At 35.9% G+C, this 57671-nt stretch carries 55 protein-coding genes, 4 tRNA genes and 2 pseudogenes (1 of these 61 running past the window's edge); 50 read left to right on the forward strand and 11 right to left on the reverse strand.

Annotated elements, in window-relative coordinates; genetic code table 11:
* Positions 1 to 150: 150 nt before the first annotated feature.
* From CRG87_RS04255 to CRG87_RS04270, 4 genes are read left to right on the forward strand one after another with little or no spacing between them, the layout of a single operon-like run.
* Entirely contained in the window at positions 151 to 1155 is a 1005-nt protein-coding gene (locus tag CRG87_RS04255) for a mannose/fructose/sorbose PTS transporter subunit IIA (protein ID WP_074426324.1), read from the forward strand.
* Between the two features lie 18 nt (positions 1156 to 1173).
* Positions 1174 to 1980 (forward strand): PTS mannose/fructose/sorbose transporter subunit IIC, encoded by an 807-nt coding sequence (locus tag CRG87_RS04260; protein ID WP_074426325.1) that lies wholly within the window; start codon positions 1174 to 1176, stop codon positions 1978 to 1980.
* 27 nt (positions 1981 to 2007) lie between these two features.
* The gene (locus tag CRG87_RS04265; protein WP_074426326.1) at positions 2008 to 2922 is read left to right on the forward strand and encodes a PTS system mannose/fructose/sorbose family transporter subunit IID; all 915 of its coding nucleotides are present in this window, start codon (positions 2008 to 2010) and stop codon (positions 2920 to 2922) included.
* 3 nt (positions 2923 to 2925) lie between these two features.
* Positions 2926 to 3288: a DUF956 family protein gene (locus CRG87_RS04270; protein ID WP_074426327.1), complete on the forward strand. Its 363-nt coding sequence runs from the start codon at positions 2926 to 2928 to the stop codon at positions 3286 to 3288.
* Positions 3289 to 3410: 122 nt separating this feature from the next.
* On the opposite strand, the gene CRG87_RS04275 is transcribed toward CRG87_RS04270, so the two are convergent.
* Complete coding sequence (locus CRG87_RS04275) at positions 3411 to 4781, reverse strand: amino acid permease (RefSeq protein WP_074426328.1); 1371 nt, start codon at positions 4779 to 4781, stop codon at positions 3411 to 3413.
* A gap of 149 nt (positions 4782 to 4930) precedes the next feature.
* Between CRG87_RS04275 and CRG87_RS04280 the strand changes: the two genes are divergently transcribed.
* A complete protein-coding gene (locus CRG87_RS04280) occupies positions 4931 to 5482 on the forward strand; it encodes a GNAT family N-acetyltransferase (protein WP_074426395.1) in 552 nt (183 codons plus the stop codon).
* 25 nt (positions 5483 to 5507) lie between these two features.
* Here the strand turns inward: CRG87_RS04280 and galE are convergent, their stop codons facing one another.
* Entirely contained in the window at positions 5508 to 6500 is a 993-nt protein-coding gene (gene galE / locus CRG87_RS04285) for a UDP-glucose 4-epimerase GalE (protein ID WP_074426329.1), read from the reverse strand.
* Positions 6501 to 6636: 136 nt separating this feature from the next.
* On the opposite strand from galE, the gene CRG87_RS04290 reads away from it, so the two are divergent.
* Positions 6637 to 7401, forward strand: a complete 765-nt coding sequence (locus CRG87_RS04290; RefSeq protein WP_074426330.1) for an NADPH-dependent oxidoreductase — start codon at positions 6637 to 6639, stop codon at positions 7399 to 7401.
* A gap of 119 nt (positions 7402 to 7520) precedes the next feature.
* Positions 7521 to 7593, forward strand: a tRNA-Thr gene (locus tag CRG87_RS04295).
* A gap of 235 nt (positions 7594 to 7828) precedes the next feature.
* Here CRG87_RS04295 and CRG87_RS04300 read toward each other — a convergent pair.
* Positions 7829 to 8011, reverse strand: a complete 183-nt coding sequence (locus tag CRG87_RS04300; RefSeq protein WP_074426331.1) for a YlcI/YnfO family protein — start codon at positions 8009 to 8011, stop codon at positions 7829 to 7831.
* 888 nt (positions 8012 to 8899) lie between these two features.
* Between CRG87_RS04300 and CRG87_RS04305 the strand changes: the two genes are divergently transcribed.
* From CRG87_RS04305 to CRG87_RS04315, 3 genes are all read left to right on the forward strand, one after another.
* On the forward strand, positions 8900 to 9772 hold the full coding sequence (locus CRG87_RS04305) for a DNA/RNA non-specific endonuclease (protein ID WP_074426332.1): 873 nt from the start codon (positions 8900 to 8902) through the stop codon (positions 9770 to 9772).
* Between the two features lie 168 nt (positions 9773 to 9940).
* Positions 9941 to 10648 (forward strand): uracil-DNA glycosylase family protein, encoded by a 708-nt coding sequence (locus CRG87_RS04310; protein WP_074426333.1) that lies wholly within the window; start codon positions 9941 to 9943, stop codon positions 10646 to 10648.
* A gap of 40 nt (positions 10649 to 10688) precedes the next feature.
* On the forward strand, positions 10689 to 11435 hold the full coding sequence (locus CRG87_RS04315) for an HhH-GDP family DNA glycosylase (RefSeq protein ID WP_074426334.1): 747 nt from the start codon (positions 10689 to 10691) through the stop codon (positions 11433 to 11435).
* Between the two features lie 77 nt (positions 11436 to 11512).
* On the opposite strand, the gene CRG87_RS04320 is transcribed toward CRG87_RS04315, so the two are convergent.
* The 3 genes and pseudogenes from CRG87_RS04320 to CRG87_RS04325 form a co-directional block, all read right to left on the reverse strand.
* On the reverse strand, positions 11513 to 12073 hold the full coding sequence (locus CRG87_RS04320) for a TipAS antibiotic-recognition domain-containing protein (protein ID WP_229714639.1): 561 nt from the start codon (positions 12071 to 12073) through the stop codon (positions 11513 to 11515).
* A gap of 54 nt (positions 12074 to 12127) precedes the next feature.
* A pseudogene (locus CRG87_RS08240) lies at positions 12128 to 12220 on the reverse strand (MerR family transcriptional regulator); the annotation flags it as partial.
* A 162-nt stretch (positions 12221 to 12382) separates the two neighbouring features.
* The gene (locus tag CRG87_RS04325; RefSeq protein WP_074426335.1) at positions 12383 to 13345 is read right to left on the reverse strand and encodes a D-2-hydroxyacid dehydrogenase; all 963 of its coding nucleotides are present in this window, start codon (positions 13343 to 13345) and stop codon (positions 12383 to 12385) included.
* A 257-nt stretch (positions 13346 to 13602) separates the two neighbouring features.
* Here CRG87_RS04325 and CRG87_RS04330 point away from each other — a divergent pair, with 257 nt between their 5' ends.
* The 5 genes from CRG87_RS04330 to CRG87_RS04350 are packed head-to-tail and all read left to right on the forward strand — an operon-like array spanning position 13603 to position 17867.
* Complete coding sequence (locus CRG87_RS04330) at positions 13603 to 14718, forward strand: SIS domain-containing protein (protein ID WP_074426336.1); 1116 nt, start codon at positions 13603 to 13605, stop codon at positions 14716 to 14718.
* A gap of 10 nt (positions 14719 to 14728) precedes the next feature.
* The gene (locus tag CRG87_RS04335; RefSeq protein ID WP_074426337.1) at positions 14729 to 15196 is read left to right on the forward strand and encodes a PTS sugar transporter subunit IIB; all 468 of its coding nucleotides are present in this window, start codon (positions 14729 to 14731) and stop codon (positions 15194 to 15196) included.
* Between the two features lie 13 nt (positions 15197 to 15209).
* Complete coding sequence (locus CRG87_RS04340) at positions 15210 to 16001, forward strand: PTS mannose/fructose/sorbose/N-acetylgalactosamine transporter subunit IIC (RefSeq protein ID WP_074426338.1); 792 nt, start codon at positions 15210 to 15212, stop codon at positions 15999 to 16001.
* Positions 15991 to 16824 (forward strand): PTS system mannose/fructose/sorbose family transporter subunit IID, encoded by an 834-nt coding sequence (locus tag CRG87_RS04345; protein WP_074426339.1) that lies wholly within the window; start codon positions 15991 to 15993, stop codon positions 16822 to 16824. Before CRG87_RS04340 ends, CRG87_RS04345 begins: the two co-directional genes overlap by 11 nt.
* Positions 16825 to 16847: 23 nt before the next feature.
* Positions 16848 to 17867, forward strand: coding sequence for an SIS domain-containing protein (locus CRG87_RS04350; RefSeq protein WP_074426340.1), 1020 nt, complete (start codon positions 16848 to 16850; stop codon positions 17865 to 17867).
* A gap of 59 nt (positions 17868 to 17926) precedes the next feature.
* Here CRG87_RS04350 and CRG87_RS04355 read toward each other — a convergent pair whose 3' ends face one another.
* Entirely contained in the window at positions 17927 to 18700 is a 774-nt protein-coding gene (locus CRG87_RS04355) for a GntR family transcriptional regulator (protein WP_074426341.1), read from the reverse strand.
* A 13-nt stretch (positions 18701 to 18713) separates the two neighbouring features.
* Entirely contained in the window at positions 18714 to 19409 is a 696-nt protein-coding gene (locus CRG87_RS04360) for a GntR family transcriptional regulator (RefSeq protein ID WP_074426342.1), read from the reverse strand.
* A gap of 173 nt (positions 19410 to 19582) precedes the next feature.
* Between CRG87_RS04360 and CRG87_RS04365 the strand changes: the two genes are divergently transcribed.
* From CRG87_RS04365 to CRG87_RS04405, 9 genes are all read left to right on the forward strand, one after another.
* Positions 19583 to 20011 carry a PTS sugar transporter subunit IIA gene (locus tag CRG87_RS04365; protein WP_074426343.1) on the forward strand — a complete coding sequence of 143 codons (429 nt, stop codon included), beginning with the start codon at positions 19583 to 19585 and terminating at the stop codon, positions 20009 to 20011.
* A 15-nt stretch (positions 20012 to 20026) separates the two neighbouring features.
* Positions 20027 to 20809, forward strand: coding sequence for a PTS mannose/fructose/sorbose/N-acetylgalactosamine transporter subunit IIC (locus CRG87_RS04370; protein ID WP_074426344.1), 783 nt, complete (start codon positions 20027 to 20029; stop codon positions 20807 to 20809).
* 585 nt (positions 20810 to 21394) lie between these two features.
* Positions 21395 to 22393 carry an NAD(P)-dependent oxidoreductase gene (locus CRG87_RS04375; protein WP_074426345.1) on the forward strand — a complete coding sequence of 333 codons (999 nt, stop codon included), beginning with the start codon at positions 21395 to 21397 and terminating at the stop codon, positions 22391 to 22393.
* A 187-nt stretch (positions 22394 to 22580) separates the two neighbouring features.
* Entirely contained in the window at positions 22581 to 23297 is a 717-nt protein-coding gene (locus tag CRG87_RS04380; protein ID WP_074426396.1) for a GntR family transcriptional regulator, read from the forward strand.
* Positions 23298 to 23327: 30 nt separating this feature from the next.
* The gene (locus tag CRG87_RS04385; protein WP_074426346.1) at positions 23328 to 24491 is read left to right on the forward strand and encodes an SIS domain-containing protein; all 1164 of its coding nucleotides are present in this window, start codon (positions 23328 to 23330) and stop codon (positions 24489 to 24491) included.
* A 151-nt stretch (positions 24492 to 24642) separates the two neighbouring features.
* Positions 24643 to 25131: a PTS system mannose/fructose/N-acetylgalactosamine-transporter subunit IIB gene (locus CRG87_RS04390; protein WP_074426347.1), complete on the forward strand. Its 489-nt coding sequence runs from the start codon at positions 24643 to 24645 to the stop codon at positions 25129 to 25131.
* 10 nt (positions 25132 to 25141) lie between these two features.
* Positions 25142 to 26056 (forward strand): PTS mannose/fructose/sorbose/N-acetylgalactosamine transporter subunit IIC, encoded by a 915-nt coding sequence (locus CRG87_RS04395; RefSeq protein WP_074426348.1) that lies wholly within the window; start codon positions 25142 to 25144, stop codon positions 26054 to 26056.
* Positions 26043 to 26861: a PTS system mannose/fructose/sorbose family transporter subunit IID gene (locus tag CRG87_RS04400; protein ID WP_074426349.1), complete on the forward strand. Its 819-nt coding sequence runs from the start codon at positions 26043 to 26045 to the stop codon at positions 26859 to 26861. Before CRG87_RS04395 ends, CRG87_RS04400 begins: the two co-directional genes overlap by 14 nt.
* Before the next feature lie 64 nt (positions 26862 to 26925).
* Positions 26926 to 27327, forward strand: a complete 402-nt coding sequence (locus tag CRG87_RS04405) for a PTS sugar transporter subunit IIA (RefSeq protein WP_074426350.1) — start codon at positions 26926 to 26928, stop codon at positions 27325 to 27327.
* A gap of 55 nt (positions 27328 to 27382) precedes the next feature.
* Here CRG87_RS04405 and CRG87_RS04410 read toward each other — a convergent pair whose 3' ends face one another.
* Positions 27383 to 29401, reverse strand: coding sequence for a hypothetical protein (locus tag CRG87_RS04410; protein ID WP_074426351.1), 2019 nt, complete (start codon positions 29399 to 29401; stop codon positions 27383 to 27385).
* 594 nt (positions 29402 to 29995) lie between these two features.
* Between CRG87_RS04410 and CRG87_RS08275 the strand changes: the two are divergent.
* The 4 genes and pseudogenes from CRG87_RS08275 to apf all read left to right on the forward strand — a co-directional run.
* Positions 29996 to 32131: pseudogene (locus CRG87_RS08275) on the forward strand (TIM-barrel domain-containing protein); the annotation flags it as partial.
* 30 nt (positions 32132 to 32161) lie between these two features.
* Positions 32162 to 32698 (forward strand): fibronectin type III domain-containing protein, encoded by a 537-nt coding sequence (locus CRG87_RS08330; RefSeq protein ID WP_458118139.1) that lies wholly within the window; start codon positions 32162 to 32164, stop codon positions 32696 to 32698.
* A 175-nt stretch (positions 32699 to 32873) separates the two neighbouring features.
* The gene (locus tag CRG87_RS04420; RefSeq protein ID WP_074426353.1) at positions 32874 to 33866 is read left to right on the forward strand and encodes a tagatose 1,6-diphosphate aldolase; all 993 of its coding nucleotides are present in this window, start codon (positions 32874 to 32876) and stop codon (positions 33864 to 33866) included.
* Between the two features lie 716 nt (positions 33867 to 34582).
* Positions 34583 to 35245 carry an aggregation-promoting factor gene (gene apf / locus CRG87_RS04430; protein WP_074426354.1) on the forward strand — a complete coding sequence of 221 codons (663 nt, stop codon included), beginning with the start codon at positions 34583 to 34585 and terminating at the stop codon, positions 35243 to 35245.
* Between the two features lie 81 nt (positions 35246 to 35326).
* Here apf and CRG87_RS04435 read toward each other — a convergent pair whose 3' ends face one another.
* Complete coding sequence (locus tag CRG87_RS04435; RefSeq protein ID WP_074426355.1) at positions 35327 to 36046, reverse strand: GntR family transcriptional regulator; 720 nt, start codon at positions 36044 to 36046, stop codon at positions 35327 to 35329.
* Between the two features lie 184 nt (positions 36047 to 36230).
* Here CRG87_RS04435 and CRG87_RS04440 point away from each other — a divergent pair, with 184 nt between their 5' ends.
* From CRG87_RS04440 to CRG87_RS04520, 17 genes are all read left to right on the forward strand, one after another.
* A complete protein-coding gene (locus CRG87_RS04440; protein WP_074426356.1) occupies positions 36231 to 37226 on the forward strand; it encodes a sugar isomerase in 996 nt (331 codons plus the stop codon).
* A gap of 258 nt (positions 37227 to 37484) precedes the next feature.
* A complete protein-coding gene (locus tag CRG87_RS04445; RefSeq protein WP_074426357.1) occupies positions 37485 to 37907 on the forward strand; it encodes a PTS sugar transporter subunit IIA in 423 nt (140 codons plus the stop codon).
* Positions 37904 to 38374 (forward strand): PTS sugar transporter subunit IIB, encoded by a 471-nt coding sequence (locus tag CRG87_RS04450; protein WP_046306099.1) that lies wholly within the window; start codon positions 37904 to 37906, stop codon positions 38372 to 38374. The genes CRG87_RS04445 and CRG87_RS04450 overlap by 4 nt, the downstream gene beginning before the upstream one ends.
* Before the next feature lie 17 nt (positions 38375 to 38391).
* Positions 38392 to 39180, forward strand: a complete 789-nt coding sequence (locus CRG87_RS04455) for a PTS mannose/fructose/sorbose/N-acetylgalactosamine transporter subunit IIC (RefSeq protein ID WP_074426358.1) — start codon at positions 38392 to 38394, stop codon at positions 39178 to 39180.
* Between the two features lie 9 nt (positions 39181 to 39189).
* The gene (locus CRG87_RS04460) at positions 39190 to 40026 is read left to right on the forward strand and encodes a PTS system mannose/fructose/sorbose family transporter subunit IID (protein WP_074426359.1); all 837 of its coding nucleotides are present in this window, start codon (positions 39190 to 39192) and stop codon (positions 40024 to 40026) included.
* A gap of 52 nt (positions 40027 to 40078) precedes the next feature.
* Positions 40079 to 41056 carry an SIS domain-containing protein gene (locus CRG87_RS04465; protein ID WP_074426360.1) on the forward strand — a complete coding sequence of 326 codons (978 nt, stop codon included), beginning with the start codon at positions 40079 to 40081 and terminating at the stop codon, positions 41054 to 41056.
* Between the two features lie 110 nt (positions 41057 to 41166).
* Complete coding sequence (locus CRG87_RS04470; RefSeq protein ID WP_074426361.1) at positions 41167 to 42144, forward strand: SIS domain-containing protein; 978 nt, start codon at positions 41167 to 41169, stop codon at positions 42142 to 42144.
* A gap of 21 nt (positions 42145 to 42165) precedes the next feature.
* Positions 42166 to 42870 carry a GntR family transcriptional regulator gene (locus CRG87_RS04475; protein WP_109715162.1) on the forward strand — a complete coding sequence of 235 codons (705 nt, stop codon included), beginning with the start codon at positions 42166 to 42168 and terminating at the stop codon, positions 42868 to 42870.
* 146 nt (positions 42871 to 43016) lie between these two features.
* Positions 43017 to 44075: an SEC10/PgrA surface exclusion domain-containing protein gene (locus CRG87_RS04480; RefSeq protein WP_074426363.1), complete on the forward strand. Its 1059-nt coding sequence runs from the start codon at positions 43017 to 43019 to the stop codon at positions 44073 to 44075.
* A 101-nt stretch (positions 44076 to 44176) separates the two neighbouring features.
* Positions 44177 to 44692 (forward strand): GNAT family N-acetyltransferase, encoded by a 516-nt coding sequence (locus CRG87_RS04485; protein ID WP_074426364.1) that lies wholly within the window; start codon positions 44177 to 44179, stop codon positions 44690 to 44692.
* A 118-nt stretch (positions 44693 to 44810) separates the two neighbouring features.
* A tRNA-Gln gene (locus tag CRG87_RS04490) sits at positions 44811 to 44882 on the forward strand.
* 274 nt (positions 44883 to 45156) lie between these two features.
* Entirely contained in the window at positions 45157 to 45921 is a 765-nt protein-coding gene (locus CRG87_RS04495) for a hypothetical protein (protein WP_074426365.1), read from the forward strand.
* 822 nt (positions 45922 to 46743) lie between these two features.
* Positions 46744 to 47925, forward strand: a complete 1182-nt coding sequence (locus CRG87_RS04500; RefSeq protein ID WP_074426366.1) for an aminotransferase class I/II-fold pyridoxal phosphate-dependent enzyme — start codon at positions 46744 to 46746, stop codon at positions 47923 to 47925.
* 62 nt (positions 47926 to 47987) lie between these two features.
* Positions 47988 to 48069 (forward strand) — tRNA-Tyr (locus tag CRG87_RS04505).
* 7 nt (positions 48070 to 48076) lie between these two features.
* Positions 48077 to 48148: transfer RNA gene (locus tag CRG87_RS04510), tRNA-Gln, on the forward strand.
* A gap of 154 nt (positions 48149 to 48302) precedes the next feature.
* Complete coding sequence (locus tag CRG87_RS04515; protein WP_074426367.1) at positions 48303 to 49418, forward strand: hypothetical protein; 1116 nt, start codon at positions 48303 to 48305, stop codon at positions 49416 to 49418.
* Between the two features lie 81 nt (positions 49419 to 49499).
* Entirely contained in the window at positions 49500 to 50198 is a 699-nt protein-coding gene (locus CRG87_RS04520) for a GntR family transcriptional regulator (RefSeq protein WP_046306117.1), read from the forward strand.
* A 75-nt stretch (positions 50199 to 50273) separates the two neighbouring features.
* Here CRG87_RS04520 and tagD read toward each other — a convergent pair whose 3' ends face one another.
* Complete coding sequence (gene tagD, locus CRG87_RS04525) at positions 50274 to 50660, reverse strand: glycerol-3-phosphate cytidylyltransferase (protein ID WP_074426368.1); 387 nt, start codon at positions 50658 to 50660, stop codon at positions 50274 to 50276.
* 125 nt (positions 50661 to 50785) lie between these two features.
* On the opposite strand from tagD, the gene CRG87_RS04530 reads away from it, so the two are divergent.
* From CRG87_RS04530 to alaS, 5 genes are all read left to right on the forward strand, one after another.
* The gene (locus CRG87_RS04530; protein ID WP_074426369.1) at positions 50786 to 51517 is read left to right on the forward strand and encodes a WecB/TagA/CpsF family glycosyltransferase; all 732 of its coding nucleotides are present in this window, start codon (positions 50786 to 50788) and stop codon (positions 51515 to 51517) included.
* A gap of 2 nt (positions 51518 to 51519) precedes the next feature.
* Complete coding sequence (locus CRG87_RS04535) at positions 51520 to 52620, forward strand: glycosyltransferase (RefSeq protein ID WP_074426370.1); 1101 nt, start codon at positions 51520 to 51522, stop codon at positions 52618 to 52620.
* Between the two features lie 72 nt (positions 52621 to 52692).
* The gene (locus CRG87_RS04540; RefSeq protein ID WP_074426371.1) at positions 52693 to 54171 is read left to right on the forward strand and encodes a nicotinate phosphoribosyltransferase; all 1479 of its coding nucleotides are present in this window, start codon (positions 52693 to 52695) and stop codon (positions 54169 to 54171) included.
* Entirely contained in the window at positions 54168 to 55001 is an 834-nt protein-coding gene (gene nadE, locus CRG87_RS04545; RefSeq protein WP_074426372.1) for an ammonia-dependent NAD(+) synthetase, read from the forward strand. Before CRG87_RS04540 ends, nadE begins: the two co-directional genes overlap by 4 nt.
* Positions 55002 to 55327: 326 nt before the next feature.
* Positions 55328 to 57671, forward strand: partial view of an alanine--tRNA ligase gene (alaS, locus tag CRG87_RS04550; RefSeq protein ID WP_074426373.1) — the 5' portion only. The gene runs 293 nt beyond the window's last position; only the first 2344 of its 2637 coding nucleotides appear in the window; the start codon lies at positions 55328 to 55330; its stop codon lies beyond the right edge, outside the window.

The following is a 57671-nucleotide window of genomic DNA, read 5'->3' on the forward strand; positions in this document are numbered from 1 at the left end:
ATCTTTATTGATCCTCTTTTTTGTTGCGCTATAGTTTTATTAATTAAATAATATTATAAGATTAGAATGTGGTAAGTCTGCGATTCATAGCTCTTTTTAGGTGTACAATGTAAATGGATACACTTTATCTAAAAGAAGGAGGAAAAGCTCATGGTAGGAATTGTGTTAGCCAGCCATGGCGGTTTTGCCGATGGAATTGCGCAGTCTGCGCAAATGCTATTCGGAGAACAAGACAATTTTGCTCATGTTATTTTGTCGCCTGATGAAGGGCCGGAAGATATTAAGAGCAAGATGGAAGATGCAATTGCCTCATTTGATGATTCGAATGAAGTGTTGTTAATAGTTGATCTTTGGGGTGGGACACCGTTTAATCAAGCAAACGGTTTACTAGAAGATCATGAAAACTGGGCAGTCGTTTCTGGTATGAATTTACCAATGGTTGTTGAAGCTTTAACGCAGAGAATGACCAATCCTGATCATACTGCAAAAGAAATTGCCACTGCTATTATTGAACCTGCTAAGGATGGCATTAAAACTAAACCAACAGATTTAATGCCAAAAACTGAAGCCTCAGTTCAAGGTGGGGCAGGTGTAGCTAAAACTGCAAAATCTATTCCAGAAGGAACAGTAGTTGGTGATGGACACATCAAGTACGTTCTAGCTAGAATTGATTCACGTTTATTGCACGGTCAAGTTGCTACCGGGTGGATACCAGCAATGCATCCTGATCGCGTTATTGTTGTTTCAGACAGTGTTGCAAAAGATGAGATGCGTAAGAGCATGATTCGTGAAGCTGCACCTGCTGGTGTTAAGGCTCATACTGTTCCAATCAAGAAAATGATTGAAATTGCAAATGATCCTCGCTTTGGTAATACTCATGCATTATTGCTGTTTGAAAATCCTGAGGATGTTCTAACAGTTATTAAAGCTGGTATTGACCTTAAGACTATCAACGTGGGTTCAATGTCTTATAAAGTTGGTGATGTTAACGCTAATAACGTCTTGTCAATGAATCAAGACGACGTTGATACTTTCCGCGAACTTGAAAAAATGGGAGTTGAGTTCGATGTACGAAAAGTACCAACTGATAAAGGCGGTAATATGGACGCAATTTTGAATAAGGCACAAAGCTTGTTGGATGAACAAAAGAAATAAAAGAGTAGGAGCAAAAAAATGAACGCTATACAAATGATCTTAGTTGTTCTAGTTGCCTTTCTTGCAGGTATGGAAGGTATCTTGGATCAATGGGAATTTCACCAACCTCTAGTTGCTTGTACACTAATTGGATTGGTTACGGGACATCTAGATTTAGGAATTATCTTAGGTGGTTATTTACAAATGATTGCCCTAGGTTGGGCTAACATTGGTGCCGCAGTTGCACCTGATGCCGCATTAGCCTCAGTAGCTTCAGCTATCATTTTGGTTCAAAGTGGTCAGGGCACCAAAGGAATTGGTATGGCTACAGGTATTGCTATGCCTTTAGCTGTTGCCGGACTATTTTTAACTATGATTGTACGTACTATTTCAACTGGTATTGCGCATATCATGGACGCTGATGCTAAAAAGGGAAATTGGCGCAAAATTAATATGTGGCAATGGGTTGCTGTTTGCTTGCAGGGATTAAGAATTGCTATTCCAGCTGCTTTACTGCTAGCTATTCCAGCATCTACTGTTAGATATTGGTTAGGTTTAATGCCAGCTTGGTTAAGTGATGGTATGTCACTCGGTGGTGCTATGGTCGTAGCCGTTGGTTATGCAATGGTTATTAACATGATGGCTAGCCGTGAAGTTTGGCCATTCTTTGCAATTGGTTTTGCTTTAGCTGCTATCAAGGACCTAACTTTAATTGCATTAGGTGCAATTGGTTTGGCTCTTGCCGTAATGTACTTAGCTCTTGAATCTAAGGGTGGTAATGGCAGCAAGAGTTCAGATAATGAAGGTACCGGCGATCCACTCGGCGATATCATTGACGACTATTAAAGTGATATTTAAGAGGAGGATTTTATTATGGCTGATCAAAAAATCAAATTAAGTAAAGCCGACCGCTTCAACGTGATGTGGCACTCACAATTTTTACAAGCATCATGGAACTACGAAAGAATGCAGAATGGTGGTTTTGCATATTCATTAATTCCTGCATTAAGAAAGCTATACCCAAAAAAGGATGATATGTCTGCAGCACTCGAACGTCACTTAGTTTTCTTCAACGTTCACCCTTACCTAGTTTCACCAATTTTAGGTGTTACGCTTGCTTTGGAAGAAGATAAGGCAAACGGTGCTGAAGTTCAGGACGAAGCTATTCAAGGTGTTAAGGTCGGAATGATGGGACCTTTGGCTGGTGTCGGTGACCCAGTATTTTGGTACACAGTTCGTCCAATCCTTGGTGCTTTGGGAGCATCAATGGCTATCCAAGGTAACCTTTTAGGACCAATTTTGTTCTTTGTACTTTGGAATGTTATCAGAATTGCCTTTATGTGGTACACACAAGAATTTGGCTATAAAGCAGGTTCTGCAATTACTAATGATGTTTCTGGTGGTCTTTTACAAAAGGTTACCCGTGGTGCTTCAATGATGGGTATGTTTGTTCTTGGTTCGCTAATTGAACGTTGGGTAAACATTCAATTCACGCCAATAGTTTCAAAAACACCGCTTCAAAAGGGTGCGTACATTGATTGGAACTCGATTCCTGCTGGGGCAAAGGGAATTCAACAGGCTTTGATCGATCAAAGTAACGGATTATCGCTTACTAAATTCAAGGTAACCACTTTACAAAACAACTTGGATACCTTAATTCCTGGTTTGGCAGGTTTGCTGTTAACTTTCTTATGTATGTGGTTATTGAAGAAGAAAGTTTCACCAATCGTTATTATTATCGCTATCTTTATTGTTGGTGTTCTACTACACGTTTTACACATAATTTAAAAAATGGTTGAATCACAGAATACCAAAGTAGATTTGACGACTGACGCTACGTGGTTTCGGGCAGTTGCTTCATATGGCAACATCATGGTTGGAAATAAGGCAATCGAATTTTATAATGATCGCAATCTTTCTGACTATGTCCAAATACCTTGGAATGAAGTTACTTATGTAGTGGCTGATGTTCATTTCAAAGGAAAGTATATTCCGCGATTTGAAATTAGAACTCGCACTAGTGGAACATTTATTTTTACTACTAAAAATAATAAAAAGACATTACGGGCAATCCGTAACTATGTTCCGGCTGATCATATGAGACAGGCATTGAGTCTATGGCAAAATTTAAAGCAAAGATTTACACGTAATTAAAAAGGCTCCTAAGTAGATATCTACTTAGGAACTTTTTTAATTGGTTTTTAGTAAATGAGTTAATTTTATCCTCAATCCCTAAATAATCATGAATTTTATCATGTAATGAAGTTACTGCTGTTTCAGCACGCTTTTTCTTTTTGCCATATTTTGGCTACAGTGGGTAAGAGAATAAAGATCAAAATAGCTGCAACCATTGATACACGATTATTTGGCAAGATGAGTAATAAAATAATCATCATGATAAAAAACAGTAAGGTTAAATAATCCAAATAGGGAAATCTTGGCATTTTAAAATCACCTAATTTGGCCTCAGGGGTCTGTTTGCGATACGCAATGTGCGTCAGTAGCATTAAGCACCAGATTATAATAAACATGCTGGTAGAAGTAGAAGAAATGAAATTAAAAGCCTGGTTGCCAATTAAGATAATGACAAAGGGTGCAAGAGCCATTAGACAGGCGGATAAAATTAAACCGTTTTGAGGTAATTGTCTTCTTAAATGACCAAAGGTTTTGTTCCACTTGCCCTTTCCATTGAAGGTAACAGAAAAAAGTAATCGTCCCGCACTATACAAAATACTATTGGTTGATGAAACAGCCGCAGAAATCACAACGAAATTAATGATTGAGCCAGCGTTACGAATTCCAGTTGCTGCAAGAGTCTGTACAAAAGGACTGGAACTAGTTGAAACTTTATTCCAAGGAATAACAATTAGAATTGCAACAATTGCTAAAACATAAAATAAAATAATTCGTAATGGAACTTCATTAATTGCTTTCTTAATTGTGACTCTAGGATTTTGTGCTTCGGCTGCCGTCAGGCCAACTAATTCAACACCGACAAAACTAAAAATTACCATTTGAAATCCAGCGAAAAAGCCGGAGCTTCCTTTAGCAAAGAAGCCACCATTATTAGTTAAATTTGCGAAAGTTACTGGTCCAAAACTGGTTTTTCCACCAGTAATGGTCAAATAAGCTACCAAAATGACAAAAGCAAGCACAGTGACAATTTTGATGATTGCAAAACTAAACTCTAGGTTTCCAAATAGGCGAGCAGAAAGTAAATTAATACAAAGCAGGATAGCAATTGTAACCAGACCTGGAATCCAGGTTGCCAAATGTGGGAACCAATATTGAAAGTAGATTCCTAAAGCAGTCATCTCGGCCATACCTAGCGTGACCCAACTAATCCAATACAGGTAACCGGAAATAAAACCAATATTTTTACCTAAATATTTCTGAATAAAATCAATGTAGGTATGCTTAGATAGGTCGGAGACAATTAATTCACCAAGGGCCCGCATCAATAAAAATAAAAAAATACCGACAATCATGTAAATTAAAATGACGCTTGGACCGGCCATTCTAATACTGTTGCCGACACCCAAAAATAAACCCGTGCCAATTGTACCGCCTAGTGCAATTAACTGAATATGGGCATTGGTTAAGGTTCGTTCATAACCAGAACTATTATTTTCGTTTTCGTCATCCATCTAATCACTCCAAATTCTAGATATGTATTTTTATACTACAATAATCGATTATAGCACTAGTTTAACTACCTTGAATTATTAGTATTAAAAAAAGATGAAAGCAGTAGTATCATGGAATAAAATAGATAGGTAAAAGGAGTGTTATGGAAATGTTTACAATTGCTAAGTTTTTGTTTGCTGGCCAAGAAATAGAGTTAGTTTTACCTGAAATAAGGCATGCACAAGCGCTATATGAAATTATTGTTCACGATCGAGTAGAACTGGCACGCTTTTTACCATGGGCTGATAAAATTAACGTAGTTGAAGATGAAATAGATTTTATTAAGCAAATGCGTAGGGAAACCGCAGAGTATAAGAAACTTGCTTTAGTAGTTCTAGTTAACGGCGATGCGGCTGGAATGCTTGACCTCCATAATATTAAATTGAAAAATCAAAGTGCGGAAATAGGCTATTGGTTGGGGCAAGCGTATCAGAAGAAAGGAATTATGACTCAAGCAGTTAAAAAGCTGGTTGAAGTATCCTTTAATCAATTAGGATTGCATCGACTTAGCCTATTGGCTGACCATGAAAACAGGGCTAGTTGCGCAATAGCGGAAAGACTTAATTTTGCCCATATAGCATTATTACCGGATGAAGTAAAATATCATGGTGAGTTTCGAGATATGGAGTTGTATATCTTAATAAACAAAAACAGCTTATAGTAGCTATATACTATAAGCCGTTTTATTACTTGTCTTCGTAGCCATTGGGATGTTTTTGGTGCCACTGCCAAGCACTTTCAATGGCCTCTTCTGCACTTTCATGTTGCGGTTGCCAGTTTAAGACGGATCTTGCCTTGTCAGAATTAGCGATTAAACTGTCGGGATCTCCGGCTCGTCGTGGTCCGATTGTATAAGGAATATCTATTCCGGTAACACTACGAGCTGCTTGTAGAATTTCGAGATTGGAATAGCCATGCGCGGTTCCCAAATTGAAAACATCTGAATGACCAGTTTTCATTAAATATTGAAGCGCTAAGATATGAGCGTCGATTAAGTCGTTTATTTCAACGTAATCGCGCACGTTAGTACCATCCTTAGTATCGTAATCATCACCAAAAATAGTAAATTTTCCGTCTCCAGTAATAGCACTACGTAGAATATTAGGGATTAAGTGCGTCTCAGGTCCGTGATCTTCCCCGTAATTACCGTCTGTTGAAGCTCCTGCGACGTTAAAGTAGCGAAGAGCAACAGACTTAATACCCTCAGATTTATCTGCCCAGTGCATGATTTTTTCCATCATTGCCTTAGTATCACCATAAGGATTGATTGGATCTAGAGGCGAATCTTCTGTAATTGGTAACTTATTGGGAATGCCATAAGTTGCAGCACTTGATGAAAAGACAAGATACTTAACTTGTGCATCTTTCATAGCTTCCAAAAGGGCAATCATACCGGAAACATTATTATCGTAGTATTTAAGTGGCTTTTTAACAGATTCAGGTACCAGTGAGTAGGCAGCAAAGTGCATCACTGCGTCAATTTTTTCTTCACGTAAAATCTGACTGACTAAGAATTTATCTTCGATATCACCTTGATAAAACTTTGCCTTGGGATTAACAGCTTTTCGATGGCCTGTGTAGAGTGCGTCAAGGACAACAACTTCATAGCCTTGTTCAACTAAATGCTTGACGGCAATTGAACCAATGTAGCCGGCCCCGCCAATAACTAATACACGCATAATTTCCTCCATTAGTATTTTTATAGACAGTTAAATTCTAGCATAGTGCAAGAGAGGTTGCTGAAATATTTCTGCTATAATGTTTTATATGGGAAAGTAAAAAGTTAGTCAAAATAGTATGGAAAGAAGTAGTCAAATGATTCATAATGCAACAATTGATCAACAAGTCAATCATCGATCGATTCGTAAATTTAAAGATCAACAATTAACTGAGGAGCAGTTAACGACTTTATACACAGTTTTTCAACATACTGCGACAAGTTTATTTATGCAAAATGCAACTCTTTTACATATTACTGATGAAACTAAACGAGCAAAAATTAGAGAATTGTGTGGGCAAAAATATGTTGGTGCACAAGGAGATCTCTTTATTTTTGTAGTTGATTTATACCGAAATCAACAAATTCGGCGGCAGTTAGGTAAGGATGATGGTCGCCTTCACACTACTGACATCTTCTTCCAGGGGCTGGATGACACACTACTTGCTTGGCAAAATGTGGCTAATGCTGTGGAAAGCATGGTCTTAGGTTACGTGCCACTTGGAACAATTAATGATCATCCGTTGGCGATGTTAGATGTATTGGACTTGCCTAAACTGACTTTTCCAGCTTTAGGGATGCAAGTAGGTATACCTGACCAAGATCCACAATTAAAACCACGTTTGCCACTAGAATTTACTACTTTTGAAAATGATTATCCACGTGATTTTACTGTGGATAATTTGAAAGACTACGATCAAGTTGTCATAACTTATTATGATTTGCGTGATACAAATAAACGAATTGATTCATTTACTAAACAAATTACAGGTGAAAAGTTAAATACAAAGGCAATTGACCGTGATGAGTTACCTGAACTTTTACACAAGCAAGAATTGTGCTTAGACTGGAACTTAAACTAAAACTTGATCTTTGTGGAAAACTTGCCAGTAGCTTGCGTAGTTTACTCTAAATAAGAAAAGTCGTGCATTCAATTGCACGGCTTTTCTTGTTCTGGTATAATTTATACGTTGTAAAAAGCGCTGATTTAGCTCAGTTGGTAGAGCGTTTCCCTCGTAAAGAAAAGGTCGCCAGTTCGATTCTGGCAATCAGCATATTATTATATAATTAAATTTGATAAGTCTTGATTACTTGCGCTTTATGTTAGTAGTCGAGACTTTTTATTTTGAATTTGTGGACAAAAATGGTACACGTTTTATAAAACATGTACCAGATTTTTTAAAAGAATAGAGATTAATTTACATAGTTTTTTGTGTCTATAATATATTGCAATATATATTGCGATATGTAATACATAGTGTAAAATATAGTGTGTTTGAATTAGCTTTATTATTTTTTTTGTGAGTTTTTTTCCATATTATCTAAGGCGTATTCACACGCTTGAATGACAAAACTTGAAAAAGTTACATCTTCACCTTTGATTGCCTGCTCAATTTCTTGAGTAAGGCTTAAAGGAAACCTAATTGTCTTGTTTTCTGTTTCTTTGTGGCTAGATTTCATTTTGAATACCAATATAATCACCTCCTGCAAGTCAATTATATTGTGAGTTCTGTTATAAATATGCATTGCAAAATGCAGTGCTAATTATAATGCAATTGAATGAAGGTATTATCATGGGTGATAATTTCTAAGTTACTTAATGAAGAAGCATTCAGCAAAGCTTAAAGCTGTGATTCAAGAAAGGCGGGATATTGTAAAGTAAAGATGTTATACGTTGAGCTGCCTTTATGCGAACATTTTATGGTGAATCATAATAAATCAAAGTGAAAAAAGTTAATGTTTGAAAAATAAAGGTTTGCTGCATGGTGATACTTAGTTTTTGGTTGATAAGTTTCAGAAACTAAGTACCGTCTTTTTGTAACATGAATAACAAAGCTGCTATAAGGGCAAAAGTATATAATGCAAGTTGATACAGCCTGCAATTACTTTAAGAGCAAGATATCTCTTGATAAAGCAATGTTGCAGGTAGAAATAGTATAAGATAAATTAATATGAGTTAAAACCTTTTAAAGAGTGTATTCAAATCTCTTTGAGAGGTTTTTTCTTGTCTTAAATAGGATAAATAAATTTTGAAGAAAAAATATACAGATTAATCACTGACACGTTTACAATTTGTATCTTGAAATAATGATTTTATAGTACCATATATAGTATTGCAGTGTGATTAGTTTATGATATATTGTGGTTGCTAAGTGATGAGATAGGTCGACCAGGTATGTATTGTTAAAGCAGAGATTGTTTTTACTGCACTAAATTTATAAAGCAACCATACTAATGCTTAGTATATTGACTAGCTAGTCATATTTTTTTATACAATTATAAGTATATACTGTGAAAATGACACACGAATGCACGAATAATAAATAAAGGTGCTGATTTTAAAAGGAGAAGTCTAAACTAATGAAATATAGAAAACTTTTAACAACATTTTTAGTTGCGATTGGATTAATAGCAGGATATCAAACTACAAATGATGTAACTTTAACAGTTACAGCGGCTGAGTCTGAACAGATAACTAAGACAAATAAGCCAAAAGAGATAAAGCTGGCACCCAATAAAACGCAAGCGGCATTTATAAAGCCGTGGTCATATCAAGAGGAAAGAAAACTAAGTTTGTTGGACTTAGATAATTTAGGTCGTGCTCAAGGTAGTCATATTCAAGTAAAACGCTCAGAATTGCCTACTGAACCCCGTGCACCAAGGCTAACTGTTAATCCAAGTGGTTGGCATAATTATAAAATTGAAACCACTAAGAATGGCAAACCATATACTGCCTGGGCTTTTAACAGAGGGCATTTAGTTGGTTACCAATTTTCAGGTTTAAATGATGAAAAGCGTAACTTAATTACAGAGACGGCTTACTTGAATCAAGGATCTACTACTGGTATGGATGATACTAATTCAAAGGCAATGCTCTATTATGAAAATCTTTTACGCAAGTGGATTAACGAGCACCCCCAAAGTAAACTCGACTATGCTGTAATTCCTTTATATTATCAAGATGAATTAGTTGCTCGTAAGGTGCTACTAAGCTTTGTGGGCGTTACACCGGTAAATCGACAAACTAAGATTAAGTTACCTATAAGTGGACTAAAAATGAAGGGTAAAGTAACCCGAGTAATTTTAGATAATGATTCTCCGCTGCTAGACATAGATTATCTTACTGGTGCTGCTACAGTTCTTAATAGTGAAAAATACTTACGGCGTGAAGCTGTTCGACAAGAAAGTTTACGTCGTGTGGAAGAAAGTAACGACACTAATTTTGAAAACTAGAAGTGCTTTTGAAATAGACTTGGAATTCTAATAACTAAATGGTTCATTTAAGTACTGTGCAGTGCCTTGTTAGATATTGGTAGTAAAAATAAAATCCGTAAATTATACCTATGCACATATGCTATAATTTAATTGTATGAGCTTATATCATAATGGAAAAAGGCATTTATGGAACAAGAGAAAGCTTTTTCGGAAAAAGTTATCGACTTTGATAAAGAACTAGGTAAAGTAACGCTTGAGATACCTAAATCATATAAAATAATAAATCCTTATAGTGGTAGAAATAAAAAGCAAGTTTTCCAATTGGTAAAACTGTTCTACGGAAAATATTTTAATGACAATAACAAGCGCCGCCTAATATTAGGCAGTTCACCAGCAAGAAGAGGTTCGGCCATAACTGGAGTTCCCTTTGAAGATGCTCAAAATCTCCAAAAAGAAACAGGAATTTCAATAGAAAATTTTCATGTAAGTAATACGTCTTCTACATTTCTAAATAGAGTCATAGACAAATATGGTGGGAGAACAAAATTTTATAGCGATTTTTACTTAAACTTTGTTTGCCCCTTAGGAATAAGTAAGATTAATTCAAAAGGCAACAGTGTAAATTGCAACTATTATGAAAATAAGCAGGTTGAAAATAAATTACTTACCTTTATAATTTCAGCACTTAAAGTGCAGGTTGAGTTTGGAATTGATACGTCGGTATGTTATTGCATTGGTAGTGGTGAAAATTTTCAGGAGTTGAATAAAATCAATAAAGAATTGAAGTTATTCAAGGAAATCACTCCACTAGAGCATCCACGTTTTATTACACAGTATCATCCTAGGGATGAAGAAGAATATTTGGATAAGTATCTAAGAGCTTTGAAAAGTTAGCAAATATTAACTGGTTGTAAAGAAATGAGGTTAACAATATATGTCTGATGTAATTCTTGAAAAAGCAAGACTAATTTATCAAAAGTATCAGAATGGTGAATTTGGTGATACTAGTCTGCCAGAGGATACTAATCCAGGCCTTGATTCTAGTTCGAATGAAAATGCACTTTATTTCACTTTGCCAATGGCTTTAAATTCTCAAAGAAATTCTTATACTCTGTGGGAAAGTGTCCTAAAAACATATGAAGATTCTGAAACGAATTTTGTCTTTTCACCTAATAAGGTTATAAATGCTGACTATGAAGAAGTGCAGAAAGCCCTAACCAAGTATAGACTTGCACTGCAAAGGAATAAGCAAACCAATATCTGGCTTAAACTGTGTCAGACATTCACTGATTTATCTGATGGTAATATTATCAATTTTGCCAGAAATTTAGATGATGATGTGAATAAAATCAGATACTTTATGCAAAAAGAGGCTAAGAAAAAATTTCCTTATCTGTCTGGAACCAAGCTGTGTAATTATTGGCTGTATGTTCTTAGCAATTACACTGCAATTCCTTTGAAAAACACTAACGATATATACATCGCTGCTGATCGTCATATAATCAGAGCTAGTTACAAATTAGGTTTGATTACTAAAGAACAAATGGAAAGCTCAAAAGTACAAACTTATGTTATTGATGCCTGGGCGAAAGAACTGCAGGGAACTGAATTTGTCCCAACAGACCTGCAAAATCCATTGTGGCTATGGAGCAGAAACGGTTTTAAGAATTTAGAATCCTGACTGATAATAGAAAATAAGGGTAATGTAAGCTAGAAGCCTTCATTACCCTTATTTTTTCTTGTTCTTAACTTGATGAATTATGCATAGTAATCAATAATTGCTTTCAACGTTTTCGCAGCTTCAGGATTGCCAGCGCCTTCTTCATAATATTTACTAAAACGTTCGTCACATATGTACATCTTGGCGAGATTTTTATGTGCCTCTGCAGAATACTGATCTTTTGGCCATAATGTTAGTAAATACTCTTTGTGCAAATCAAACAGGTGTTTAGCAGCAGGTTGCTTGATATCAGTAGTATTAGCCAAATTTTTTAGTTCAGTTAAAATTTCAGCAGATAATTCTTTAAAATGTGAAAATTCATTTTCTGATAGAGAATTGAACTTTTGATTGCTGCGATCTATTTTGGCGTCGCCATACTTTTCTCTAATTTCTGTACCGTATTGCTTTTCGTTATTCTTAATTACCTCTTTTTTTAGTGTGGCAAATTTTTCAGTGTCTGTCATTTGTGTTTCTCCTTTCATTGTTGCAAGTGTCTTGTCCAAATTCTTAATCAAATCATCCAGATATTGTTGCTCTGCAACTAATTTGCTACGCTGACTTCGTAAAACTTGATATTGAATTTCTGGTGAAGTTTGCATAACTTTTTCAATTTGCTCTAGTGGCAGGTCAAATAGCTTTAAGAATAGTATTTTTTGAAGTTGATCAACTTCAGTTTCTTCATAGTAGCGATAATTATTTATGGGGTTTCTGCGCGCTTTTAAAAGTCCCTGTTTATCAAATGCCAGCCAGTTTTGCTAGTTCATTGATAGAATATGACATGGTTAAAAATCTCCTCACTTGCAAAATCAAGTATATTGGTTGACGTAACGTCAAGGTCAAGCACGGAATTAATTTTTATCATTAAAAAACCAGTATTCTGATTAGAATACTGGTTTTTGTTATGGCGTCTAGTTTACTACATTTAGTTTTTCGCCATTTAAAAAGGCCTGAAGATTATCAACGACGATTCCTAAAAGACGATTGCGAGTCTCGCGAGGTGCCCATGCAATATGAGGGGTAATGTAGCAGTTTTTAGCAGAAAGAAGTGGACTATCAGCTGGAATTGGTTCTTTTTGAACGACATCAACTCCGGCAGCAGCGATTTTGCCATCATTTAAAGCATCTGCAACATCTTTTTCACTGATTAATCCGCCACGTGCTGTATTAATCAAGATAACGCCGTCTTTCATTTGACTAATCGCTTTTTGATTTATCATTTCTGTGGTTTCTGGAGTTTGCGGAACGTGTAGGCTAATAATGTCAGATTGTTGGTATAGCTCTTCCAGACTGACTTGTTTTACATAATTAGGTAAATCTGTTTTAGGACGGTGATTATAAAAGATGATGTTCATAGAAAAAGCATGACCAATTTCGGCTACTTTTTTTGCGATACTACCAAATCCAATTAAGCCAAGGGTCTTACCTTGCAGTTCCGTTAATGGTTTAGCCCAAAATGTGAAGTCAGGATTGCTACTCCAGCGGCCATCATGCACAAGTTGATTGTGTAGTCCCACGTGGCTGGTAATTTCAAGTAGTAGGGCAAAAGTAAATTGAGCAACTGCATCAGTGCCGTATGTAGGAATATTGGTTACGGGGATGTTAGCTTTTGTTGCGGCTTCAGTGTCAATTACATTGTAGCCTGTTGCAGTTACACCAATATATTTGAGATTAGGAGCAGTAGAAATCACATGCTCGTCAAGGGGAGTTTTATTGGTCAAAACGATTTCGGCATCACCAATTCGCTTTAAAATTTCATTATCGTCATTTACTGGAGTTCGATCATAAAAGGTACAGTCACCCAATTCTTTGAGAGGTGACCAGTCAAGATCACCAGGATTTAACGCATAGCTATCTAAGTTTACAATTTTCATTTCTCAAACCTCTTTAATTATCAATAATATATATTTTACTATAATCTGCTAAAAACAATCGATTAGTCTAATCGTAAGTCACTTTTTGTATCTACATACTTTTAACTAGTACTGCTAGTGCTGAACAACTTAATTATATTTTTATTTACCAGAAAAAATTTTTTTAGAAAACGCTTGCAAAAGTACATGGTAGTGGTATAGTATATTTTATAAATGGTATATATTAGAAACCAATTTAAAGGGGTGATAATGTGAGAATGCAAGATTATGTTAGATATTCTTCAACAAAATTACATCAAAATTTTCAAAACCGGGAAGATTTAATAAGACCAGTTGCTAAGCTATTTTTCCAAGAAGATTATCAAAGCGTTACATTAGTTGCATCAGGATCTTCATATAATTCAATGCTCATGGTTCAAGATGCATTGCAATATTTTTTTCACTTTCCAGTTTATTTATACACACCGGAGCATGTTTTAGAATACGGACTTACTGGATGCGGAAAGACAATGTTATTTGTAATTTCTCAAAGTGGTTCATCTACCAATATTATTAACTGCTTGAAATATCTAGAAAAGGAAAAAATACCTTCAGTTTCCTTAACTGGCAATGTAGACAGTCAAATGGCTAAGTATTCATATAAAATTTTTGATTATGGTCCTGGTAATGAGTATGTCGACTTTGTTACAACAGGTGTTCAAACTTTAATTGAATATTTCATTCTTCTAGGCTGTGAAATTAGTCATCTAAATCAAGAACAAAAAGATAACTTTTACACCCACTTAGAGGAGACTATTAGTTATCAAAACGAGCTGCTTGATAAAGCTGAAAAGTATATTTCAAAAAATCATTTTAGTTTTGCAATGGAAAGTCCGACTTTCTTTTGTGGTAATGGACCCAATTATGGTGTTGCTAAAGAAGGAGCATTGAAATTTCAAGAAACACTCAAAAGGCCGTCAATGTACTATGAACTGGAAGAATTTTTACATGGTCCTAATATGCAACTGACACCGAATTATACAGTTTTCTTGTTAGACGACAGTAAGAGTAATAAAAATTCACGATTTAACGAGGTTTTTGAAGGCTTAAAAGAAGTGACCCCTAATGTCTTTTTTATAACTGATTCAGAAAATAAAGTTGATGACGATTATAGAGTTTTTAAAGCAAGACAGAATGAAGATTGGATTTTAAGTCCATATTACTCATTACCTGTGATCCAATTAATTGCTGCAAAGATGTCAGATGAACTTGGTACTTGGGACACACACCCGTACTTTACTAAATTTGAAAAGAACATTGAAATTAAAACCAGTGATTATGATCAAGAAATCGATCAAATAAGAAGAAAATGGGAAGCAGAGAATAATAAATAGGAGGTTCAAAATGATAAAAATGGTTCGAGTTGACTATAGGCTGTTACATGGTCAAGTTGCATTTTCATGGACGCAAGCTCTTGGAGCAGATGCTTTATTACTAGTTAGTGATACTGTAAAAAATGATCCATTAAGGATGAAAGCACTACGATTGGCTAAGCCTGCAGGCACAAAAGTTGTTATTAAAACTAGTGATGAAGCGATTCAACAAATTAAAAGCGGTGTAACAGATAAATACAAACTATTTATTATTTGTGAGACATTGCCAATAGCTTCCAAACTAGTTAAAGAAATTGGAGAAAAAGCAATTAATTTGGGAAATATGCCTTTTGCTGAAGATAAAGAACAGGTAACAAAGAGTATTTTTTTAAATAAAGAGGACAAGGAGTTAATAAAAGAGCTGGCAGATCAAGGAGTTGATTTGTTTATTCAAATGGTGCCTAGTGAAAATAAAATTGACGCCAAAAAATTCATATAGGAGGTGTTAGAACTTGATACTTAAAACATTTCTGATTTTTCTTGTAGGATTGCTTGGCTATTCAGAATGGTTACTTGGAACTAGCTATTTACAAAGGCCAATTATTCTCGGACCTTTAGTTGGCTTAGTTCTTGGCGATTTACAAAATGGCATTATTATGGGTGCTACTTTAGAACTAGCAATGATAGGAGCAGTATCAGTAGGAGCCTATGATCCACCAGACTTGGTATCAGGCTCAATTATAGGAATTTCGTTAGCAATTGAAACCCATGCAGCCCCTGCCGCAGCTTTAACTTTAGGAATTCCAATTGCGGCAATTATGCAAGCATTAGGGTTAGCAACAGGTCAACCATTAATGTTGGCATTTATTCATCGCTGTGATAATGCTGCAGAAAAAGGAAATACAAGGGCATTAACTAGAAATATGTTGATAGCAGGTTATATTCAAGATTGGCCGGGAATAGTTTTTATTCCACTAGCTTTTTATTTCGGGTCATCTACCGTTGCTAAGTTATTAAATATCATTCCTGCTTTTATTCAAGAAGGAATGAATGTCGCAGCCGGGTTACTGCCTTTATTAGGCTTTGCAATGTTAGCTCAAATGATGATGAATAAAAAAGTAGTACCATTTTTCTTTTTGGGCTTTTTCCTAGTCGCATATGCCGGAATATCAACTACAGGTGTAGCAATTTTTGCAGTAATTATGGCTGCTATTATGTATGTCTTTTTTGATAATTCTAAAGAAACAGAGAACACCGGAAAAAATGAAGTTGTACAGGAAGGCGATGGATTCGATGAATTTTAATATAAAACCTACATATGACAAAAAAATAAACAAGTCCGACTTAGTAAAGCTGTTTTGGCGAAGTATACCTTATGAGCATTCTTGGAACTATGAGCGTATGGGAAACGTTGGCTTCGCTTGGGCAATAATGCCTATTTTAAAGAAACTATATCCTAAAAAAGAAAATTTTGTCCATGCATTGAAGCGTAATTTGGAACTATACAATATGACTCCCTATATTGTTACTCTTCCATTAGGAATTTCTGTCGCTATGGAAGAAGCTAATGCGACAAATCCTGAATTTGATGAGAGCTCTATTTCAGCCGTAAAGTTAGCTTTGATGGGGCCTTTATCTGGCATTGGTGATTCTTTTTTCTGGGGTACATTAAGAGTTTTGGCAACGGGAATAGGAACAACACTTGCTTTAAAGGGAAGTATATTAGGACCAATTCTATTCTTCTTGGTATTCAATATACCTCATTATATTTTGAGATATTATGGAACATTTTTAGGATATAGCTTAGGTTCTAATGTTATTAACAATGTGGAAAGTTCGGGGGTGATGGATAAGATTACTAAATATGCTTCGATGATTGGAATGATGGTTGTCGGAGCTATGACGCAAGAAATGGTAAATGTAAAGTTTATTACAAAAATTGGAGTAGGTAAGAGTGCATCGACTGTACAGTCACTACTTGATGGAATATTTCCTGGTATTGCTACATTAGCTCTATTTGGAGTGACTTACTGGATGTTGAAGAAGAAACTAAATCCATTAATGATTATGTTGATAATACTACTAGTAAGTATTGCGGCAACGTATTTTAAGATTTTGGGTGCCTAAATAGGCAGAGGAAGGAAAATAAAATGACACTATTAAAGAATTTTGACGTAGAAAAATATCTACAAAACGGTAAAGATGTATACTCACAGAGAACAAATATTGAAAAATTGGCTGATAAGCTTTCTAAAAAAGATTATCAAAATATTGTGATGATAGGTGTTGGGGGAACCTGGATGGAATGGTATCCTGTTGCAGAGTATTTACACCATCTATCTGATTTCCCGGTTTATTTGGAGAATGCTGGCGAGTTATTAGTAAAAAAGGACATAAACTATCTTACTGATAAATCACTTGTTTTAACATCATCTGATTCTGGAGATACTAAGGAAATTCTAGATGCCGTTAAGTATTGTAATCAAAAAGGAATAGATGTTTATGGCTTCACAAAAAATCCAGATTCAGCTTTGGGCAAACTCTTAAAGGAATCAATAAATGGTTCACTAGCTGAATGTGAAAATGCATATTTAATGTACTTTATGCTGGTTTTAAGAATTTACCAAAACTGGGGATATTATAAGGACTACAGTCGCTGGGCAGACCAAATGCAAAACCTGTATCCAAATCTTTTACGTTTTAGAGAAGAATTTGAAGATCGTGCACAAAGAATTGCACGTAAATATCATGATGCGCCACTTACAATGACTGTTGGTTCTGGCATGCTTTGGGGAGAAACATGTATGTTCTCAATGTGTATCTTAGAAGAAATGCAATGGGTGCGCACACGTCCAGTTACTTCAGCAGATTTTTTCCATGGTGCTTTAGAACTAGTGGATGACTCTTTACCAGTATACTTGATTAAAGGTGAAGATGAATATCGTACACTAGATGAGAGAGTTGAGAGGTTTTTACCAAAACATACAGATAATTATGAAGTTTTTGATACTAAAGACTTTGTTTTTGAGGGAATTGATGACGATTTCCGTCAGATTTGTTCTCCAATGATTATTACTTCACTCTTAACTGATCGTCTTGCTTCATGGTATCAACAATACACAGGGCATGACCTTAACTTCCGTCGATACTATCGTCAATTTGATTATTAGAAATATCAAAAAATCGTAAAAGGATAGCCTTTTACGATTTTTACTTTTTGAAAGTAAGTTTAATATGTTTCTTTGTCACCTAGAATCCCTCCCAAAGTGAATTGCAAATGAAGTTCATCAGAGACTAGATAACTTTCGGTGTACTCAACGGCATTATTTTGTTCGTCGTAACCAAGATAAACAATGTAATAAAGTAGGGAACCCTCATCAGTTTTGAGCAGTCTTGCTTCCTTTTTAAGCGCTGGAACAACTTGAATAAACTGAGAAATATGAACCGGACGGTGTTTCTTTGAATCCATATAATCGTACAAACTAACGTTTTTAAAGTCCACATCGAGTGCACCAGAAAATAAGGCAGCCGGCAAATAATTATATTCTATTGCAAATGGATTATCTTCTATTTGACGAATTCGGTGTAAAGCAAAAACTTGATCATTGTTTGTTTGTTCAAGTTTGTCATTAAGGAATGCGTTGCTACTAATTATTTCTTTTCCAATAACTTCATTAGAAAAATGAATGCCATTTTTGGTCAGGAGTTCTGAAATACCTGAGTTTGAGTTTTTATCAGTAAAAGATAAATTGAAATACACATTTTCTTTATCAACATTGGAAGATGTAACGTAGGTTCCGCTACCTTGTTTGCGGTATAGCAAACCTTTTTCGCGTAAGGCATCAATGGCTTTTTTAACTGTCATTCGATTAACGCCATACTGAATAGCTAAATCACGTTCACTAGGTATTTTAGAACCTGGAAGAAATTCTTTACTTAAAATCTTCTTTTCTAATAAATTTTCTATTTGAATGTATAAGGGTGCATGGAAAAGGTCGTTCATTTTTGTGTGTTCCTTATCTATCTATTTGCATTAATAAACTATTTTCCGGAATTTTTTTGGAAATAAAATAAATGTGTGTGTCTTCTATATAAAACAAAGAAGTACGCTCCAAAACTTTGCTATGGGTAGGTAATTCTAAAATTGCAGCCTCTTCATCTGTTATGAAGTCAATAGACAGATTTTGATACTCTTTTAGGTTTTTACCTTTCTTTTCTTGAAGTAGTAATTGCCAAAAGGAAGAATTATTTAATTTTTTCAAATCAACACTCTTGGCTAGTTTTTCAGGGACATACACATAATCAAGTGATAAAACTCTTGAAGAATTATTTTCAATAATAGTTCTTTTATATACTAGTAAACGAATTTTTGTTGCTAAAGGAACTTTAAGCTTCTGAGCAATCTTTTTATTAGCTTCTAAACAAGTGTTCTTAACTATACTGTTATGAACTTTACATACTGACTGCTTGCCAAAAATATCCAGCCAGTCATAGTCTTCTTTAGGGCTATTAATTTCATAACTATTTGAGTTAAGAGAAATGACACGCTTATTCAAAAGTATATCTAATGCTTCTCTGATAGTATTTCTGGATACAGAATACTGCTCAGCAAGTTTTCTTTCTGATGGAATAGAATTTACATATTTTTTTTGCGAAATTTGAAATTCGATATCTTTTGCGATTAATTCGCTCTTGTTGATGATATTGAACATTTTAATAAATCTTCCTTGACAAAATTATTTAACTTAATCTTAGCTTAAGATTACTACGATATCAATTGAGAACTGTACTTATATCTTTGTAAAGCGTTTACATAAAGCTATAATGGTGGTATACTTTTTTTATTAAATGGATTATAAATGGAACCAATTAAAAGGAGGTACAAATGACAAAATTAGTAATAGCCACACATGGATATTTTTCAAAAGGACTAAAAATGTCTGTAGAACTTATTATGGGCAAGCAAGAGAACTTATATGCAATTCCAGCTTATACAACAGAGTGTCTTGACTTTCCTAAGGCTGTAAAAAAGATTATTGAAGAAAATGAAAAAGAAGACATTGTATTTGGGACTGATATAGCTGGAGGAAGTGTAAATAATGATTTACAAAAGATCACAGCTTCTAACGATAAGCTTCACTTAGTTGCTGGAATAAACTTGCCGTTTATATTGCAATTTTTAACGTCTCCAAATCAAGATGTTTCGAAGCTGATTGATGATAGCATTAATGCTTCTAAAGAAGGAATAATCAACTTTGATAATGTAAATACAGAAACTACATCTAATGAAGTGGATGAGTTTGATAGCTTTTAGTTAAGAGTGAACATTATGATAATAAAAACAATTTTAATCTTTTTGATTAACTTTTTAGGATATTCTGAATGGCTTTTGGGAACAAGCTACTTACAGCGACCAATTATTCTGGGGCCACTTGTCGGTCTTGTATTAGGTGACTTACAAGATGGAATTGTAATGGGTGCTACACTGGAATTAGCGATGATTGGAGCAGTTTCAGTTGGTGCATATAATCCCCCAGACCTAATTGCTGGAACAGTATTAGGAATTTCTCTTGCAATAGAGTCCCACGCCAATGCTGCTGCTGCTTTGACTTTGGGAATACCAATTGCTACCGTTATGTTGGCTTTAAACACTGCAATTGGCCAACCGGTAATGTTAATGTTGATTCATCGTTGTGACAAAGATGCTGCTAATGCAGATACGAAGGCATTAACAAGGGATATGTTACTTTCCGGATGGGCACAAAATTGGCCAGGAATTTTGTTTAATCCCTTAGCATTTTACTTCGGTGCTTCTACTGTAGCTAAATTTTTAAATATAATTCCCCAATTTGTTCAGGATGGAATGAATGTTGCAGCGGGATTACTTCCATTACTTGGTTTTGCAATGTTAGCACAAATGATGATGAACAAAAAAGTTGCTGCATTTTTCTTTCTAGGCTTTTTCTTAGTTGCATATAGTGGGATGTCAACAACTGGTGTAGCGATTTTTGCTGTAATCATGGCGGCTATTATGTATGTATTTTTTGATAAAGATTCATCAAAAGCAGCCCCTGCTGTAGAGGAAACTGATGACGGATTTGACGAATTCTAAATTTAATAAATTGAAAAGATAACTAAAGTATTTTAGTTATCTTTTTTATCGCATCAGAATACGGACTTATTTTAATATGATCTGTTCAAGTAAAATTGATTTTGCAACTAATTTGACAGTATTTTTAGATAATTTCCAATTATATAGTTTTACTTTCTAGCAGATATTTTTAGGCTAAACATAAACAAACCTTTGCAGTGAAATAACGCAAATATTCAAAAGCAGCAAGTTTATCAATTAAAATCAGTGTATAGCTTCCATTTGAGTGGTTATCAATTAGTACCACTTTAGGTTCAAACTTGGTTAAGCAGGCTGCATACAATAAGACATCATGGTAGTATAGTTCTAATAAAGCTATTTTATTCAGTTGATTAATTTGGTTCTATATATTAATGCTATATTTGATTAGCGTTTTACTGATGAATTACGTAACATTAGGTACAATTGTTATTATGATTGCTACACCAACAGCGCAGGTATTGCTTTTGTTTCGGAAATTATAGTAGTTGCAGCAATGTCATTTTTGATTGCTTTTCTAGGTGTTCTTAGTCAAAGCAGTATATTTAGTTAATAAGGAGGACTTTAATGTTTAGAGTTGTAGCATATGGTGTGCGAGAAAACGAAGTAGAGTTTTTTAAAAAATTAAATAAATATGATTATGATTTACAACTGGAATCAGAATTATTAACACATGAAAATATTGAAACTGCCAAAGGAGCTGATGCTGTTTTGCTCAGAGCAAATTGTGAGGCGGACGATATTAATTTGGCAAAGCTAAATGAGTGGGGTATCAAGTATGTTTTCACTCGAACAGTTGGCTATAATCATATTGATTTAAAGGCAGCCGCTAAATATGGGATGGAAGTTGCACGAGTTCCTGCATATTCACCATATGCAGTAGCTGAGCTAGCAATGACATTAGGAATGATGCTTTTTCGGCATACGGCTTTGGCAACAAGCATGACTGAACAAGGTAATTTTAGTGTTTCAACTGCAACTTTTTCAGGTGAAGTTCATTCCAGTACTGTTGGAATTGTTGGCACTGGTCGAATTGGTGCCACTGAAGCTCAACTATATAGTGGCATGGGGGCTAAAGTATTGGGCTATGATCCTTATCCTAGTGATTTTGCAAAGCAATATGTTACTTTCGTTAGTCAGGATGAGCTATTAGAGAAGTCTGATATCGTTTCAGTTCACGTTCCTTATTTTCCTGGGCAAAATGATAATTTAATTGATAAGGGATTTCTAGCTAAAATGAAAGAAACCGCTGTTCTTGTTAACACTGCACGTAGTGAATTAGCGGATTATGCTGCAATCATTTCTGCAGTTAAGGCTGGCCATATTGCAGGGTTTGCAAGCGACGTTTTACCAAATGAAGCAGAAATCTTGGGACACGACTTTAAGGGTAAAATTACAGACGAAACAACTAAAGCACTAGTTGATTTATATCCAAGAGTTCTACTAACCCCACATATTGGTTCATATACCAGTCCAGCTTTAACTGACATGATTGCAGTTAGCTATGATAATTTCCATCAAGCTATAGAGACTGGCAAAACAGACAACGACGTTAAATTAGATTAAAGATAATATTTAAACTCCGTATTAATCAAAGATTAGTTGATTGCTATGGAGCTTTTTTGTTAACTAAAATTCAGAAAAAGAGACTTTTTCATAAAAACAAAACTGTTTAAAAATCAATTGAAATAAACCGCTTTCTTTGCTAAGCTTTAAGTGGTATCAACCAGTTAAAGAGAAAGGGAGTGTGTTAATGCAAAAACCACTTTACCGACAGGTCATTCGAGATTTAGAAAACCAGATTAGACAAATGAAGCCTAATGAAAAATTACCCAGTGAACGCCAATTATTAGTAAAGTATAGCGTTAGTCGAAATACGATTAGGCTTGCTTTACAGGATTTGGAAGAACGCGGGCTAATTTACCGTCTCCATGGCAAAGGGACTTTCGTTTCAAGTAACTTTTTAAGTCAACCCAATATCGGCGGGATGTACTCGTTTACTGAAGAACTTAAAAAAATTGGGCAGAAGGCCTCAACGCAAAATCAAAGTTTGTCGCTAATCGTTCCTGACGAACATATTGCCACACAGCTAAATATGGCTTCGACTGAAAAGGCATATAAATTAGTCCGCTTACGATTAGCTAATAATCAGCCACGAATTTTTAGCACATCTTATTTACCAGAAAAATTATTTCCTGGACTTGAACTGTCAGACTTAAATGACAAACCTCTATATGATGTGATGAAGGAAAAGTATGATCAGATAAGTGTGATGGCTTTTGAAGATGTCCAAGCAGTTTGTCTTAACCAAGAAGAAAGTGAAAACTTGGCAGAAAAAGTCGGATCGCCTAGTTTGAAAATTTTCCGAAAAACAATTAATGATAAAAATGTGCCAATTGAATTCACAATTTCGTTAGCGCGAGGCGATAAATTTGTTTATCGGTCAAGACAATATAACGATTTATTTTAATATTTATAACTACTAAGGAAGGTTAAAAAAATGTTTACTAAAACTGATGAAGAATTAACAAAAATGGGTGCAAAGATCACAACACGTGAAATTGAACAACAACCAGAATTATGGCAAGAAACCTGGTCAATATATCAGAATAATAAAGCAAAAATAACTGACTTTTTAAATCAAGTTCAAAATCAATGGGGCAAAGTAAGAGTGATTTTCACAGGTGCAGGAACTAGTGCATACGTAGGAAACATGATAATGCCTTATTTACAAAAGAATGGCGATCGTACTAAGTACAATTTTGAGGCAATTGATACAACCAAAATAGTTTCTACACCAGAAGACTATTTAGAAGAGCAAACTCCAACTATCTTGGTATCATTTGCTCGTAGTGGTAATTCACCTGAATCAGTGGCAACTGTTGAATTAGCTAAAAAACTAGTCAAAAATTTGGCCCAAATTGCAATAACTTGTGCACCTGAGGGACAGTTAGCTCAAGATTTAAAAGATGATGCTAATGGATTAGTACTATTGATGCCAGAGAAATCTCTTGATCAAGGATTTGCGATGACCGGATCATTTTCTTGCATGAGCTTAATGGCACTACTAGTTTTCGATACGTTAGCAGATGATCGTAAGGAAAAAATAATAGGTCAAATTGCACATATGGGTCAAAGTGTTATCGAACGAGAAGATGAAATTCAAACTTTGGTTAACACTGACTTTAACCGTATTGCCTATATTGGAAGTGGATGTTTAGGTGGATTAGCAGAAGAGACACGACTCAAGATTCTAGAGTTAACTGCTGGCGAAGTAGCAGCATTATTTGATACTTCGATGGGCTTACGTCATGGTCCAAAGTCATTTTTAGATAAGAAAACCATTGTTTTTGACTTTGTATCCAACAACACGTACACAAGACAATATGACTTAGACATTTTAAATGAAATTAAAGACGACCAAATTGTTCCATTAGTAATGGCAGTTGGACAAGAAAAAGACGGTCAAAACTTTTCAGGAATGGCATTTACCTTTAGTGATGAAGAGCTGTTACCTGATGCTTACTTGGCACTACCAGATGTAATGTTTGGTCAAACAATCGCCTTATTAACTTCAATTAAAGTTAATAATAAACCTGATACACCATCACCAACAGGTACGGTTAACCGTGTTGTCAAGGGGGTAACAATTCATGAATTCTAGTTTTAGAGAATCATTACTATATAAAATATTTTTATAAGTAAACTTTTTACCAGGAGCATATTGACAAAAAGTGGTTGGTACCTTAATATGAAATTGTGAAAGCGTTTTAATTAATATTTAGATTTCCTTATAAAGATATGGAGGAAGAAATATGAATATTGTGGGGGCAAGAGTCGATGAACGCTTAGTTCATGGTCAAGTTGCTAATCTTTGGACACCAAATTTGCAAGTAGAGCGAATTATTGTACTTGATGAAAAAGCGGCACAGGACGACATTCAAAAAAGCGGTCTAAGGATGGCAACACCAATGACTACAAGATTAAGTGTTTTACCAACTGAAGTAGCTGCTGATCACTTAAAGAAGAATCGTTATGGCAATCAGAGATTGTTTCTTGTTGCAAAAAGGCCAGATAAGTTTCTTGATCTTCTTAATTTAGGAGTTGATCTCAATACAATCAATGTTGGTAATATGTCAAAACAAGATGATACTACTGAGTTAACTAAACAGGTTAACATCAATGCCGATGAAGCTCAGACTTTCAGAGAAATCGCCAATAAGGGCGTTAAGTTGATTGCACAGCTCAATCCTAGTGTTGATGCTCGTGACTTGATGAAGTTAATTGATGAAAAAATGAAGTAGGAGGAAGAAAATGGCTTGGTGGCAAATATTACTGCTTACTTTGTATGCAGGATTAGAAATTTTAGACGAACTACAAGTTTATTCAGCATTGAATACACCAGTTGGTGCCGGCTTAATTGCTGGTATTATCATGGGCGATTTGCCAACGGGATTATTCATTGGTGCTTCAATGCAATTAACCGTTTTAGGAATCGGTACTTTTGGTGGAGCATCAAAGATTGATGCAACGACTGGTACAGTCTTAGCAACAGCCTTTTCTACCACTGTTAAAGGAATGAGCCCACAAACGGCTATTTCTTCAATTGCTGTTCCGGTTGCTGCAATTATGATTGAATTGGATATTTTAGCTAGATTTGCAAATACCTATTTCTCTCACAGAATTGATCACTTAATTGATCAAGATAAGATCAACTATAAAGCAGTTGAACGAAATGTTTTATATGGTGCAATTCCTTGGTCCTTATCTCGTGCAGTCCCAGTCTTTATTGCTTTAGCCTTTGGACGTGGCCTTGTACAAACCATCGCTAATGCACTAAATGGTGATTTATTATGGCTAGGTAATGGATTAGCAGTAGCTGGTGCTACTTTACCAGCTGTTGGTTTTGCAGTTTTATTGCGTTATCTACCAGTTAAAAAGCATGCCGCATACTTGATTTTGGGTTTCACGGTTACCACATTGTTCTCAGTTCTCTTTAGCAGTATTCAAGCTCTTGGAACTGGCCTATCTCAAGTTAATAAAGGCTTTACTTCAATTTTCAATGGCTTACCAATGCTTGCAATTGCAATGCTAGGACTAGCTCTCGCAATTTTGCACTATAAGAGCATCCCACTTACAAAGGGTGCTGCCCAAACTACCGAAAACCAGAGTAACAATGCAAATTCTGATTCTGACGATGAAGGAGAGATTACTGATGACGAACTCTAAACCTAAATATAAATTGACGGATCAAGATTTCAATCAGATTAACCGGAGATCACTCTTTGGCTTTCAACTAGGTTGGAATTATGAAAAAATGCAGAACAGTGGCTATCTTTACACGATTTTGCCACAATTACGTAAAATTTATGGTGATGATACACCTGAATTACGTGAAATGATGAAGACACATATGCAGTTCTTCAATACTTCTAATTTCTTTAATACGATTATCACAGGCTTGGATCTTGCCGTTGAAGAGAATGAAGGAATTGAAGGCAAGGATACTGTAACTGGTATTAAAGTTGGTTTAATGGGCTCATTTGCAGCCATCGGTGACTCGATTTTTGCATCATTAATTCCAACTATCTTTGGTGCCTTGGCAGCTTCAATGGCTACGCAAGGAAATCCAATTGGAGTAATCATTTGGGTCGCTGCATGTTTGTTAATCTGTGTCTTCCGTTGGAAGCAACTTCGCTTTGCCTATGGTAAGGGTGTCTCACTTGTTACTGACATGAGAGATCAACTTAATGCCTTAACCGATTCAGCAACTGTTCTAGGTGTCTTCATGGTTGGCGCATTAGTTGCAACGATGGTTAACATTAAATTTGCTTGGGTACCACAAATTGGTAAGGTAACAATGAATATTCAAAATAATTTGGATATGATTATTCCTAAGCTATTACCGGCTGCGGTTGTGGGCTTTGTATACTGGATGCTCGGTAAGAAGGGCATGACTTCAACTAAAGCAATCTTTATTGTTTTAATACTTTGTGTCATTCTAGGTGGCCTTGGAATTGTTACAAAGATATAATAGAATATAGTGACAGTTACTAAGACATCTTAAATGATTTGATTATTAAATAGAGAGATAAAGTATGGCAGAAAAAGAGTTAATTTTAATTAGTCATGGAACCATGGCAGAAGGTGTGAAAACCAGTGCCGAACTGATTATGGGTGAACAAGAGCACTTGCATACAGTTTGTTTACTACCGTCAGAAGGTCCAGATGATTTTAAACAAAAGTTTGAAGAGCAAATTTCAGGAATGAATGCTGAAGACATTACAGTTTTTGCAGATTTGATGGGTGGTACTCCAGCTAATGTAGTAAGTAGAATGATCATGAGTGGTCAAAATATCCATTTGGTTTCAGGAATGAATTTACCACTTGTAATCGAATGGCTTAACAGTCAAATGAACAAAACAGAATCCGATTTGATTACAGCGGGTAAAGCAGGAATTGTTGATGTTACTGAAATGTTAGCCAACATGAAAAAATAAAATTTGCTAAGTTAAAAGCCTAGTTCTTATTAAAGAACTAGGCTTTTTAGTTGAATTAAAAACATAACTGAATTGTTTCTAAGGGACTAAGCGGTTCGTCAATTGTAGCAATGTCATGTTCAATGTGAATTTGAACTTGCTTTCTTTCTAACTTATTACCACGTTTTCTGATGATGGTAACTATGTCACTTGGAAGAGGTGCAGCTAGATGCCAATTAATTTGTTGGTAACCATCTAAGGTAAAGTTAGATAGCCATGCGGCTGTACGATCTTCTTGTACAAGTAATTTAACGTTTGGCATTTCCACTAAATAGTCGGCTGGACAAATGCTATTTATCATTTGCTGTAATAGACCCTGTTTATACGTTGTGAATTGTGCTTCCCAACCATGAGCAGGATCTTGATCTATCGGCAAGATAAGAATGTGGTCATCAACTATTGCCATTACATTACCAAGCTTTTCATCAAGTGAGTTATATGCATAAGACCAAATGCTGACATTACTATTCGGCTGATATTCCAACTTTAAGTAACTACCAGTTTGTTGCAGCATAGTGATTCGTGGGTTATCGACACCTTCAACAGTATGACCATCTGCTTGTTCAAACACTTGGAAATTTGACCTATGAGGGTGCCATTCAGCTTTTTTGATATGTAATAAACTACCTAAGCCACGATCAAGCAATACTTGGATACTCTCACCATCGAGAAGAACATGATTGTTTGCAATTAAGTCCGAGATTTGCGTATTCGTTAAATTGCGGAGCAGTTGCCCCGAAATTGCAAGAGTTTCACCTGTCAAACGGCTATTTGCTGCAAGTGGAAAAATTGTTGTGGCGAAACTAAATGATCCCAAGAGACTTGCCCAATTTTTTTCGTGAGGTAAGAGCTCTTGGATGTCTTTACCTGTCGTTGTATGTATGTGATAGCTCGAATCTTGATCTACTAAGATTTTGATGCCGCTTAAATGGACAATTGGCAGACGGTTTTCTACTAATTGGTTAACGAATGGTTTGATTTCCGCAAGCATTTCTGCATATTGCCAACTATTATTAATACCATTTCCCATCATATCGAAAAGGTTTAGCAAAATTCCTTGACTGCCTATTAAAGCAGTGGAAATGATTTGGAACTTAGTAAATGACAGTGATTTAACTAGCGGTGAGTACATATAGCTTTCTAGCTCAGGATATAGCTCTGCATTTTCACCTAGAAAAGCGGCAGTTATTCGTGTGTACTCTTCAAAGGCACGCCCGTACTGCAATGGAGCCACTTCATTGTATGCAGGTAAATGGGGACGTGCAATTTTTGGATGTCCTGCTCCTGCTTGAGCTGAGAATAACTTATTCCAGTCGCGACCTTCTAGGGCATGCCAGTCAGGATAGGAGGTCATTTGTGCTAAATCAGTTTCTGGACTAACTTGATGAACTGCCTGTTCAATTAGATGCTCGGTTTCAATCATTTCAATTCGTGCTTGATCTAAATAAACTTTTCGCTCAAGTGTCGGTTTCCCTGGCTGCAAAAGTTTGGCAACAAATTCTGAGCGCGTTTCTTCATGTGGTAACTTCTGATTATAAAGTTGCATGTGATAATCACAAAAGCACATTAATTTTAGCGGTGAGTGGTTATAGTGACGAAAATCATCTTCTAGCCAGAGGCGGCGAGGATGAATACTGGCATATTGTGCATATGTTTCGGCTAAGTACTGCCGCCATTTTGGATCGGCTGGGCAAGCCATGTCTTTAGCCTTATTACCGTCAAGATCAACAAAAGTGTTAAAACCAATTTCAGGATTAACATGATAGCCGCGATCTGAATGCATAATTGTTGTCCAAGGATTCAGACTTGTAGTAACGCCAATCTCCGCTAGCTCTTTCTGCAATGGTTTAATTGCATCAAGCCAGCGCTCGGTCTCACTTCTAGTCAAATGACTGTGGTTCATTTCCTCACCGTTAATGAAAAACGCAACGTCGTCAATTTGCCCTTTTTTTACAAAATCAATTAGTTTCTGATCTTTAGCTGGAGTATTTGACCGTGGGTCCAGCATGTATCGTAGTGTATAAATAAAGCTCATAATTTCATTCCTAATAATAAAAACTGCTAAATTATTTAAACTTATCATAGCAGTTATTGATGAAATAGAACATTAGTTAAAAAAATATTAATCATTTTTAAACTATGCTATCGGTGCAAAGAAGCTAGCCGGAAAAAATTTATGCTTTGTAATCTAAATAAGTGGTTGGACCTTTAATTCACAACTATCTATTTATCTGGCATTTAAAATAGCTTATAATAACTTTTATTAATATTTTTTAATAAAAATCAAATATTTGTTAATTAGCGTGATAATTACGCGCAATTGACTTGTTAAATGAAAACCTTAAAAACTATCAGTTTATAGGAGGAAAGAGCAATTAATCAGCAGAAAGAAACCGAGCAGGTAAAAGAAGTTAAAACATTAAAACTACAAGCAATTGCAAGTGTTGAAAAACAGTGTGATTATTTTGAAATTAAATATGTAGGTGGCTTAGTAGGACGCCTATATTTGATTGATGCAACTACGTTCCGCTACTATGTTGATCCATTGAAAAAATTTCAAGAGCCGGAACAGTCTGAAGAAGGGCTACACGCACAAATCTTTGTTAAAGATGTTTACGGTTACGCAGGGATGAATGAAGCTAGTTTAAAAGAAACTGCAAACGGCTGGCAAATTTCAACTGGAGTAATTGAGATTTGCTTCAAGCGAGCACCGGCAGTAATGTCTGTGAACAAAAATGGTCAAACTATCCTAGAAGAAGCAGAGCCACTTGAACTGACTAATGTAAAAACAACACAGACTTTGGCTAATCATAGTGCAAGCTATTTTGGTGGTGGTACACAAAATGGACGATTTAATTTAACGGGTGAAAAGATCGAAATCGTCAATACTGGTAACTGGGTTGATCAAGGTGTAGCTTCTCCAAGTCCATTTTATTGGTCCAATGCAGGCTATGGCGTCATTCGTAACACCTATAAGCCAGGCCACTATGATTTTTCTAATATTGATAGTCAGGAAATAACTATCAATCATGAAGAAGAGCGTTTTGATGCAGTTTACTTCTTTGCGGACACTGCATATGAATTACTTCATGAGTATCATCAATTAACTGGTCAGCCGATTTTAATGCCAATCTTTGGTTTTTATGAAGCTCACTTGAATGCATATAACCGTGACTATTGGGTTGAAGTGAAACCAGATGAAAAAGGTGCAATTAAATATCCAGATGGTAAATACTATCGTGAGTATTTGCCTAAGGACTTGCCAGCAGAACTAAAGCAGCAGTCAATTAAAGAGACTTTGAATGGTGAGCATGGCGGGGAAACGTATCAATTCAGTGCACGAGCAATGCTAGAACAATATCTTGAACATGATATGCCGCTAGGCTGGTTTTTACCAAATGATGGTTATGGGGCTGGTTACGGGCAAACAGATACATTAGAAGGAAACTTGGCCAATCTGGCAGAATTTATTAAGTTTGCCAACGCTAAAGGAGTTCAAGTAGGATTATGGACGCAACAAAACTTATCTCCAGTTGATCCTGAACATCCGAAACCAGATGATCGTGACTTNAACTTGGCCAATCTGGCAGAATTTATTAAGTTTGCCAACGCTAAAGGAGTTCAAGTAGGATTATGGACGCAACAAAACTTATCTCCAGTTGATCCTGAACATCCGAAACCAGATGATCGTGACTTTGAAAAAGAACTTGTTGCTGGTGTAACTGCATTGAAAACTGATGAAGCTTGGGTTGGTAATGGATATTCATTTGGTTTAAACGCTACTCAAAGCACAGCTAAGATGGTTGAAAAAATAAAAGGAGATCAGCTCCGTCCATTTATTCTCACGCTTGATGGCTGGGTGGGTACCCAGAACACAGGTGCTGTTTGGACTGGGGATGAAGTTGGTGGAGAATGGGAATATATTCGCTTCCAAATTCCGACATATATCGGCGAAGGGCTTTCTGGTCAGCCAAACGTTGCTTCTGATATGGATGGCATCTTTGGCGGTGAACATCCAATTATTAACACTAGAGACTATCAATGGAAAACATATACACCAATTGAACTTAACATGGATGGTTGGGGCAAAAATCCCAAGAATCCTTTTGTTTTTGACGGTATCACAACTAAGCTTAATCGGGCGTACCTGAAACAAAAATCAATGATGCTTCCTTATAACTATAGTATTGCGGCTCAAGCTTCCTTTGAGAGTAAACCAATGATTCGTGCAATGTTTTTGGAATATCCAGAAGTTCCGGAATACTACACTAATTTAGTTAGGTATCAATATCTCTGGGGACCTAATTTCTTGGTAGCACCAATTTATCAGGATACGGCAAGTGATAAAGATGGTAATGACGTACGTAATGAAATCTACTTACCTAATACTGAGCAAATTTGGATTGACTATTATACAGGTCAAGAATATCAAGGCGGACAAGTTATCAATAACTTTGATGCGCCTTTGTGGAAATTGCCTGTCTTTGTTAAAGCTGGGGCAATTATTCCGATGGCACCTGCAACGAATACACCGCGTGACTATCTGGAACTAAAGAAACAACGACAAATAGTGTTTTATCCTGCTGGTGACACCAACTTCACGCTTTATGAAGATGATGGAATTTCGGCTAAATATCAAAAGGGTGAGTATGTCCAAACAAGAATAGCAAGTCAGTTGGCCGATAATAATTTGACAATCAAGCTTGAAAGAACTCAGGGTGGGTATGAAGGATTTGATCCTGAAAAAGTAACTGAACTAGATATTAGAACTAAGAAAGCTCCTGTAGCTATTGAAGTGAAGGTTGGAAATGATGAGGTTCAGCTAACTGAGGTAAATAGTATAGAAGAATTTGAAAAACAAGCTAATTGTTTTTATTTTGACCAACACTATTTAACTAATCCATATTTGAAAGAATTCGATTCAAAGCTTGAACAGTCCTTTTTAAGAATAAAAATTGGTCAGACTGATGTTGTTAAAACTGATTTAACAGTAAATATTACTGGGGTTGATGCCACTCCTGTTGCCGTTAATAAGATTCCAGCAGTAAATGATACTGTGGCTATTCCAGTGGAACTTAAGCAAGATGAGACCAAAACAACTGACACTGCTATTAGTGTTTTGTGGGAACCAGTTCTTCGTAGTGAGAGTTATCAACTAAAAATAGATCATCTTTTATACACTAACATTAAAAAGCCACAGTTTACATTGAATAGTTTAAAACCCGACACCCTACACGAATTTCAGGTACGTGTTGTAACTGAAAAGGGTGCATCTGCTTGGAGTCCAAAGGTTAACTTTAAGACAAAAATACAAGTTGAAAAAGAGAAATAATTTTCGAACTAAAAAGAAATATTTTCAGTAAATCAGACATTTTACAGAAAATATTTTCAAAAAACTCCACATAGTTGGAAACCTTTACAAATATGTTAGCGCTTCTTTAAAACGGCATTGTATCGGTATATAATAACAGTGTGCGATTAAAGAAAATACTAAAAGGAGACATATAATGAGAACAATTTCTGCGGCAGTTGCCAAACATATGGAAAATTTGTCAACAACTGATGGGGTAATTAGCGCTTTAGCAATTGACCAACGTGGCTCACTTAAACAAATGTTGGCAGATGCTGCTAATAAGCCAGCTGATGAAACAACAATTGTTGATTTTAAAAAGGCAGTTTCAAGCGAATTAACGCCATATGCTTCGTCAATTTTGACAGATCCAGAATATGGTTTACCAGCAACGAAAGTAAGAGATAAAAATTGTGGTTTACTGCTTTCATATGAAAAAACAGGATATGACACAACAGAGCCTGGTAGAATGCCTGACCTCATTGCTAATCAATCTGGTTTGCGCATCAAAAATGAAGGTGGAGACGCAATTAAGTTTTTAGTTTATTATGATCCAGATGAAGGTCAGGAAATTAATGATAAAAAGCAAGCCTTTGTTGAGCGTGTTGGTGCAGAGGCAAGAGCAAATGAATTGCCATTCTTTTTAGAAGTCTTAACTTACGATGCAAATATTGCAGATGCCAAAAGTGAAGAATTTGCAAAAGTTAAGGCTAACAAAGTTATTGAGACAATGAAAGAATTTTCAAAACCTCAATATGATGTAACTGTATTGAAGGTAGAAATACCTTTTAATATTAAGTATGTTGAAGGCTTCAATGGCTCTAACAATGTTGTTTACACTCAGCAAGAGGCAAAGGACTTATTAAAAGAGCAGTCTGAAGCAACAGACTTGCCATATATCTTCCTGTCTGCTGGAGTAACCAGTGAAGAATTTATTGCCGAAATTAAAATGGCTGAGAAAGCTGGCGCTGACTTTAATGGTGTTTTATGTGGACGTGCTACATGGAAACCATCTATTGAACCATTTGCTGGCGAAAGTGAAGAAGCAGGTCGAAAGTGGTTATCGACAAAAGGTAAAGAAAACATTGAAAATCTTAACGCAGCTCTCAAAGGTGCAAAATCTTGGCGTGAAAAGTTAAGTGTTGAATAATAGCTTTAATGTTTGAAATTAATTAGTTGAGCATATTATTATGTGATACCCATCAGGAATTTATTACTCAGCTTAAGAGTGCTAAATCACCTGATGAAATTATGACGCTGTTTAAAAATTAGCAAATAAAAAATCCTAACTTCTTAATAAGTTAGGATTTTTCTTTATTTAATTAATCCGCAATCTTTTTTGCCTCATCGAGAGCCTTCATAATAGAAGGATTTTTTGAATGGCAATCTTTAATCATTTGGATATCTTCGTCACTTAATGTAACAGTATATTTGCTCATGATTATTGTCCTTTCTGCAAAAAACTTATCTTAACTATAGCACTTTTAGTGCTATAGTTAATTAATAATGGCGAAAAAACCAGAGATAGCAGCGATAAAATAGCGATTGTTATTTTTCAATCATGTTTCAAAAGCGCCCTAAAAAAATCCTAATTGCTAAATACAAACGTTAGTTCTTGTAAATAGCAAATATAAGTAAATCTAGCATTATAGGTGGTTTTCACAAGTTTACTAATTCAAAAAAATTCTATTACAAATGTGACAAGTATTTTTATTTAGGTAATTATTTCTTAAAAAGCGAGTGATACTTCTGTTATGGTTCTGCAATTTTTAGGTTGTAGGATATAGAACATCAAAGCGAAAGTCACTTTTGTGCTTTCAATTTGAGATAGAAAAAAGATCGGGTTTTTTATAAGGAGAGATTTTTTTGAAGGTAAAATCTATCTTGGCTAAAACAGCAGCAGTAGCAGCAATGTCAATTTCTGGTGTAGCATTAATGAACAGCACCAATACAGACACGGTTCAAGCTGCAACGGTAGAAAATGATGCAGAAGTTGTAACTGTAAATTATGTAGATGGCAATTCTATCCGCGTTTGGAACAGCTACAAGCATCCTGAAGCTACTGGACAAATTTTGCCAAGTAATTCTTCCTGGAAAGTTATTAAAACTGCTTATGACAAAGATGGTCATAAATGGTACGACCTAGGTAAGAATCAATGGGTAAAAGCTAAGTACGTTAACAAAGGTTATTACCCAGAAAATGCTTCGGGTCAAGAAGCAGTAGTTGCAGATGATAATTCAGCTAATGCGGAAGATACAAGTGTAAACTACAGCGCAAATGCGCAAAACTATGTAAGTCCAGCCGGCTCAGAATCTGAAGCTAAGGCATGGATTGCAAGTCGGGAATCCGGCGGCTCATACAGTGCACAAAATGGCCAATATATTGGCAAATATCAACTATCAGCTTCCTACCTTAATGGAGATTACTCCGCTGCTAACCAAGAACGTGTTGCCAATAATTATGTTGCGCAACGTTATGGTTCATGGGCAGCCGCTAGGGCATTCTGGCAAGCAAATGGCTGGTACTAATAATTCCGCTAAAAATATAAATAACAATTTAACAAAAAAGAAGAGCTAGTTTAATTACTAGCTCTTTTTTTGTATTTGAAATTAATGGTCAATTGCATAGGTCAGCTTATCACTACGAAGTATTTGTGAGGTGATGTGTAAAGGTTGGCCCTTTTCGTCATAAACAAAGTCTTTGATTAGCATTAAAGGTGAGTTCTGGTCAACATTAAGTAGAACTGATTCTTCTTTAGTTGCAAATGCTATTTTAAAAGTCTTTCTGCCAGTACTAGGTATTGTTGAAAATTGTTCCTTCAACAACTGATATAAAGGACGATTAAGGTCAGCGCTTTTTAGTTGATCAAATTTTGGTGGCAACCAAATCCACTCAAGGCAAAAAGGTACATCATCAATATAACGAAGTCGATTGATTGCAATCAATTGTTCTGTATCCCCTAAATGGAAAAAAGCTCGTTGTTCATCGTTGCCATGAGTGAGTTCTACACTAATTAGGCGTGTTGACATGTTTTTACCAGCACGTTCAACACTATCAGTTAGACTAGAAAATTGATGCTTTTTTGTTTTGACCTCGTTTCTGTTGTCAGAAACGTATGTACCTTTTCCAGGTAATTTAATCAAAATGTTTTGATCTGTAAGTAATTTTAACGCTTTACGGACTGTAGTACGGCTGACTGCAAATTCTTCACGTAATTCTGCTTCTGAAGGGATGCTACTGCCAACTTGATATTGCTGGTTACTAATACGCTCTTTAATAATATTTGCCAAACTAACATAAAGTGGTAAATGCTCTGCTTTTTTTAACATAAATACCTGTCCTTAAATTTTACTTTCTCTAATTATAGCAAAAAGCCTTTAAAATAAACATCTTTCCAACTTTATGTCTTCAAGTTTGAATACCTGTATCAAAATATTAGCTTTACTTTTTAAATAAAGCGCTTTATTATGAAGTTAGTTAGATACATGTATCATTTTTTAAAGGAGAAAATACATGAAAGTACAAGAAGAAGTTTCGCAAATAGTCAAGCGAGCAGTTGACAGACTAGAAAAGCAAGGTGGGGTTAAACAAGTAGTCTGGATTGGAGCAGGTGGCTCATTTGGCGGTTTTTATGGTGCACACTATTTCATGCAACAAGAATCCAGTCAATTGTATTCAACAATGTGCACGAGCGGAGAATTCATTTATGCTGCTCCAAAGAATATTGATAAAAATACTCTGGTAGTACTTTGCTCTATGAGAGGAACAATTGAAACAATTGAAGCCGCGAAAGTTGCACGAGATTCCGGCGCGACAACAATTGCTCTGTATGTTGATGAATCAGAACTTGTAGAAGTAACAGATTTCAAAATTAAATATGAGAGCTTAGCGCTTGATGAAAGTGGACTAGACCGAGTAAACGGCAGTATTGGTCTTTGCATAGCAATGAACGTGCTTAATGAAGTAGAAGGCTATGAAAACTATGATCTGGCAATGAATTCATTTGATTTGCTTGATCCAATTTACCGTAAGGCAGTTGAATATACTACGCCACTGGCTAAAGAATGGGCCGAATTAAATAAAAATCAGAAAACAATATATGTAATCGCAAGTGGACCAGCACTTGGTGCGGCTTATGTTTTCTCAATTTGCAATTTAGAAGAAATGCTGCAACTAGATTCACCAACTGTACACAGCTATGAGTACTTTAATGGTCCGTTTGAAGTTACCGACAAAAATAGATCGATTTTTCAATTATTGGCTACTGGAAAAACTAGACCTGAAGATGAAAGAGCTCTGAGGTTTGAGCAAAGATTTGGTGGGAAAAAGTTATATGTTTTGGACGGCAAAGAAATAGGCCTAGATGATCTTAAGCCAGAAGTATCACCGTATTTTAATCACTCCATTTTCTCGTCAATTCTTAATAACGTATATATGCGTGAATTATCATATACAACTCATGAGAGCTATGAGACGCGCAGATATATGTGGAAAGAAGAATACAAATAGTTAACTTGTTAAAAACAACTGTTTGACATTAAGTCCCACTAAAACCACGTACGCAAGGATAATAACTTTAAATTAAAATTATCATACAAAACAAATGATAACGCTTTAAACTGAAAATAATGCAAAAATAATTTAATTATTTTCAAATAAAGCCTTTACATAAATTGGTCAATATAATATTATACATGTGTACGTGTTAATACATCTTATATTTATGGGGAGCTGTATAACATTGTCCATGATTAGGGGTGAAAGAAAGTGAAAATAATTTTAGTTAGCCATGGAAAATTGGCAAAAGGTATGAAAGACACAGTTGAAATGATTGCCGGTCAACAAGAAAACCTTGAAGCATATGAAGCTTATGAAAATGGGACCAGTGATGACAGTTTTATCAATGATCTTAAGAATTCTCTTGCTTCAAGCAAGAACGATGATGTGATTATCGTAACGGATGTTTTAGGGGGATCAGTTAATAATGAGGCCACACAATTACTGAAGGATCATCCGAACTTAACAATTCTAACTGGAATGAATTTACCTCTGATTATTACATTAGTTACAACGGTCAACTCTGGAATTTCAGATGAAAAAGTTTCAGAAGCGATTGATGAAGGAAAGAAAGGAGTTTTGTCTGTTAATAAGTTAATGACTGAAAAAGATGATGAAGGAGATTTATTATGATTAAAGTAATAAGAGTTGATCACAGATTACTACACGGTCAAGTTGTATTTTCTTGGACAAAGTTTGCCAATATTGAGCGAGTAATTGTCATTGATACTGCAACCGCAAACGATGATTTTAAGAAAATGTCGTTGAAATTGGCTAAGCCTGAAGATATTAAGTTGAACGTGTTTAGTGTTGACGCAGCAATTGAAAAAATTGATCGAATTAAAGCGCTCGACGATAACATTATGTTGCTTTTTGAAAATGTAACAGAACTGAGTAAATTTATTGATGCTTATGGTCCAGTTGAAGAAATTAACTATGGTTTGATTCCTTCAAAAGATGGAGCTAAAAGATTTAGCAATGCAATTTACTTGTTGCCTGAGGAAGTTGAATTAACTAAGAAAATGTGCGACCAAGGTATCAAGATTTCAATGCAACAGGTCCCTTCGTCTAATAAGGAACTTCTAAATAATCTTATTTAGAAAGAAAGGTATAAAAAATGTTTTGGAAAGCGTTAATTGTCGGACTGATTGGTGTTTTTGCCATGTTCGACTCCAGATTATTAGGACGTGAAAACTTTGAGCAGCCACTGATTGTTAGTACTTTAGTAGGACTAGCTTTAGGTGATCCAGCAAAGGGATTAATGGTTGGTGCAACCTTGCAATTGGTTTCAATGGGAATCGTTGCTGTAGGTGCAGCTACACCACCAGATATGGTGTTAGGCTCAGTTGTTGCTTCTGCTTTCGCGATTCTGTCCAACACGAGTGCTCAAGCAGCGTTGACGGTTGCTTTACCAGTTGCCGTATTAGGTCAAATGATTGGTATTGTCGTTAGAATGCTGTTCTCTTCCTTTAACCAGTTAGCAAATAAAGCAATCGATGCTGGGAAGTTCAAGAAAGCTCGTAGCTATCACATTGTATATGGTCCAATTATTTATGCTCTGCTCTACTTTGTGCCAATCTTCTTGGCAATTTTCTTAGGAACAAATGCAGTTTCGAGCTTCGTCAAATTGATTCCAGCTTGGTTAACAAATGGTTTGACCCTAGCAAGTAAGATTTTGCCAGCATATGGATTTGCACTATTAATGTCAACGATGATTGATAAGAAAAATGCAGTTTACCTATTTCTTGGTTTCTTTATTGCCGCATACGGCAAAATGTCAGTAATTAGTGTTGCAATTTTTGCAGTTATTTTAGTTGTCATTCTAAACAAGTTTATGTCTGGAAATGACAATAATAACACTCAACCATCATCCAGTGACAGTTTAGATGACTTAGAAGAATTATAGGAGACAAAAATGGCTGAACAAAAACACACAGATAAACGATTACGTCATAAGTTCTCGCAATTCTTTTGGAGAGCATGGGCAATTCAGACTTCGTGGAACTATGAAAGTCAAATGAACATGGGTTTTATGTATGGTATGGCACCAACAATTGATGAGATTTATGGTGAAAATCCTGACACTCCAGAAAAATTGCAGAAGAAAAAGGATGCATACCACCGTCACATGGCCTTCTTCAACTGTACGCCACAGTTAACCTCATTTGTTTTGGGATTATCGTCGGCGATGGAAGAAGAGTATGCGGCTAACCCAGATACTTTTGATCCTGAATCAATTAACAGTGTTAAGACTTCATTGATGGGACCATTGTCAGGAATTGGCGATTCTTTCTTCCAAGGAACGATTAAAATTATTGCTTTTGGTTTGGGGATTAACATGGCGCAGCAGGGAAACCTGTTTGGTCCAATCTTGGCAATGATTATCTCCATTATCCCTTCAGCAATAGTTACTTACTGGGGTGGTAAGTGGGGTTACCTACAAGGTAAGAAGAATATCCAGAAATTGATCAGCAACGGTACAATCAACCGAATCATGTCATTAATGAATGTGATTGGATTAATGGTTATTGGGGCGATGATTGCGACAATGATTGGAATTACAACCCCAATTAAGTTTGGCAAGAGTTTTGTTTTACAGACTACATTGGATTCAATTTTCCCACAAATGCTTCCATTAGCCTTTACATTCGGCATGTTTTACCTAATCAAAAAGAAGGTAAATACCGCTTGGATTATGGTCATTTGTATTGTAGGCGGTATCCTGCTTAGCGTATTAGGGATATTTAATTAATTTATTGGTAATTAGTAATTTTAGAGAATATATTTTAGGAGAAAAAATTATTATGGATTTTGGAAAAGTTAAAGCAATTGTCGAAGACATTAAGTCAAAGCAACCAGGAATTGATCGTGTAATGTTCGTTGGCTGTGGTGCCTCAATGGCAGATTTGTATCCTGGCTATTACTTCATTGCTCATGAGAGTACTAAGTTATTGTCATCAATTCAAACAGCTAATGAATTTAATTACGACACACCAAAAGGAGTAGGTGATCACACTATCGTTATCACAGCTTCTTTAGGTGGTAGCACACCAGAATCAGTTGCTGCAACTAAGAAAGCTAGAGAACTTGGTGCACATGTTGTTACCTTGTCAATGGCTGAAGATTCACCAATCATTAAAGAAACTGAATATAAAGTTGTTCACGGTTTCCAAGAAAATTATGCTGCTAAGACTGAAAAGATGACATATTGCTTGGCTTTAGCAATTGAAATTGTTAAAGAATTTGAAGGCTATGAATTTTACGATGAAGCCCTAGCTGCCTTTGATGGTATGCCAGACTTAATCCAAAATGCAGTTAAATCAGTTGGCCCAGCTGCTAAAGAATTTGGTGAAAAGTATAAAGATGAGAAGACAATTTATGTATTGAGTAGTGGTGCTTCACTTGGCGTTGCATATTCAACTGCTTCATTCCTCTTTATGGAAATGCAATGGATTGCGGCTCCAACTGTTCACTCTGGTGAATACTTCCACGGTCCATTTGAACTGACAGAGAAAGATGCGCCATACTTGTTATTTATGAATGATGGTAAGACACGTCATTTAGATGCTAGAGCATTAACCTTCTTACAAAGATTTGATGCACAAATCACAAATATTGACGCTAAAGACTACGGCTTAAACGAAATTGCTAGTGAAAATGTCATTGATTACTTTAACCCAATGATTCATACAGGTGTAATGCGTGTCTTTGCTGAAGAATTAGCTAAGGCAAGAAAGCACCCATTAACTAAGCGTCGCTACATGTGGAAACTTACTTACTAATTAAAACAATAATTATCAAAAAGGATCCTATTTTAAAAATAGAATCCTTTTTTCTTTTCTAAGGGTTTAATACTTATCCTACAGTTAATAAAATGAGAGGACATTTTAAGATGGAAAATAATAAGGTAAACGAAGCTGTCAAACTAGCAGCAAATCATCATCAAGGAAAAATAACCAGTATTTACTTTACTGCATGTGGTGGTTCGCTGGTTGATTTTTATGTTTCAAAGTATTTTTTAGAAGCAGAAGCTAAAACAATAACTACTGGTTGGTATAATGCAAGTGAATTTGTAAATGTTCCACCGGCAAAGTTAGGTAAAGATTCGATTGTATTTATTTGCTCACACAGTGGTGATACAGCTGAAACGATAGAAGCAGCCAAAATTGCTCAAGAAAAAGGTGCATTTACAATTGGTTTGACTTTTAATAAAAATGCTAATTTACTGAAATATTCGAATGCTAAAATTATTTATGAATGGGGTAATGAGGAAGAAGTCGTCAACAACCCGATGGCAATTACACTAGATGCAACAGTAAAACTGCTACAAAACTTTGAAGACTATCAATATGCTGCAGATTTTGACGATGGTTTTAAGAAGATTGATACTGTGATTTCAAGAGCAATCAGACAAGTACAACCGAGAACAAAGAAGTTTGCACAAGTTTATCAAAATGAGACAATGTTTTATGTTTTGGGAAGTGGACCGTCTTTCGGACATGCATATGGATTCTCTATCTGCTCGTTAATGGAAATGCAATGGTTAAACTCTTCTGCCATTCATTCTGGTGAATATTTCCATGGCCCTTTCGAAGTTACTGATAAGAATCTTCCTTATATTTTATTAAAAAGTTTAGGTAGAACGCGTGTATTAGATGAACGTGCCGAACGATTTTTAGCAAAGTATGCACAAAAAGTAGAAGTTGTTGATGCTAAAGAACTTGGTTTGGATTTAATTGACGATAAAGTTTCAGAGTACTTTAGTCCAATTTTGTTTTATACTGTTCTATGTGAATATAGAGCTAAATTGGCTGTTGTCCATGATCATTCATTAGACGTAAGAAGATACATGGGCAAGGTGGAATATTAATATAGGTAGTGGTGACTTTAAGTGAAGGAAACGGGTTCTTTATACTCTCAAGTGATGGAAAAGATAAGACAGAAAATTATTAGTGGGGAATATCCAGTTAATAGTAAATTGCCAAATGAGTTTGATTTAAGTGAGCAATTTGATGTTAGCCGTGTTACTTTAAGAAAAGCAATTAAAGGCTTAGCTGATGATGGGTTGGTGGAAAAGATTCAAGGGGTTGGAACTTTTGTCAGACAGCCACAGAAAGTTAAACGCATCGTTAGTTCTTCGGCCGTAGAGAGTTTTTCAGAAATAGCTGAAAAAGAGGGCTTTAAAGCTAGTGTCGAAGTAGTTAAGGTCAAGGAAGTAGAAACACCTGCTGAATTAAAGGATGTTCTTGAAAGTCGTAGAGCGCTGTTTATCGAACGGGTCCATTCGGTCAATGAAGAACCAATTATGCTTGAATGTAATTATTTTCCCTTACCTCGTTTTAAAAAGTTGAAGGACGAAGATTTACATAAGTCTTTGTATCAAATATTGCGTGAAAAATATCAAATCGATAAATTGAATTCACGTGACATGATTATTAGTGTTGCATTGGCAAGCCTGAGTGAAGCAAAGCTTTTGAAAAAATCGATTGGTTTTCCCCTACTACTTTTGCAAGTTTGTGTTGAAGACGAGAATCATCAGGTGGTTCATGCTGGTCAACAATATGTTATTTCTGATCGATATGAATTCCATGTGTAGTAGAATATGATTCTTATCATTGGTATTTATAAAAGATGCAAAAAAGTTGATTAAGGAAATAAAGTGGTAATAACGTATAATTAGTTTTAGAATTAAACATAAACCATAAAGAGCCGTTAGGTAAAGAATACTCTTGAGGAAGATAAATGAAGAAAAGTAAACTTGCCCTTGTCGCGATTAACCTTATTTTTTTGGTAACTGTCCCAGTACTTGGATTGACTGAGTCAAATCAGGTGGCAGCAGCTACTGTTAAAGGCTATGTTAAAACTAGAAGCAATAAAAAAGTGCGCTTATACACGATTAAAGGCAAGCACTCTAATTTTTATGCAAGTCCAAAGTATCGTTATCCATATAGTTCGAAAAAGAAAATTGGTAAGCAAAAGCGTGTAGCATACAAAATTGGTAGTAATTCCCACTGGATTTTAGCCAAGGATGCGACTGTGATAAAACAACCGAGTCCTGAAAAATATGTTCAAGCACAGCTACAAATGCCAGCGGGATATACCAAGCTAGAGCTGTTACAAGCTTATCAGGGCAATCCTAGTCAGGCTTTTATCAATGCCTCAATTAAAGGGATGAAGACTAATAGCTTTAGTCGCATTAGTGCAGCTGAAAATGAAGAAGATAACCATAATATGGTAGACTTGGCTAAACCAACACCAGAGCAAATTGATACTTTAACCACTTTTTCACTCCGCTTAATTAATCAGGCTAGAAGCCAACTAGGTCTTGAATTGTGGCAAGACAGCGTTGGTGCACGAAAACTAGCGCGTGACATAGCAATCCAATATACTGAAAATAATAAAACAATCAAGGATAGCCATTACGTTACTGGGATAGTTAAAGCATGTAAGTCCAATGGACTAAATCTTGATGATAATTATGTCGAAGACATGGCAGGTTTTTATAATCCTAATAGAATAATGTCAATGACAGAATTAAAGAAAAGCGTTTATTTTGGCTTGAAACAAATGATTTTTGGCTATACAGGTAGTGGTGAAGAGGGTCGAAATGATCGCAGCAACTATCAAGAATGGGAACATGCAGGCGACCTATTTAATACTCAAGGCTCTCTACATGATGGTGATTATAACTATTATGGTTTTAGCCTTTCCCATAATAATGATATTTGCTCAATGCACTTTATCAGTGTTCCAACTTATATTGTAAAAAATAATACGTATAATACTGGCTTTAAGCCATAATGAATTTGTAAAGAAGATAGTCGAAATTTGACTATCTTTTTTGTTAGCAAATAATAAAAAATGCTAAAATTAATTATCTTGAATAAAGTGAGGGTTAGAAAATGCCAACTTATATTAAATTAGCGCAAAAAAGCGATTTACCAGAAATAATGAAGATAATTGACGAAGCAAAGCAATTAATGAAAAACGATGGTACTCCTCAGTGGCAAGAAGGAAAGCCTAATGAAGCAATATTATCTGATGATATTGAAAAAGAACGTGCATATTGTTTAATGGTTGATCACGATATTGCAGGAATTGCTATTTTAATGACGCCCCCTGAACCGACGTACAAGCAAATTGAAGGTGAATGGAACAATGATGTTGATCAATATGCGACAATTCACCGCATTGCGATTTCGACTAAGTTCCGTGGCCAGCATCTAGGAAAAATTTTTATGTCCAACTTAATTTCTCGTGGAATGATGCTTGGAATACATAATTTTAGAATCGATACACATGCTGTTAATAAGAGAATGCAAGGTCTAATTAAAGCTACCGGCTTTGAAGAACGTGGGGTTATTTATATTGATCAAACTGAAAACGGTGCTAGAAACGCTTATGAATTAAACCTGTAGTTTTAGCTGAGTTAATAAGGTAATTACGGATATAAAAAAATAATTTTCCCTCTTGACTTACGAACAACATTTTTCTATACTATTAAATGTTGAGCGAACAAGTAAAAGCTCAAAGGAATGGGTTATAGCCAAGTGGTAAGGCACTAGTTTTTGGTACTAGTATGCGCTGGTTCGAATCCAGCTAACCCAATTGTTCTTACGAACACCCAACCCAAATAAAGGCAGTTCATTTAATTATGAACTGCCTTTTTTATTGTGAAAAATCAACTAAAAGGAAGCACTAGTAGTATTTTATAACCAATTGTTGTTAATTGTTTGTAGCGGTACAGTTAAAAACTGTTCGAAATTTATTCATGCTTATTTGTGAATGGAAATCTAATTTTTTAGGTTGGACTAAATTTTTTTTATATTAATATATACTTTGAGCTTGTAAATCATAAAGTGTCCCATATGGAGGTAAAGATATGAATGAGGAATGGTTACCGGATTTATTACAATTTGTTCCAAATATGGAAATTGCCCAGAACTATCTAAAAGACAATTTTTTTTTAAGAGATATACTAGACTATAATCAAGTTAGCAAAAACAAAAATTCAAAATACGATGAAGATGAAGGTACTATGCTAGACGAGAAGTTAGAACCACATGTCTTCTTTATTTCTTGCTTTACTGTTTTGAATCCATCTTTTTTTGATGAAAAAGGTGGTCTTAAGAAAGAAGTAATAGATGGATTAAATCTTGGAAATGTAGATAAAGATGGAAAGACAATCGAAAGACCTTTTATCACTATAAGTAGTAATAACTTTAAAAAGCTTACATGTAAGTTAAAAAGAGCATGTTCAGTTTACTTTAAAAAGCAAAACATTATAAGTTCTGAACTTGTCACTAGAGGCGTAGAGTACTTAAAGGATAGTTGTTATAACAGTCAATCCATTAAATATAGCAAAAAGTTAGATGAATTACCTCATAGTGTATTGGGGGGAAAACGAATACTTGCTGTGACTCGATTTAATAAGCAGCAAAAAGAGACTTATGAAAAATGTATGAAATTCCTATGTTGGACAAAAAGATGCTCCTTTTTTAGACAGAATGAATATAGATTTATGATACTTTTATATAGTGAAAAATTAAGGAGCTCTGAGTTGGAAATTCCAATTCCTGATTTACACAATCTTATAAAAGTGCATGAATATAGTGATATATATAAAATTACTAAAGATAATCTATAACTGCCTATTAAGAAACAATGCTGTTTAAAGACGAAAGCAAGGATTGCCAAAAGTTCTTTGAACAAAAAAACTTTATTTATAATAATTTAGACTAAATTATTTCAGCCAAATGGCAATTCTAGTGAAAAGTACATATAAAGGGGTTAGTGACAAATCCACTAGACGACAAACATATATAATCTATTAAGCAATTGATAGCTGCCTGATATCAGCGACATTAAAAGACAAGAACAAGTATATAAAAGCAGCCTTTTATTTTTTCGACAGGAGAATTATATCTTAATATAATTAAGGTTATTAAACGGGCTAAATATAGATTTTATTGTAAAGAGTTTCACTGATATATAAAGAAAGCTGTGTTCCACAACGTCATGTATTGGTAATTGACGTATACTTTTGATTTAACGTTCTGCGATATTGTTTAGAATTTCATCATGTGTTTATTAATTCGATATTGATTTGACGCTTAATAAAAGGATTTATATAAGCATAGCTCCGATGATGTTATAGATATTATTATACTCATATCGTTCAAAAAAGATAAAAATAAAGTTGTGGATAAATTATTTAAGTACTTAAACACTTAGTGAAAATAAAAAAAGAGTAATACGCGGAGAGCCATTTTGTAGTTAGTTTTTAAAGCGCTGGAGTAATAATGATTTAGACTATAGTGTGTTAACCCAAATAAAGGCAGTTCATTTAATTATGAACTGCTTTTTTATTATAAAAATTAATAACAAATTAAATAAATATGGTAGAAAAATAATTCCGTTAACTGTATAATTTAAAAAAAGCAAGAAAACAGAAGTTAGGGTGAAACATATGGTTAACTTAATTAATTACACTAAAAAAGGTCTAGCAGATCTTCCTTCAAATCCAATTTTGAAGTTTTCCGATTACGCAAGTAAGATTCCTGATGTTATCAAGTTCACTTTGGGTGAGCCTGATTTCGACACACCAGAGCACATCAAGCAAGCTGCTATCAAGAGTGTTACTGATAATCACTCGCACTATGCTCCATCAAATGGAACAATTGGTTTGCGAAAAGCTGCAGCTAACTTTTTGGCTGAAAAATATGGTCAAAAGTATGATCCAGAAACTGAAGTTTTGGTTACTACTGGTGTTTCTGAATCAATTTTTGACACAGTTTTAGCGTGTCTTAACCAAGGCGACGTGATGGTTGTGCCTACTCCTGTTTTCCCACTTTATATGTCTGATGCTAATATCATTAATCAAGGAGTAGAAATTGTTAAAGTTGATACTTCTGATGATGGCTTCAAGTTAACACCAGAAAAATTACAGGCTGTGCTTGATCAATATGGTGACCGTGTTCGGATGCTAGTAATGAACTATCCTACTAATCCAACAGGGGTAACTTATACACAAGATGAGCTTGATGCATTAGCTGATGTGATTCGTGACAAGCCAATTTTTGCCTTGTGTGATGAAATTTATAGTGAACTTTGCTACGACGGTCCACACGCTTCAATGGAGAAATCATTGCATGACCAAGTTATTGTGATGAATGGTGTCTCAAAGGCATGGGCAATGACCGGATACCGGATTGGAATTGTTTGTGCGCCAAAGGGAATTTTAGAACAAATCGCTAAAGTGCACCAGACAATTGTAACAACAGAACCAACACCAATGCAGGATGCGGCTGAAGAAGCTTTTAAAAATGGGATGGATGATTCCAAACCAATGAAAGAAGAATTCCAAAAGCGGCGCGACGTTTTATATAAAGGTTTAACTGAAATTGGCTTTGAATGTGCAAAACCTGAAGGTGCCTTCTACATCTTTGCTAAAATTCCAGAAGGACTAGAGCAAGACGATAACAAATTTATTTATGACTTGGTTGATAAAGCTCATGTCGCTGTTACAAGTGGTTCATGCTTTGCAAAAGGTGGTGAAGGCTATATCCGTTTCTCATATGCAGTTGCCATGGCAGAGATTGAGGAAGGCCTAAAACGAATTGCAAAATACGTTGAAGAATATAAGAAGTAAAATAGCATAATTTTTGCTTGCAATTACGCATGTTTTTAGATAAGATAATTAACGTGCGTAACGGAGGAGTAGCGAAGTGGCTAAACGCGGCGGTCTGTAAAACCGCTCTCTCTGAGTTCGGCGGTTCGAATCCACCCTCCTCCATTATCAGTGGGTTATAGCCAAGTGGTAAGGCACTAGTTTTTGGTACTAGTATGCGCTGGTTCGAATCCAGCTAACCCAATTAAGATTACAAACTAAAGGCAGCTCTTGATAGTTGCCTTTTTACTTTCTTTTATTGACTGTTTAAAATACAATTTTCATGCGAGAACAATGGCTTGGCACTGAAAAAGAGTAGGATGATAGCTAGTTTGCTTTTTAACTAAGAAAGGAATTTTATGTCGAGACTAGTTAAAGTTGGGGCTGGAGGTAGTGAAATCGGCTGGCACGAAGCTTTAAAAGATTTACGTGCAGATGATGTATTACTTCTAGAACCGGGCTTTTATGAATTACCACAGGATACCCTGTTTTCAGACATTACAGTTAAGGGTACTGGTAGTTTGCCAGAAGATACGACAATTCTTGGCTATGTTAACATTGCGGCTGATAGTCAGTTTGTTAACTTAGAGAATTTATGCATCAATACTAATACAGATTCAAACAGCTTATTTGTGCCCGCTGAAGCAAACACTTATTTAACATTACGCAATTGCATAATTAAGGGTTATGGCAACGATACAGCAGCTATTGCTGCTAACGGTAAAGTGACCTTAGAACTGTATTCGACCATGATTTTAAATGGTTCACTATCTATTTTTGCAAACGCCGATTTTCGCTTAGAAATGAATGATTCTTCAATTGAACATGTTTCGGAAGAATTTGGTACTTTGGCACTTGAGGGTCACGGTACGGCTATTATTAACAATTCTCGTATTCATGGTAGTATTGATACTTTTACAAAAACAAATGCGGAAATTGATTTAAATAATTCCGTTACAAATTCAATGCTGCTTCAGGGTGAAGTTTGGCTGAATATGTTGAACAGTAAAGTCGTATCCGATGATGATACTTCTATGTATATTACTGATAAAACGTGGGCTAACATCATTGGTTCGGATTTTAATGGTGGAATCTATCTCGATAAAACTCCGCACGTGATTATTCAAAACAGCCAACTTAACCGAATGATCGCAGTTAATGATACAGAAATAACAATGATTAATTCTATTGTAGTTAATCATGCTGACTTTCAAGATAAGGCAAAGTGTTCGGCACGCAGAGTGACTTTTAATGGCGGGGCTGAGTACCAATACTTTTTAGCGCTTGGTGATCAAGCGTTTTTAGAAGGTCATGACCTGATTTTTAATTCTAACGGGGCGGATTTGGCAGTGAAAGATGCAGCCAAGATGCATGCCAGTGTGATTGCCAGTAGTGATGACTCGATTGCTGTTGAATGCAGTCAAGGGGCTAGTGTGCAACTTTTGGGTATGAAGTGGACCAACAAGAAAAAATAGCGTCAAAAAATTAATTTGATTTAGCTTGGCTAAAATAGACCAATTTGGAATATAATATGGTCATACATGGAGGTGTGATAATTGGAAGAACCAATGTACATCAAAATTCATAATCAAATAAAACGTGAAATTGAGAATCACGTATACAAAGTCGGCAGTAGAATTCCAGCCGAACGACAATTGGCGCAAAAATTTGGTGTTTCGCGGATGACTTTACGTCAAGCAATCAAGACACTTGAGGATGAAGGAATCCTTGAACAGCGCATTGGGAGCGGAACTTATGTGGCTAACCAAAAAGTTCAGGAAAAAATGTCTGGTATCATGTCCTTTACCGATATAACTCATGCTAACGGACAAACACCCTCAAGTAAGCTGATTTCATATCGAATTGGTAAGCCGTCATTGTCAGAAACTGAACGTCTCGACTTGGCTCCTAACCAAGAGGTCTTGCGAATGGAGCGTATTCGCTATGCCGATGATGTGCCTATTTGTTATGAGGTTGTAACTATACCACAGAGCCTGATTGCGAAAATGTCCAAGGCAGATATTTCATCGCACCTCTACCAAACGTTAGAAAAAAATGGTTATAAAATAGGTCGAGTAACAGAACATATTTCTGCTGCGATTGCTAATGAAAATTCTGCCCGTTTACTTGATGCCAAAAAAGGCGAGGCGCTGATTACACGTCTGCAAGTAACTGAGCTCTCCACTGGATTACCTTTTGAATATACCAGGGCCAGCTATGTAGCTGATCGTTTCGAATTTACTTTTTCTAAATAAAAAAACTCTGAACTGCTTTAATTATGATATGCCGCCCAAATTTGGGGGCATATCATTAGCTTAGTTCAGAGTTTTTTATTTTAAATCTTGTTTGATTTTAGTAGAAGAGATTCCAGGTGTACGAGGCAAATAAACGACGTCACAATATGATTTGAGAAAATCAAATTTACCTTCCCAGTCATTACCCATTACAAAAGTGTCAATATCATACTTTTGAATGTCGGTGGTTTTTTGGTCCCAGTCTTGTTCTGGAATAACTTCGTCAACATAACGAATAGCTTCTAAAATAAACTTTCGTTCGGCGTAATTGTTGTATGATTCTTTATGTTTTTGCAGCTCATTGAATTCATCGGTCGAAAGACCGACGATCAGGTAGTCACCTAGCTCACGAGCGCGCTTTAGTAAGCGAACATGACCATAGTGCAATAAATCAAAAGTGCCATAAGTGATAACTTTTTTCATTTGTAGTGTTACTCCTCTTACTTCGACAACTAAATATTATCATATTTATAGAAAAGGTAAAACATAGTCCGAAATATCAAATTGTCTGCTAAAATAAGGTAAATTAATCGCAGGAGGAAACTAACATGAGTAAAGTAAGCGTTTTAGGCGTTGACTTTGATAATAAGAGTTTCAAGCAATTTCAGAATGAACTTATCGGTCGGATTAATACTCACCAATCTACCTTTGTAGTAACTGCAAATCCAGAAATTGTCATGTCAGCGAACGAAAATCCCGAATTTATGAAGATTTTGAATTATGATGCGGATTATGTCACTCCTGATGGAATTGGCGTGGTTAAAGCCGCTAAAATACAGGGAACACCATTAAAAGAACGAGTAACAGGCTATGATTTATTTTCTTGGCTAATGAAATTGGCTAACGAACGTAGCCTAAGGGTTTACTTAATTGGGGCTAAACCTAAGGTAATACACGCAATTCAAACTAAAATTGCGCGTGAATATTCTGATATCCAGCTGGTTGGTGCAGAAGACGGCTACTTTAAAGATGATTTAGAAGTAGTTGCATACCAAATTGAGCGTGCTGAACCAGATTTGGTTTTTGCAGCCCTAGGATCACCTCGACAAGAACAACTGCTTGATATTTTGCGTAAAAACCTATTACCTGCTTTGATGATGGGCGTAGGTGGCAGTTTTGATGTCTTTTCTGGAATGGTTAAACGGGCACCTCAAGTCTGGCAAAAAGCACACTTGGAATGGTTTTACCGTTTGCTAAAAGAGCCATCACGCTATAAAAGAATGGGAAAGATTCCTAAATTTATGGTAGAAGTTTATAAGTCTAAAAAGGATCGAAGATAAGCATGAAAGTTTTGCATGTTAATGCTGGCCTCGAATCTGGTGGCGGGTTAACGCACATTATTAACTTATTAACTGAAGCTAAGCTGCAAGGTAAAGATTTTACGTTATTATGTTTAGCAGAAGGACCGGTGGCGAAAGCTGCAAGGGAGGCAAAGTTAAATTGTCATGTACTAGGCTCAAGCAGTCGCTACGATTTGACCGCTCTCAGGCGCTTAGCTACTTTTATCAACGAAGGCAATTATCAAATTGTGCACACTCATGGTGCGCGTGCCAATCTTTTTATGGGGCTAATTAAACGCCGAATTACTGCTAAATGGTGCGTAACAGTTCACTCTGATCCATATTTAGATTTTGAGGGAAGAGGACTAGCAGGTAAAGTTTTTACCAAAACTAATGTTAAGGCAATCAGGGCAGCAGATTGCGTATTTGCGGTAACGCAGAAATTTGCTAATTTACTCACAGAACAAGCTCATGTTGATGGAAATAAAGTTCATGTCATTTATAACGGAACTTTTTTTCATGAAGATAGCGACATCCCAGCTAAGTATGAACACCCACATTTTAATATTGTTAATGTTGCGCGAGCTGAAAAAGTTAAGGGCCAAGAACTGCTACTAAGGGCTTTAAAAAAGTTGGATAATCAAAATGTTCATCTATATCTTGCCGGTGACGGTACACAACTAGATAGCTTGAGGATCTTAACACAAAAACTGGATTTGGGTTCACAGGTAAATTTTCAAGGTTTTATGACACATAAGCAATTAAAGCATCTTTATCGCCGCATGGACCTGGCTGTTTTAACATCGTATTCGGAAAGTTTTCCACTTGTTTTGCTAGAGGCTAGTGACAACTTGCTACCACTTCTTTCAACAGCAGTCGGCGATATTAAAAAGATGATTCCGGATGGACAACACGGCTTTGTTGCCGAAGTCGGGAATGTTGATTCAATTACCAACGCTTTAAACAGTGCTGTCGCTATGCCACCAACCGAGCTTAGACAGATGGCTGAACGTGAAAAGAAATATGTTGCGGCTAACTTTTCTCTGGCACAACAATTAGCAAGTATTGAAAAAGTTTATCAAACACTGCTAGCAGTGCATTAAATTGTTTAAACTGGGATAAGTGGTTATAATTAAGAACAAAAAAATTTATTGTAATCAAGTTAAGAGGACACAATGTTTTACCAAGAACTAGACCAAGATGATTCTTTAACCCTACATACTGATTTGTACGAAATCAATATGATGTATACCTACTTTAAAAAGGGGATTTCCGAACGTAATGCTGTTTTTGAAGTATATTATCGTGAAGAACCATTTGGCAATGGCTATTCAGTTTTTGCGGGCTTAGAGCACGTAATACTATATTTAAATAATCTGAAATTCAAAGAAAGTGATCTCGAGTATCTAAAAAATGAAGTAGGATATGATGATGACTTTATTGACTACCTGCGCAATTTGAAAATGAAATTGACAGTGCGCTCAATGAGTGAAGGTGAAATTGTTTTTGCCAATGAGCCTCTTCTTCAAGTAGAGGGACCGCTTGCGCAATGTCAATTGGTTGAAACGGCAATTTTAAATATTATAAACTATCAAACATTATTGGCTACCAAAGCAGCAAGAGTGAAATTGGCCGTTCAAGGCGATGGCGTAATGGAATTTGGTACGCGTCGTGCACAAGAAACAGACGCTGCAATTTGGGGAACTAGAGCTGCATATATTGGTGGTTTTGATTCCACTAGTAATGTTCGCGCGGGAAAACTATTCGGTATCCCAGTTTCTGGTACACACGCACATTCACTTGTTGAAGCCTTTGGCAGTGAATATGAAGCATTTAAGGCTTACGCCGAAACGCATCATGATTGTGTTTTCCTAGTTGATACGTATGACACGGTCAGAAGTGGTGTTCCTAATGCCATTCGAGTAGCAAATGAAATGGGCGACAAAATTAATTTCCAGGGTGTTCGAATTGACTCTGGGGATATGGCCTACATTTCAAAACAGGTTCGTCATGAACTAGATGATGCGGGCTACACGGACGCAAAAATTTATGCTTCAAACGATTTAGACGAGACAACTATTACTAGTTTGAAAATGCAAGGTGCCAAAATTGACGTTTGGGGAATCGGTACTAAGTACATTACCGCTTATGATCAGCCTGCACTCGGTGCTGTTTACAAGCTAGTATCAATTGAAGACGACAGTCACCAAATGCGTGATACGCTCAAAATATCTTCAAATGCGATTAAGGTTTCTACGCCTGGTAAAAAGCAAGTTTGGCGTATTTCTGCTAATACTGCTAAGAAAAATGAGGGTGATTGGGTTGCACGTGCTGGAGTTGATCCAAGAAAATTTGATTCACTTTACATGTTCCACCCGCAATATAACTACATTAATAAAGTCGTAACTGACTATACTGCTGAGCCACTGCTAAAAGATATTTTTAAAGACGGCAAGTTAGTATACAAGCAACCTAAATTGATTGAAATAAAACAGTTCTGCGCTGCTAATTTAGACGGCTTGTGGGATGAATATAAACGTAGCCTAAATCCACAGGAATACCCAGTTGACCTCTCACAAGATCTATATGATAGTAAAATGAACTTAATTCAAGATATTCGTAACCATATTAATGAAGGAGAATTAGGTAAATGAGACCATTGCAAAAAGAAATAATTGCCTATGAACATGTTTTACCAGAAATTGATCCCAAAAAAGAAATTAGACGATCCGTTGACTTTCTCAAGGATTATTTAAAAGCCAATCCATTTTTAAAGTCTTATGTTTTAGGAATTTCAGGCGGACAAGATTCAACCTTAACTGGTAAATTATGCCAGATGGCAATTGCCGAAATGAGAGAAGAAACTGGCGATAAGTCATATCAGTTTATTGCAGTGCGCTTGCCATGTGGTGTTCAAGCTGATGCCCAAGATGCAGCTGACGCGGTTGCTTTCCAAAAACCAGATCAGGATTTGATTGTTAATATTAAGCCTGCTGTTGATGCAATGGTTGCTAGTTTAAATGAAGCTGGACAAGAAATAACTGATTTTAATAAAGGCAACATTAAAGCGCGTGAACGGATGGTTGTGCAGTATGGCATAGCTGGTGCTAATAATGGTGCTGTTGTTGGAACTGATCACGCAGCTGAAAACTTTAGTGGTTTTTACACAAAATATGGCGATGGTGCGGCTGATCTTACGCCTCTTTTCCGTTTGGACAAGCGACAAGGTAAAAAAATGCTCAAAGAACTTGGTTGTCCTGAGCATTTATACTTAAAGACTCCTACAGCTGATCTGGAAGAAGACCAACCAGATCTTCCTGATGAGACAGCTTTGGGAGTAACGTATCAAGAAGTTGATGATTACCTTGAAGGACGAGAAGTGTCAGACGAGGCCGCTGAAAAAATTGAGGCACTCTGGCGAAAGAGTGAGCATAAGCGCCGCATGCCAGTTTCGGTATTTGATGATTTTTATAAGCACAAATAAAAAGTGGTCTAAAAATAACAAGATTAATTTGCAAACTCAGTATGTGAATAAGCTGCTAGATCTGCTTATTATGCATTGACAAAGATTGTGCAAGTAGTACAATTACTGTTAACTTAAGATATGTTTTTTAAATTAACAGTTCAAAGAGAGAGCTAATTGGTGAGAAGGGCTTACTGTTATTTAAAAAATGCTCCTTATAGATTTAACGAATAAAAATAATTAAGAGGTAACAAACACTGTTGCAATTGAGGTGGTACCGCGTTTTAAAGCGTCCTTGAATTTGGCAACGGTGTTTTTATTTTTGGATAAAAAAGGGAGAGATATTGATGAAGAAACTAACAAGTTCGGAATTTAGACAAATGTTTTTGGATTTCTTCGAACAACATGGTCATATGGTGATGCCAAGTCAATCACTAATTCCGCAAGATGATCCAACACTACTTTGGATTAACTCTGGTGTTGCAACAATGAAGAAATACTTTGATGGTTCTGTTGTACCTAAAAATCATCGAATTACTAGTTCACAAAAATCAATTAGAACTAATGATATTGAAAACGTAGGTAAAACAGCACGTCACCAAACCTTCTTTGAAATGCTTGGTAACTTTTCAGTTGGTGATTACTTTAAAAAAGAGGCTATTTCTTGGGCTTGGGAATTTTTGACTAGTCCAGAATGGCTTGATTTGGATAAAGAAAAGCTTTACTGCACGGTTTACCCTAAAGATACTGAAGCACATAAAATTTGGCTTGAAGTTGGCATGCCTGAAGATCATATTGTTAAATTAGAAGAAAACTTCTGGGACATTGGTGAAGGTCCATGTGGTCCTGACTCCGAAATCTTCTATGATCGTGGTCAAGAAAATAATGACGTGGCAGAAGACGATCCAGAGAACTTCCCTGGTGGTGAAAATGCGCGTTATCTAGAAATTTGGAACATTGTGTTCTCCCAATACAACCACTTGGCAAATGGTGAATATGTTGATCAACCGCATAAAAACATTGATACGGGAATGGGACTAGAGCGTGTACTGTCAATTTTACAAGACGCTCCAACTAACTTTGAAACTGATTTATTCTTGCCAATCATCCACGAAACAGAAAAGATGACTGCAAATAAGAAATATGGCGAAAACGCAGCAGACACTACTGCCTTCAAGATAATTGCCGATCACGTTCGAACAGTCAGTTTTGCTATTGCTGATGGGGCATTACCATCAAATACTGGACGTGGCTACGTTCTACGTCGATTAATTCGTCGTGCCGATTTAAATGGTCAACGCTTAGGTATTAAAGGTTCATTTCTTTATAAGCTGGTACCTGTTGTTGGTAAGATTATGGAGAGCCATTATCCAGAAGTTACTGATCAGAAGGACTTTATTGCTAAAGTAATTAAGAACGAAGAAGAAAGATTCCAATTAACTCTTGATTCTGGTTTAACTCTACTTGATGACTTAATTGAAAAGGCTAAGAAGTCTGACGATAAAACAATTTCAGGAAAAGATGCATTTAAGTTATTCGATACTTACGGTTTCCCTTACGAATTAACTTTTGAAACTGCACAGGATGCAGGATTAGAAGTTGATAAAAAGGGCTTTGACGCTGAAATGAAAGCTCAAAAAGAACGTGCACGTAAAGCACGTGGTGATTTGCAATCAATGGGCGCACAAGATGAAACTTTAATGAACCTAAAAGACAAATCTGAATTTGAGTATGGTGTATACGAAGACAATGCAAAATTGATTGATATTCTTGTTGATGACCAACTAGTTGATCGCGCTGACGGTGATCATGCAGTCTTAATCTTTGATAAGACTCCATTTTACGCTGAACGAGGCGGTCAGGTAGCCGACCATGGTAATATTTACAACCGTGAAGGTGAACTAGTTGCTCAAGTAACTGATGTACAACACGCACCAAATGATCAAAACATGCACTTTGTTGATGTTGTTTTGCCACTAGAAAAGGGTGAAGAATACACCTTAAAGATTGACCGTGTTCGTCGTGAAGGGTTACGTCATTCACATACAGCTACGCACTTATTGCACGCTGCTTTAAGAAGTGTGTTAGGTGAGCATACTCATCAAGCAGGAAGTTTGGTAGAACCTGATTTCTTACGCTTTGACTTTACTGCTATTGAACCAATGACCGCGAAAGAAATTAAATCGGTTGAAAACTTAGTTAACCAAAAGATTTGGGAAGCAATTGAAGTTAAAACAACCATTACTGATCCAGAAAAAGGAAAAGACATGGGCGCTTTAGCCTTATTTGATGGTAAATATGGTGACAAAGTCCGCGTTGTTCAAATGGATGACTTCTCAATTGAATTCTGTGGTGGTACCCACTGTGCTAATACCAATCAAATTGGTGTCTTCAAGATTATTTCCGAGTCAGCAATTGGTGCGGGAATGAGAAGAATTGAAGCAGTGATGTCCAAAAAGGCATATGAATACCTATCAAACCGTTCCGAATTATTGGACGAAATTCAAGCAGAAGTAAAATCAACTAAGCCTGAAGATATTCTTGATAAAGTTGGTAGTCTAGAACAAGAGCTGCATGATAGCCAAAAACAAGTTGAAGACTTGAACTCTCAAATTAATCAAGTTAAAGCTGGTTCAATTTTTAATAACGTCGAACAAGCTGGTGATTTATCAATTATTGCGCAAAAAGTTG

It is taken from the genome of Lactobacillus apis, assembly GCF_002837055.1.
Classification (GTDB): Bacteria; Bacillota; Bacilli; order Lactobacillales; family Lactobacillaceae; genus Lactobacillus; species Lactobacillus apis.

What these genes read in the sequence shown, in the direction of transcription:
- CRG87_RS04255 (WP_074426324.1), top strand. Translation starts at nt 151, where the DNA reads ATGGTAGGAATTGTGTTAGCCAGCCATGGCGGTTTTGCCGATGGAATT.
- CRG87_RS04260 (WP_074426325.1), top strand. Translation starts at nt 1,174, where the DNA reads ATGAACGCTATACAAATGATCTTAGTTGTTCTAGTTGCCTTTCTTGCA.
- CRG87_RS04265 (WP_074426326.1), top strand. Translation starts at nt 2,008, where the DNA reads ATGGCTGATCAAAAAATCAAATTAAGTAAAGCCGACCGCTTCAACGTG.
- CRG87_RS04270 (WP_074426327.1), top strand. Translation starts at nt 2,926, where the DNA reads ATGGTTGAATCACAGAATACCAAAGTAGATTTGACGACTGACGCTACG.
- CRG87_RS04275 (WP_074426328.1), bottom strand. Translation starts at nt 4,781, where the DNA reads ATGGATGACGAAAACGAAAATAATAGTTCTGGTTATGAACGAACCTTA.
- CRG87_RS04280 (WP_074426395.1), top strand. Translation starts at nt 4,931, where the DNA reads ATGTTTACAATTGCTAAGTTTTTGTTTGCTGGCCAAGAAATAGAGTTA.
- galE (WP_074426329.1), bottom strand. Translation starts at nt 6,500, where the DNA reads ATGCGTGTATTAGTTATTGGCGGGGCCGGCTACATTGGTTCAATTGCC.
- CRG87_RS04290 (WP_074426330.1), top strand. Translation starts at nt 6,637, where the DNA reads ATGATTCATAATGCAACAATTGATCAACAAGTCAATCATCGATCGATT.
- CRG87_RS04305 (WP_074426332.1), top strand. Translation starts at nt 8,900, where the DNA reads ATGAAATATAGAAAACTTTTAACAACATTTTTAGTTGCGATTGGATTA.
- CRG87_RS04310 (WP_074426333.1), top strand. Translation starts at nt 9,941, where the DNA reads ATGGAACAAGAGAAAGCTTTTTCGGAAAAAGTTATCGACTTTGATAAA.
- CRG87_RS04315 (WP_074426334.1), top strand. Translation starts at nt 10,689, where the DNA reads ATGTCTGATGTAATTCTTGAAAAAGCAAGACTAATTTATCAAAAGTAT.
- CRG87_RS04320 (WP_229714639.1), bottom strand. Translation starts at nt 12,073, where the DNA reads ATGCAAACTTCACCAGAAATTCAATATCAAGTTTTACGAAGTCAGCGT.
- CRG87_RS04325 (WP_074426335.1), bottom strand. Translation starts at nt 13,345, where the DNA reads ATGAAAATTGTAAACTTAGATAGCTATGCGTTAAATCCTGGTGATCTT.
- CRG87_RS04330 (WP_074426336.1), top strand. Translation starts at nt 13,603, where the DNA reads ATGCAAGATTATGTTAGATATTCTTCAACAAAATTACATCAAAATTTT.
- CRG87_RS04335 (WP_074426337.1), top strand. Translation starts at nt 14,729, where the DNA reads ATGATAAAAATGGTTCGAGTTGACTATAGGCTGTTACATGGTCAAGTT.
- CRG87_RS04345 (WP_074426339.1), top strand. Translation starts at nt 15,991, where the DNA reads ATGAATTTTAATATAAAACCTACATATGACAAAAAAATAAACAAGTCC.
- CRG87_RS04350 (WP_074426340.1), top strand. Translation starts at nt 16,848, where the DNA reads ATGACACTATTAAAGAATTTTGACGTAGAAAAATATCTACAAAACGGT.
- CRG87_RS04355 (WP_074426341.1), bottom strand. Translation starts at nt 18,700, where the DNA reads ATGAACGACCTTTTCCATGCACCCTTATACATTCAAATAGAAAATTTA.
- CRG87_RS04360 (WP_074426342.1), bottom strand. Translation starts at nt 19,409, where the DNA reads ATGTTCAATATCATCAACAAGAGCGAATTAATCGCAAAAGATATCGAA.
- CRG87_RS04365 (WP_074426343.1), top strand. Translation starts at nt 19,583, where the DNA reads ATGACAAAATTAGTAATAGCCACACATGGATATTTTTCAAAAGGACTA.
- CRG87_RS04370 (WP_074426344.1), top strand. Translation starts at nt 20,027, where the DNA reads ATGATAATAAAAACAATTTTAATCTTTTTGATTAACTTTTTAGGATAT.
- CRG87_RS04375 (WP_074426345.1), top strand. Translation starts at nt 21,395, where the DNA reads ATGTTTAGAGTTGTAGCATATGGTGTGCGAGAAAACGAAGTAGAGTTT.
- CRG87_RS04380 (WP_074426396.1), top strand. Translation starts at nt 22,581, where the DNA reads ATGCAAAAACCACTTTACCGACAGGTCATTCGAGATTTAGAAAACCAG.
- CRG87_RS04385 (WP_074426346.1), top strand. Translation starts at nt 23,328, where the DNA reads ATGTTTACTAAAACTGATGAAGAATTAACAAAAATGGGTGCAAAGATC.
- CRG87_RS04390 (WP_074426347.1), top strand. Translation starts at nt 24,643, where the DNA reads ATGAATATTGTGGGGGCAAGAGTCGATGAACGCTTAGTTCATGGTCAA.
- CRG87_RS04395 (WP_074426348.1), top strand. Translation starts at nt 25,142, where the DNA reads ATGGCTTGGTGGCAAATATTACTGCTTACTTTGTATGCAGGATTAGAA.
- CRG87_RS04400 (WP_074426349.1), top strand. Translation starts at nt 26,043, where the DNA reads ATGACGAACTCTAAACCTAAATATAAATTGACGGATCAAGATTTCAAT.
- CRG87_RS04405 (WP_074426350.1), top strand. Translation starts at nt 26,926, where the DNA reads ATGGCAGAAAAAGAGTTAATTTTAATTAGTCATGGAACCATGGCAGAA.
- CRG87_RS04410 (WP_074426351.1), bottom strand. Translation starts at nt 29,401, where the DNA reads ATGAGCTTTATTTATACACTACGATACATGCTGGACCCACGGTCAAAT.
- CRG87_RS04420 (WP_074426353.1), top strand. Translation starts at nt 32,874, where the DNA reads ATGAGAACAATTTCTGCGGCAGTTGCCAAACATATGGAAAATTTGTCA.
- CRG87_RS04435 (WP_074426355.1), bottom strand. Translation starts at nt 36,046, where the DNA reads ATGTTAAAAAAAGCAGAGCATTTACCACTTTATGTTAGTTTGGCAAAT.
- CRG87_RS04440 (WP_074426356.1), top strand. Translation starts at nt 36,231, where the DNA reads ATGAAAGTACAAGAAGAAGTTTCGCAAATAGTCAAGCGAGCAGTTGAC.
- CRG87_RS04450 (WP_046306099.1), top strand. Translation starts at nt 37,904, where the DNA reads ATGATTAAAGTAATAAGAGTTGATCACAGATTACTACACGGTCAAGTT.
- CRG87_RS04455 (WP_074426358.1), top strand. Translation starts at nt 38,392, where the DNA reads ATGTTTTGGAAAGCGTTAATTGTCGGACTGATTGGTGTTTTTGCCATG.
- CRG87_RS04460 (WP_074426359.1), top strand. Translation starts at nt 39,190, where the DNA reads ATGGCTGAACAAAAACACACAGATAAACGATTACGTCATAAGTTCTCG.
- CRG87_RS04465 (WP_074426360.1), top strand. Translation starts at nt 40,079, where the DNA reads ATGGATTTTGGAAAAGTTAAAGCAATTGTCGAAGACATTAAGTCAAAG.
- CRG87_RS04470 (WP_074426361.1), top strand. Translation starts at nt 41,167, where the DNA reads ATGGAAAATAATAAGGTAAACGAAGCTGTCAAACTAGCAGCAAATCAT.
- CRG87_RS04480 (WP_074426363.1), top strand. Translation starts at nt 43,017, where the DNA reads ATGAAGAAAAGTAAACTTGCCCTTGTCGCGATTAACCTTATTTTTTTG.
- CRG87_RS04485 (WP_074426364.1), top strand. Translation starts at nt 44,177, where the DNA reads ATGCCAACTTATATTAAATTAGCGCAAAAAAGCGATTTACCAGAAATA.
- CRG87_RS04495 (WP_074426365.1), top strand. Translation starts at nt 45,157, where the DNA reads ATGAATGAGGAATGGTTACCGGATTTATTACAATTTGTTCCAAATATG.
- CRG87_RS04500 (WP_074426366.1), top strand. Translation starts at nt 46,744, where the DNA reads ATGGTTAACTTAATTAATTACACTAAAAAAGGTCTAGCAGATCTTCCT.
- CRG87_RS04515 (WP_074426367.1), top strand. Translation starts at nt 48,303, where the DNA reads ATGTCGAGACTAGTTAAAGTTGGGGCTGGAGGTAGTGAAATCGGCTGG.
- tagD (WP_074426368.1), bottom strand. Translation starts at nt 50,660, where the DNA reads ATGAAAAAAGTTATCACTTATGGCACTTTTGATTTATTGCACTATGGT.
- CRG87_RS04530 (WP_074426369.1), top strand. Translation starts at nt 50,786, where the DNA reads ATGAGTAAAGTAAGCGTTTTAGGCGTTGACTTTGATAATAAGAGTTTC.
- CRG87_RS04535 (WP_074426370.1), top strand. Translation starts at nt 51,520, where the DNA reads ATGAAAGTTTTGCATGTTAATGCTGGCCTCGAATCTGGTGGCGGGTTA.
- CRG87_RS04540 (WP_074426371.1), top strand. Translation starts at nt 52,693, where the DNA reads ATGTTTTACCAAGAACTAGACCAAGATGATTCTTTAACCCTACATACT.
- nadE (WP_074426372.1), top strand. Translation starts at nt 54,168, where the DNA reads ATGAGACCATTGCAAAAAGAAATAATTGCCTATGAACATGTTTTACCA.